The sequence below is a fragment of the Synechococcus sp. BSA11S genome (assembly GCF_014224355.1).
Classification (GTDB): domain Bacteria; phylum Cyanobacteriota; class Cyanobacteriia; order PCC-6307; family Cyanobiaceae; genus Regnicoccus_A.
The window spans coordinates 1-53,684 of sequence record NZ_VNWP01000003.1; the positions used below are offsets into that span (position 1 = coordinate 1).

The 53,684-nt window shown below is 68.2% G+C and carries 61 protein-coding genes, 1 tRNA gene and 1 pseudogene (1 of these 63 running past the window's edge); 45 read left to right on the forward strand and 18 right to left on the reverse strand.

Annotation, left to right across the window (positions count from 1 at the left end):
• Both FPZ61_RS03175 and psbC read left to right on the forward strand, forming a co-directional pair.
• Nucleotides 1-143: pseudogene (locus FPZ61_RS03175) on the forward strand (photosystem II D2 protein (photosystem q(a) protein)); the annotation flags it as partial.
• A 7-nt stretch (nt 144-150) separates the two neighbouring features.
• On the forward strand, nt 151-1,515 hold the full coding sequence (gene psbC / locus FPZ61_RS03180; protein WP_221629759.1) for a photosystem II reaction center protein CP43: 1,365 nt from the start codon (nt 151-153) through the stop codon (nt 1,513-1,515).
• A 107-nt stretch (nt 1,516-1,622) separates the two neighbouring features.
• Here the strand turns inward: psbC and FPZ61_RS03185 are convergent, their stop codons facing one another.
• The gene (locus FPZ61_RS03185) at nt 1,623-2,231 is read right to left on the reverse strand and encodes a nucleoside triphosphate pyrophosphatase (RefSeq protein WP_185464934.1); all 609 of its coding nucleotides are present in this window, start codon (nt 2,229-2,231) and stop codon (nt 1,623-1,625) included.
• 135 nt (nt 2,232-2,366) lie between these two features.
• On the opposite strand from FPZ61_RS03185, the gene FPZ61_RS03190 reads away from it, so the two are divergent.
• From FPZ61_RS03190 to FPZ61_RS03200, 3 genes are read left to right on the forward strand one after another with little or no spacing between them, the layout of a single operon-like run.
• Nucleotides 2,367-2,750, forward strand: a complete 384-nt coding sequence (locus FPZ61_RS03190) for an Npun_F0494 family protein (RefSeq protein ID WP_185464935.1) — start codon at nt 2,367-2,369, stop codon at nt 2,748-2,750.
• 8 nt (nt 2,751-2,758) lie between these two features.
• Entirely contained in the window at nt 2,759-4,243 is a 1,485-nt protein-coding gene (locus FPZ61_RS03195; protein ID WP_185465140.1) for a cobyric acid synthase, read from the forward strand.
• A complete protein-coding gene (locus FPZ61_RS03200) occupies nt 4,240-4,491 on the forward strand; it encodes a 2Fe-2S iron-sulfur cluster-binding protein (protein WP_259738927.1) in 252 nt (83 codons plus the stop codon). Before FPZ61_RS03195 ends, FPZ61_RS03200 begins: the two co-directional genes overlap by 4 nt.
• Here the strand turns inward: FPZ61_RS03200 and mnmA are convergent.
• Complete coding sequence (gene mnmA, locus FPZ61_RS03205) at nt 4,482-5,687, reverse strand: tRNA 2-thiouridine(34) synthase MnmA (RefSeq protein ID WP_370594263.1); 1,206 nt, start codon at nt 5,685-5,687, stop codon at nt 4,482-4,484. The genes FPZ61_RS03200 and mnmA overlap by 10 nt on opposite strands.
• 112 nt (nt 5,688-5,799) lie before the next feature.
• Between mnmA and FPZ61_RS15795 the strand changes: the two genes are divergently transcribed.
• Nucleotides 5,800-7,344: an NAD(P)H-hydrate dehydratase gene (locus tag FPZ61_RS15795; RefSeq protein WP_370593351.1), complete on the forward strand. Its 1,545-nt coding sequence runs from the start codon at nt 5,800-5,802 to the stop codon at nt 7,342-7,344.
• A gap of 98 nt (nt 7,345-7,442) precedes the next feature.
• On the forward strand, nt 7,443-8,369 hold the full coding sequence (locus FPZ61_RS03215) for a sigma-70 family RNA polymerase sigma factor (RefSeq protein WP_185464937.1): 927 nt from the start codon (nt 7,443-7,445) through the stop codon (nt 8,367-8,369).
• Between the two features lie 18 nt (nt 8,370-8,387).
• On the opposite strand, the gene pdhA is transcribed toward FPZ61_RS03215, so the two are convergent.
• Nucleotides 8,388-9,479 (reverse strand): pyruvate dehydrogenase (acetyl-transferring) E1 component subunit alpha, encoded by a 1,092-nt coding sequence (gene pdhA / locus FPZ61_RS03220; protein ID WP_185464938.1) that lies wholly within the window; start codon nt 9,477-9,479, stop codon nt 8,388-8,390.
• A gap of 124 nt (nt 9,480-9,603) precedes the next feature.
• Between pdhA and FPZ61_RS03225 the strand changes: the two genes are divergently transcribed.
• The 5 genes from FPZ61_RS03225 (at nt 9,604) to FPZ61_RS03245 (ending at nt 15,370) form a co-directional block, all read left to right on the forward strand.
• Complete coding sequence (locus tag FPZ61_RS03225) at nt 9,604-11,553, forward strand: ARC6/PARC6 family protein (protein ID WP_185464939.1); 1,950 nt, start codon at nt 9,604-9,606, stop codon at nt 11,551-11,553.
• A 90-nt stretch (nt 11,554-11,643) separates the two neighbouring features.
• Nucleotides 11,644-13,098, forward strand: coding sequence for a signal recognition particle protein (gene ffh / locus FPZ61_RS03230; protein ID WP_185464940.1), 1,455 nt, complete (start codon nt 11,644-11,646; stop codon nt 13,096-13,098).
• Nucleotides 13,099-13,194: 96 nt separating this feature from the next.
• Nucleotides 13,195-13,560: a 30S ribosomal protein S16 gene (gene rpsP / locus FPZ61_RS03235; RefSeq protein ID WP_185464941.1), complete on the forward strand. Its 366-nt coding sequence runs from the start codon at nt 13,195-13,197 to the stop codon at nt 13,558-13,560.
• 11 nt (nt 13,561-13,571) lie between these two features.
• Complete coding sequence (locus FPZ61_RS03240; protein WP_185474743.1) at nt 13,572-14,570, forward strand: PhoH family protein; 999 nt, start codon at nt 13,572-13,574, stop codon at nt 14,568-14,570.
• A gap of 65 nt (nt 14,571-14,635) precedes the next feature.
• Entirely contained in the window at nt 14,636-15,370 is a 735-nt protein-coding gene (locus FPZ61_RS03245) for a Bax inhibitor-1 family protein (RefSeq protein WP_185464943.1), read from the forward strand.
• 21 nt (nt 15,371-15,391) lie between these two features.
• On the opposite strand, the gene FPZ61_RS03250 is transcribed toward FPZ61_RS03245, so the two are convergent.
• A complete protein-coding gene (locus tag FPZ61_RS03250) occupies nt 15,392-15,919 on the reverse strand; it encodes a hypothetical protein (protein WP_185464944.1) in 528 nt (175 codons plus the stop codon).
• 31 nt (nt 15,920-15,950) lie between these two features.
• Here FPZ61_RS03250 and era point away from each other — a divergent pair, with 31 nt between their 5' ends.
• The 5 genes from era (at nt 15,951) to larB (ending at nt 19,897) form a co-directional block, all read left to right on the forward strand.
• The gene (gene era, locus FPZ61_RS03255) at nt 15,951-16,970 is read left to right on the forward strand and encodes a GTPase Era (RefSeq protein WP_255441329.1); all 1,020 of its coding nucleotides are present in this window, start codon (nt 15,951-15,953) and stop codon (nt 16,968-16,970) included.
• Nucleotides 16,971-17,048: 78 nt separating this feature from the next.
• Complete coding sequence (locus FPZ61_RS03260) at nt 17,049-17,537, forward strand: phycobiliprotein lyase (protein ID WP_370593352.1); 489 nt, start codon at nt 17,049-17,051, stop codon at nt 17,535-17,537.
• Nucleotides 17,534-18,748 (forward strand): tRNA (guanosine(37)-N1)-methyltransferase TrmD, encoded by a 1,215-nt coding sequence (trmD, locus tag FPZ61_RS03265; RefSeq protein WP_185474753.1) that lies wholly within the window; start codon nt 17,534-17,536, stop codon nt 18,746-18,748. Before FPZ61_RS03260 ends, trmD begins: the two co-directional genes overlap by 4 nt.
• 46 nt (nt 18,749-18,794) lie before the next feature.
• Nucleotides 18,795-19,187 carry a TIGR03792 family protein gene (locus tag FPZ61_RS03270; RefSeq protein WP_255441330.1) on the forward strand — a complete coding sequence of 131 codons (393 nt, stop codon included), beginning with the start codon at nt 18,795-18,797 and terminating at the stop codon, nt 19,185-19,187.
• Nucleotides 19,184-19,897 (forward strand): nickel pincer cofactor biosynthesis protein LarB, encoded by a 714-nt coding sequence (larB, locus tag FPZ61_RS03275; RefSeq protein WP_185464945.1) that lies wholly within the window; start codon nt 19,184-19,186, stop codon nt 19,895-19,897. Before FPZ61_RS03270 ends, larB begins: the two co-directional genes overlap by 4 nt.
• Here the strand turns inward: larB and FPZ61_RS03280 are convergent.
• From FPZ61_RS03280 to FPZ61_RS03295, 4 genes are all read right to left on the reverse strand, one after another.
• Nucleotides 19,866-20,792 (reverse strand): DUF1517 domain-containing protein, encoded by a 927-nt coding sequence (locus FPZ61_RS03280; protein WP_185474754.1) that lies wholly within the window; start codon nt 20,790-20,792, stop codon nt 19,866-19,868. The two genes, larB and FPZ61_RS03280, sit on opposite strands and share 32 nt — an antisense overlap.
• 80 nt (nt 20,793-20,872) lie before the next feature.
• A complete protein-coding gene (gene thiS / locus FPZ61_RS03285; RefSeq protein ID WP_185464946.1) occupies nt 20,873-21,106 on the reverse strand; it encodes a sulfur carrier protein ThiS in 234 nt (77 codons plus the stop codon).
• On the reverse strand, nt 21,103-22,155 hold the full coding sequence (locus tag FPZ61_RS03290) for a thiamine phosphate synthase (RefSeq protein ID WP_185464947.1): 1,053 nt from the start codon (nt 22,153-22,155) through the stop codon (nt 21,103-21,105). Before FPZ61_RS03290 ends, thiS begins: the two co-directional genes overlap by 4 nt.
• An 89-nt stretch (nt 22,156-22,244) precedes the next feature.
• Nucleotides 22,245-23,270 carry a bifunctional riboflavin kinase/FAD synthetase gene (locus FPZ61_RS03295; protein ID WP_185464948.1) on the reverse strand — a complete coding sequence of 342 codons (1,026 nt, stop codon included), beginning with the start codon at nt 23,268-23,270 and terminating at the stop codon, nt 22,245-22,247.
• Between the two features lie 122 nt (nt 23,271-23,392).
• On the opposite strand from FPZ61_RS03295, the gene FPZ61_RS03300 reads away from it, so the two are divergent.
• A complete protein-coding gene (locus FPZ61_RS03300) occupies nt 23,393-23,974 on the forward strand; it encodes a DUF3611 family protein (protein ID WP_185464949.1) in 582 nt (193 codons plus the stop codon).
• Here FPZ61_RS03300 and surE read toward each other — a convergent pair.
• Nucleotides 23,959-24,753: a 5'/3'-nucleotidase SurE gene (surE, locus tag FPZ61_RS03305; RefSeq protein ID WP_185464950.1), complete on the reverse strand. Its 795-nt coding sequence runs from the start codon at nt 24,751-24,753 to the stop codon at nt 23,959-23,961. The two genes, FPZ61_RS03300 and surE, sit on opposite strands and share 16 nt — an antisense overlap.
• Nucleotides 24,754-24,833: 80 nt before the next feature.
• Between surE and pheS the strand changes: the two genes are divergently transcribed.
• From pheS to FPZ61_RS03325, 4 genes are all read left to right on the forward strand, one after another.
• Complete coding sequence (gene pheS / locus FPZ61_RS03310; RefSeq protein ID WP_185464951.1) at nt 24,834-25,841, forward strand: phenylalanine--tRNA ligase subunit alpha; 1,008 nt, start codon at nt 24,834-24,836, stop codon at nt 25,839-25,841.
• A 61-nt stretch (nt 25,842-25,902) separates the two neighbouring features.
• Nucleotides 25,903-26,853, forward strand: a complete 951-nt coding sequence (locus tag FPZ61_RS03315) for an NAD(+) kinase (RefSeq protein ID WP_185464952.1) — start codon at nt 25,903-25,905, stop codon at nt 26,851-26,853.
• Nucleotides 26,850-27,518 carry a winged-helix domain-containing protein gene (locus FPZ61_RS03320; RefSeq protein ID WP_370593353.1) on the forward strand — a complete coding sequence of 223 codons (669 nt, stop codon included), beginning with the start codon at nt 26,850-26,852 and terminating at the stop codon, nt 27,516-27,518. Before FPZ61_RS03315 ends, FPZ61_RS03320 begins: the two co-directional genes overlap by 4 nt.
• The gene (locus FPZ61_RS03325; protein WP_185464953.1) at nt 27,515-28,033 is read left to right on the forward strand and encodes a DUF192 domain-containing protein; all 519 of its coding nucleotides are present in this window, start codon (nt 27,515-27,517) and stop codon (nt 28,031-28,033) included. The genes FPZ61_RS03320 and FPZ61_RS03325 overlap by 4 nt, the downstream gene beginning before the upstream one ends.
• On the opposite strand, the gene cbiE is transcribed toward FPZ61_RS03325, so the two are convergent.
• Nucleotides 28,011-29,291, reverse strand: coding sequence for a precorrin-6y C5,15-methyltransferase (decarboxylating) subunit CbiE (gene cbiE, locus FPZ61_RS03330; RefSeq protein ID WP_370593354.1), 1,281 nt, complete (start codon nt 29,289-29,291; stop codon nt 28,011-28,013). The two genes, FPZ61_RS03325 and cbiE, sit on opposite strands and share 23 nt — an antisense overlap.
• A gap of 62 nt (nt 29,292-29,353) precedes the next feature.
• On the opposite strand from cbiE, the gene FPZ61_RS03335 reads away from it, so the two are divergent.
• The 8 genes from FPZ61_RS03335 (at nt 29,354) to FPZ61_RS03370 (ending at nt 36,633) form a co-directional block, all read left to right on the forward strand.
• The gene (locus FPZ61_RS03335; protein ID WP_185464955.1) at nt 29,354-29,599 is read left to right on the forward strand and encodes a hypothetical protein; all 246 of its coding nucleotides are present in this window, start codon (nt 29,354-29,356) and stop codon (nt 29,597-29,599) included.
• A 27-nt stretch (nt 29,600-29,626) separates the two neighbouring features.
• A complete protein-coding gene (locus tag FPZ61_RS03340; protein WP_185465148.1) occupies nt 29,627-32,122 on the forward strand; it encodes a GH116 family glycosyl hydrolase in 2,496 nt (831 codons plus the stop codon).
• Nucleotides 32,119-32,628, forward strand: a complete 510-nt coding sequence (locus FPZ61_RS03345) for a DUF3122 domain-containing protein (protein WP_185464956.1) — start codon at nt 32,119-32,121, stop codon at nt 32,626-32,628. Before FPZ61_RS03340 ends, FPZ61_RS03345 begins: the two co-directional genes overlap by 4 nt.
• A 26-nt stretch (nt 32,629-32,654) precedes the next feature.
• Entirely contained in the window at nt 32,655-33,716 is a 1,062-nt protein-coding gene (ribD, locus tag FPZ61_RS03350; RefSeq protein WP_185465149.1) for a bifunctional diaminohydroxyphosphoribosylaminopyrimidine deaminase/5-amino-6-(5-phosphoribosylamino)uracil reductase RibD, read from the forward strand.
• Between the two features lie 101 nt (nt 33,717-33,817).
• Nucleotides 33,818-35,338 (forward strand): peptide ligase PGM1-related protein, encoded by a 1,521-nt coding sequence (locus FPZ61_RS03355; protein WP_185464957.1) that lies wholly within the window; start codon nt 33,818-33,820, stop codon nt 35,336-35,338.
• A gap of 166 nt (nt 35,339-35,504) precedes the next feature.
• Complete coding sequence (locus tag FPZ61_RS03360) at nt 35,505-35,786, forward strand: hypothetical protein (protein WP_185464958.1); 282 nt, start codon at nt 35,505-35,507, stop codon at nt 35,784-35,786.
• A 75-nt stretch (nt 35,787-35,861) separates the two neighbouring features.
• The gene (locus tag FPZ61_RS03365; protein WP_185464959.1) at nt 35,862-36,140 is read left to right on the forward strand and encodes a DUF427 domain-containing protein; all 279 of its coding nucleotides are present in this window, start codon (nt 35,862-35,864) and stop codon (nt 36,138-36,140) included.
• Nucleotides 36,141-36,144: 4 nt separating this feature from the next.
• A complete protein-coding gene (locus FPZ61_RS03370; RefSeq protein WP_185464960.1) occupies nt 36,145-36,633 on the forward strand; it encodes a hemagglutinin in 489 nt (162 codons plus the stop codon).
• 21 nt (nt 36,634-36,654) lie between these two features.
• Here the strand turns inward: FPZ61_RS03370 and FPZ61_RS03375 are convergent, their stop codons facing one another.
• Both FPZ61_RS03375 and FPZ61_RS03380 read right to left on the reverse strand, forming a co-directional pair.
• Nucleotides 36,655-37,278, reverse strand: a complete 624-nt coding sequence (locus FPZ61_RS03375) for a DUF3598 family protein (protein WP_185464961.1) — start codon at nt 37,276-37,278, stop codon at nt 36,655-36,657.
• A gap of 46 nt (nt 37,279-37,324) precedes the next feature.
• Complete coding sequence (locus FPZ61_RS03380; protein ID WP_185464962.1) at nt 37,325-38,377, reverse strand: AI-2E family transporter; 1,053 nt, start codon at nt 38,375-38,377, stop codon at nt 37,325-37,327.
• Nucleotides 38,378-38,592: 215 nt separating this feature from the next.
• Between FPZ61_RS03380 and FPZ61_RS03385 the strand changes: the two genes are divergently transcribed.
• Nucleotides 38,593-39,630: a fatty acid desaturase gene (locus FPZ61_RS03385; protein WP_185464963.1), complete on the forward strand. Its 1,038-nt coding sequence runs from the start codon at nt 38,593-38,595 to the stop codon at nt 39,628-39,630.
• Between the two features lie 90 nt (nt 39,631-39,720).
• On the forward strand, nt 39,721-39,906 hold the full coding sequence (locus FPZ61_RS03390) for a hypothetical protein (RefSeq protein WP_255441331.1): 186 nt from the start codon (nt 39,721-39,723) through the stop codon (nt 39,904-39,906).
• A gap of 10 nt (nt 39,907-39,916) precedes the next feature.
• Here the strand turns inward: FPZ61_RS03390 and FPZ61_RS03395 are convergent, their stop codons facing one another.
• The gene (locus FPZ61_RS03395) at nt 39,917-40,414 is read right to left on the reverse strand and encodes a DUF427 domain-containing protein (protein ID WP_185464965.1); all 498 of its coding nucleotides are present in this window, start codon (nt 40,412-40,414) and stop codon (nt 39,917-39,919) included.
• Nucleotides 40,415-40,444: 30 nt separating this feature from the next.
• Here FPZ61_RS03395 and FPZ61_RS03400 point away from each other — a divergent pair, with 30 nt between their 5' ends.
• Both FPZ61_RS03400 and FPZ61_RS03405 read left to right on the forward strand, forming a co-directional pair.
• The gene (locus FPZ61_RS03400; protein ID WP_255441332.1) at nt 40,445-41,050 is read left to right on the forward strand and encodes a rhomboid family intramembrane serine protease; all 606 of its coding nucleotides are present in this window, start codon (nt 40,445-40,447) and stop codon (nt 41,048-41,050) included.
• A 7-nt stretch (nt 41,051-41,057) separates the two neighbouring features.
• Nucleotides 41,058-41,333, forward strand: coding sequence for a transcriptional regulator (locus tag FPZ61_RS03405; protein ID WP_185464966.1), 276 nt, complete (start codon nt 41,058-41,060; stop codon nt 41,331-41,333).
• Nucleotides 41,334-41,344: 11 nt separating this feature from the next.
• Here FPZ61_RS03405 and FPZ61_RS03410 read toward each other — a convergent pair whose 3' ends face one another.
• The 3 genes from FPZ61_RS03410 to FPZ61_RS03420 form a co-directional block, all read right to left on the reverse strand.
• Entirely contained in the window at nt 41,345-41,590 is a 246-nt protein-coding gene (locus tag FPZ61_RS03410) for a Nif11-like leader peptide family RiPP precursor (protein WP_185464967.1), read from the reverse strand.
• 55 nt (nt 41,591-41,645) lie between these two features.
• A complete protein-coding gene (locus tag FPZ61_RS03415) occupies nt 41,646-42,431 on the reverse strand; it encodes a potassium channel family protein (RefSeq protein WP_255441333.1) in 786 nt (261 codons plus the stop codon).
• Nucleotides 42,432-42,517: 86 nt separating this feature from the next.
• Nucleotides 42,518-43,150 (reverse strand): SOS response-associated peptidase, encoded by a 633-nt coding sequence (locus FPZ61_RS03420; RefSeq protein WP_185474744.1) that lies wholly within the window; start codon nt 43,148-43,150, stop codon nt 42,518-42,520.
• Nucleotides 43,151-43,272: 122 nt separating this feature from the next.
• On the opposite strand from FPZ61_RS03420, the gene ftsH reads away from it, so the two are divergent.
• The 8 genes from ftsH to FPZ61_RS03460 all read left to right on the forward strand — a co-directional run bounded on the left by ftsH (nt 43,273) and on the right by FPZ61_RS03460 (nt 49,299).
• The gene (ftsH, locus tag FPZ61_RS03425) at nt 43,273-45,153 is read left to right on the forward strand and encodes an ATP-dependent zinc metalloprotease FtsH (protein ID WP_185464969.1); all 1,881 of its coding nucleotides are present in this window, start codon (nt 43,273-43,275) and stop codon (nt 45,151-45,153) included.
• Nucleotides 45,154-45,211: 58 nt separating this feature from the next.
• A complete protein-coding gene (gene argF, locus FPZ61_RS03430; RefSeq protein ID WP_185464970.1) occupies nt 45,212-46,183 on the forward strand; it encodes an ornithine carbamoyltransferase in 972 nt (323 codons plus the stop codon).
• 73 nt (nt 46,184-46,256) lie between these two features.
• Nucleotides 46,257-46,895: a transcriptional repressor LexA gene (gene lexA / locus FPZ61_RS03435; RefSeq protein WP_185464971.1), complete on the forward strand. Its 639-nt coding sequence runs from the start codon at nt 46,257-46,259 to the stop codon at nt 46,893-46,895.
• A 125-nt stretch (nt 46,896-47,020) separates the two neighbouring features.
• A tRNA-Ala gene (locus FPZ61_RS03440) sits at nt 47,021-47,093 on the forward strand.
• A 266-nt stretch (nt 47,094-47,359) separates the two neighbouring features.
• The gene (locus FPZ61_RS03445) at nt 47,360-47,689 is read left to right on the forward strand and encodes a hypothetical protein (RefSeq protein WP_185464972.1); all 330 of its coding nucleotides are present in this window, start codon (nt 47,360-47,362) and stop codon (nt 47,687-47,689) included.
• Between the two features lie 184 nt (nt 47,690-47,873).
• The gene (locus FPZ61_RS03450) at nt 47,874-48,110 is read left to right on the forward strand and encodes a hypothetical protein (RefSeq protein WP_185464973.1); all 237 of its coding nucleotides are present in this window, start codon (nt 47,874-47,876) and stop codon (nt 48,108-48,110) included.
• Nucleotides 48,111-48,581: 471 nt separating this feature from the next.
• Entirely contained in the window at nt 48,582-48,932 is a 351-nt protein-coding gene (locus FPZ61_RS03455) for a hypothetical protein (RefSeq protein ID WP_185464974.1), read from the forward strand.
• Between the two features lie 184 nt (nt 48,933-49,116).
• Nucleotides 49,117-49,299 (forward strand): hypothetical protein, encoded by a 183-nt coding sequence (locus FPZ61_RS03460; RefSeq protein ID WP_185464975.1) that lies wholly within the window; start codon nt 49,117-49,119, stop codon nt 49,297-49,299.
• Nucleotides 49,300-49,833: 534 nt separating this feature from the next.
• On the opposite strand, the gene FPZ61_RS03465 is transcribed toward FPZ61_RS03460, so the two are convergent.
• Complete coding sequence (locus FPZ61_RS03465) at nt 49,834-51,174, reverse strand: DUF2254 domain-containing protein (RefSeq protein ID WP_185464976.1); 1,341 nt, start codon at nt 51,172-51,174, stop codon at nt 49,834-49,836.
• 148 nt (nt 51,175-51,322) lie between these two features.
• On the opposite strand from FPZ61_RS03465, the gene FPZ61_RS03470 reads away from it, so the two are divergent.
• Nucleotides 51,323-51,481, forward strand: a complete 159-nt coding sequence (locus FPZ61_RS03470; protein ID WP_185464977.1) for a hypothetical protein — start codon at nt 51,323-51,325, stop codon at nt 51,479-51,481.
• 1,091 nt (nt 51,482-52,572) lie between these two features.
• On the opposite strand, the gene FPZ61_RS03475 is transcribed toward FPZ61_RS03470, so the two are convergent.
• Complete coding sequence (locus tag FPZ61_RS03475; protein ID WP_185464978.1) at nt 52,573-52,767, reverse strand: hypothetical protein; 195 nt, start codon at nt 52,765-52,767, stop codon at nt 52,573-52,575.
• On the opposite strand from FPZ61_RS03475, the gene FPZ61_RS03480 reads away from it, so the two are divergent.
• Both FPZ61_RS03480 and FPZ61_RS03485 read left to right on the forward strand, forming a co-directional pair.
• Entirely contained in the window at nt 52,766-52,996 is a 231-nt protein-coding gene (locus FPZ61_RS03480; RefSeq protein ID WP_185464979.1) for a hypothetical protein, read from the forward strand. The genes FPZ61_RS03475 and FPZ61_RS03480 overlap by 2 nt on opposite strands.
• A 294-nt stretch (nt 52,997-53,290) precedes the next feature.
• Nucleotides 53,291-53,684: the beginning of a glutamate synthase-related protein gene (locus FPZ61_RS03485; protein WP_185464980.1), read on the forward strand. The gene runs 1,157 nt beyond the window's last position; the window shows 394 of its 1,551 coding nt (coding positions 1-394); its start codon is at nt 53,291-53,293; the stop codon falls past the right edge of the window.

Below are 53,684 nucleotides of genomic sequence, written 5' to 3' on the forward strand. Positions count from 1 at the left end.
CTGAGGACCCCGAATTCGAGACCTTCTACACGAAGAACATTCTTCTGAACGAAGGTCTGCGTGCCTGGATGGCACCGGCCGACCAGCCGCATGAAAACTTCGTCTTCCCTGAAGAGGTTCTGCCCCGTGGAAACGCCCTTTAATTCCTCCATGGTGGCCGTCGGGGGCAAAGACCTCGACTCCACCGGTTATGCCTGGTGGGCCGGCAACGCCCGCCTGATCAATCTCTCCGGTCGCCTGCTCGGCGCCCACGTGGCCCACGCGGGTCTGATGGTCTTCTGGGCCGGAGCGATGATGCTGTTCGAAGTGAGTCACTTCAGCTTCGACAAGCCGATGTACGAGCAGGGACTGATCCTGTTCCCCCACGTGGCCACTCTCGGCTACGGCGTGGGCCCCGGCGGTGAGGTCACCAGCCTCTACCCGTTCTTCGTGGTCGGTGTGCTGCACCTGATCAGCTCCGCCGTGCTCGGCCTCGGCGGCCTATACCACGCCCTGCGTGGCCCGGAGATCCTGGAGAACTACTCCTCGTTCTTCTCCCAGGACTGGCGCGACAAGAACCAGATGACCAACATCATCGGCTATCACCTCATCCTGCTGGGTGTGGGCTGCCTGCTGCTGGTGTTCAAGGCCATGTTCTTCGGCGGTGTCTACGACACCTGGGCGCCCGGTGGTGGCGACGTGCGCCTGATCACCAACCCCACCCTTGATCCGGGTGTGATCTTCGGTTATCTGTTCCGCGCCCCCTTCGGTGGTGAGGGCTGGATCATCGGGGTCAACTCGATGGAAGACATCATCGGCGGCCACATCTGGCTCGGCCTGATCTGCATCTTCGGCGGCATCTGGCACGTGATCACCAAGCCCTTCGGCTGGGTGCGCCGTGCCTTCATCTGGAACGGTGAGGCCTACCTGAGCTACAGCCTCGGTGCTCTGAGCTTCATGAGCTTCATCGCCTCGGCCTACATCTGGTTCAACAACACCGCCTACCCCTCGGAGTTCTACGGCCCCACCAACGCCGAAGCCTCCCAGGCCCAGAGCTTCACCTTCCTGGTGCGTGACCAGCGCCTCGGCGCCAACATCGGCTCTGCCATGGGCCCCACCGGCCTGGGCAAATACCTGATGCGCTCCCCCACCGGTGAGATCATCTTCGGCGGTGAGACCATGCGCTTCTGGGACTTCCGCGGTCCCTGGCTGGAGCCCCTGCGCGGCCCCAACGGCCTCAGCCTCGACAAGCTCCAGAACGACATTCAGCCCTGGCAGGTGCGTCGGGCTGCTGAATACATGACCCACGCTCCCAACGCCTCCCTCAATTCCGTGGGCGGCATCATCACCGAACCCAACTCGGTGAACTTCGTGAACGTGCGGCAGTGGCTCTCGGCCACCCAGTTCGTGCTCGCCTTCTTCTTCCTGGTGGGTCACCTCTGGCACGCGGGCCGCGCCCGCGCCGCCGCCGCCGGTTTCGAGAAGGGCATCGACCGTCAGGCCGAGCCCACCCTGGCCATGCCGGATCTCGACTGATCCTCTCCAGGCGCTTCGGCCCTGCAGCCATCGTCAACCCCTCGCCATGGCGGGGGGTTTTTTCATGGCCCGGCTGCCCAGAACGCCCAGATCTTCCGCTGATCGGCTCAGGTGAGCGGATATTCAGGGGAGTCGCTCTGGGCCAGCCAGCGGCGCAGCAGAGGCAGGCTCAGGCCGATCACGTTGCTGAAGCAGCCCTCGATGCGCTCCACCAGGGGAGCGCCCCGGCCTTCGAGGGCAAAGCCGCCGGCACAGCTCAGGGGCTCACCGGTGGCCACATAAGCGGCGATCGCCGCCTCACTGAGCTGCGCGAACTTCACGCGGGTGGTGACCGTGGCCAGCAGAGGCGTGGCTTCCGGCGCGGGCAGCAGGCAATGGCCCGTGTGCAGCTCCCCCCAGGAGCCGGCCATGCGCCGCCAGCGGCTGGTGGCTTCCTCGGCATCGCGGGGCTTGCCATACACGGCCCCGGCGAGCATGAACAGGGAGTCGCAGCCCAGCACCCCGCCCAGCCGCCCAGCGGCCGGCAGCACCAGCTCTCGCCCGACCGCCTCGGCCTTGGCCTGTGCCAGGGCCTGCACCAGCTGCAGGGGATCCGGGTCACGCCAGGCCTCCTCATCGACGCCGCTCACCTGCACCCGGTGGGGAATGCCCGCCTGCTCCAGCAGGCGCCGTCGCGCCGGCGAGGCGGAGGCCAGCACCAGTGGAGCCTGCACCATCGACAGCGGCCTCCTGGCCCTTCCACGATGCTCAGAATTCTCCCCTGACGGGGTGATCGGCCGAGTGAATGGCGGCGCGAATCACGCCCTGCGAAGCAGCCACGAGCACGGGGGCTGATCCGGGAGAATCGGGCCATGGATGGCTCCCTCTCCGGCACCCTCAACGATCCCCGCTCCCTGAACCGGGCCGCCAGTGCCCTGCGCTGCCTTCCTTTCCGGCGGGCGTTCTACGGGCTGCTCAGCGGCGAGGCGATCAGCAGCGAGGGGCTCAGCCGGCGAGCCGAACAGGCCGAGCTCACCGTCGCCCCCCTGAGCAGCGAGCGGGCTGAAGACCACTTCATCTGGTTGATCCGGGTGGGGGTGCTGCGCCGGGAGGTGGATGGCCAGGGGCTGACCGAGCGGGTGCGACTCACGCCGATGGGGCGGGACCTGCTGGAGCGCTGGAGTGAGGAGATCCCCCGGGCCGGCCTGCTGGAGCGCATCCGCCATGGGCTGCGCCGTCGCTGGCCGCGCCTGTGACGGCGCTGATGGTGCTGGGAACCAGCAGCGGCGCGGGCAAATCGCTGATGGCCGCTGCCCTCTGCCGGGTGCTGCTGCGCCGGGGCGAAACGCCACTGCCCTTCAAGGGCCAGAACATGAGCCTCAATGCCTGGGTGGATCCGGGGGGTGGCGAGATGGCCTACAGCCAGGCCCTGCAGGCCTGGGCGGCGGGTCTGGAGCCCATGGTGGCGATGAATCCCGTGCTGCTCAAGCCCCAGGGGGACAGCACCAGCGAAGTGATCCATCTGGGGCGCTCGGTGGGGGTGTGCCGGGCGGAGCACTACTACCGCGACTGGTTCCGCCCGGGCTGGGCGGCGATCCGCCAGGGCCTGAGCGATCTGCAGACCAGCCATCCAGGCGGTCGGCTGGTGCTGGAGGGTGCCGGCAGCCCCGTGGAGGTGAATCTGCAGGCCCGGGATCTCACCAACCTGCGCCTGGCCCAATTCCTGCGGGCCCGCTGCCTGCTGGTGGCCGACATCGAGCGGGGGGGAGTCTTCGCGCAGATCGTGGGCACCCTGGCACTGCTGCGGCCGGTGGAGCGCCCCCTGATCAGGGGCATCCTGATCAACCGTTTCCGCGGCCGGCGGGAGCTCTTCGACGAGGGCCGCAGCTGGCTGGAGCGCCACACCGGTCTGCCGGTGCTGGGGGTGATGCCCTGGCTCGATGAGCTCTTCCCTCCCGAGGATTCGCTCGACCTGCTGGAGCGCAAGGCGCGCAAACCCGACGCGGAGCTGGAGATCGCCGTGCTCCGCCTGCCCTCGATCAGCAACTTCTCCGATCTCGATCCACTCGAAGCGGAGCCCAGCGTGCGGCTGCGCTGGGTGCGCCCCGGAGAGGCGCTCGGCAACCCCGATGCCGTGGTGATCCCCGGCAGCAAGCAGACCCTGCGGGATCTGGAGGCCCTGCGCGCCAGCGGCCTCGGCGACGACCTGGGGCGGTATGTCTCCGGGGGCGGCCATCTCTTCGGCCTCTGCGGCGGCCTGCAGATGCTGGGCCGCAGCCTGCTGGATCCCCACGGCCTCGAAGGGGGTGGCGGCGGCGGTGAGCACGCCGGGCTCGGGCTGCTGCCCCTGATCACCCAGTACGGCAACAACAAGGCGACGCAGCAGGTCTGCGCCCCGGCCCTCTGGCCGCCGGGCAGCAGCCTGGCGCTGGAGGGATTCGAATTGCACCGGGGCCAGAGTGAGTGCCAGGAGCCGGACCGCTGCCAACCCATCGCCGAGCGCACGGGCCTCGGCTGGTGGAGGGCCGACCAGAACGGCGCCGTGGTGGCCGGCACCTATCTGCATGGGGTGTTCGACTCTGGCCCCTGGCGGCGGCGCTGGCTGAACCAGCTGCGCCTGCGCCGCGGGCTGAGCCTGCTGAGTGAGCGGCAGCCGCACCACGGCCAGCAGCGGGAGGCCCTGCTGGATCGTCTCGCCGAGGCCTTCGAAACCCACGTGAACCTGGCCCCCCTGCTGGATCAAGCGTGAAGCCCGCCGCCACACCGATCACCGTGCACTGGCCCGATGGGCGCAGCACCCAGGTGCTCCCCGGCACCGACTGGCTGCAGGCGGCCGCCGAAGCCGGCCAGACGATCCCCACCGGCTGCCTGGGGGGCAGTTGCGGGGCCTGTGAGATCGAGGTGAACGGCCGGGTGGTGCGGGCCTGCATCGCCACGGTGCCCGCGGCCCGCAGTGGCGAGCTGCAGGTGGAGCTGGCCAGTGATCCCTACTGGTGAGCCCGATCCGGCGGTGGGCCCTGTATCAGCCCGCCGCCGAGCACCAGCTCGCCGGCATAGAACACGGCCGCCTGGCCCGGGGTGATCGAGAACTGCTCCTCACTGAATTGCAGACGCCCACGAGCCGGCCGTCCGGAGGCCCGGTCGGCGTCGGTGGGCGCCATGGGGGTGAGCCGGGCGGCCACCGGTGCGCTGCGGTAGCGCACCTGCACCTCCAGCTCCAGGGGGCCATCGGGCGGGGGGATGGAGACCCAGTTGATCGCGCCCACCACGCAGGCGCCGCAGGCCGCCTCGGCTCGGGGAGCCACCACCACCCGGTTCATCGCCCCATCGAGGCGCACCACATGCAGGGGCTCGCTCCAGGCCACCCCCAGCCCCTTGCGCTGGCCGATCGTGAAGTGCTCGATGCCATCGTGCTCGCCCACCACCGTGCCGTCGGCCAGCACGATCTGGCCCTGGCGGGGCGGCAGGTAGGCATCGAGGAAAGCCTTCATCGAGCCGTGGTGATCGGCCAGGCAGAGATCCTGACTCTCGGGCTTGCGGGCGGTGCGCAGGCCGAGGGCTTCGGCCTCGAGCCGGGTGTCGGGCTTGGTGAGTTCCCCGAGCGGGAACACCAGCCGGGCCAGCACCGCCTGGGGCAGGTCGTAGAGGAAATAGCTCTGGTCCTTGTGGGCATCGAGGCCGCGCAGCAGCTGGTGGCGGCCGCTGCCGGCACCGGTGTCGGCGAGGCGGACCCGGGCGTAGTGACCGGTGGCGATGCGGCTGATCCCGAGTTCGGCCTCCGCCCACTCCAGCATCGGGGTGAATTTCACCTCCCGGTTGCAACGGGAGCAGGGCAGCGGGGTGACCCCGTCCCCATAGCCCTGAACGAGAAAGTCGACGATCTGCTGCTGGAAGCGCTCGCGGCTGTCGACCACGTGGTGGGGCACCCCCAGCTGCTCACATAGGCCGGCGGCATCCACCAGCCCCTCGGCGCAGCAGGCCCCCTTGCCACTCATCAGCCAGAGGGTGAGACCCTCCCCCTGCCAGCCGGCCGCCACCAGCAGCGCGGCGGTCAGGGAGCTGTCGACCCCACCGGAGAGGCCCACAGCCACCCGATGCTCCCCGGGCCAGGCGCGCAGACGCTCGAGCGCCGCCGCGCCGGCGGCGGTGACGGCGGCGGAGCCTTGGCCGGAGGCGGGGGCGGTGGTGGTCAAAACCGGAAGCCTCCGGAGCGGGGGAGGAACGAAACAGCAGGGCGGTGTTCCCATCATGGGACCGGGGCCCCGGCAACGGGGTCCCGCCTCCATCGCCCGTCCCAGGACCCCCGTGAGCAGCAGCGACCCGATCCACTGGCCCCTCAGGGACGCCGCCCACCTGCTGGTGCGCTCCGAGCAGATGGCGCAGCTGGAGCAACAGCTCTTCGACAGCGGGCTGCCGGTGGAAGCCCTGATGGAGAAGGCGGCTCTGACGATCAGCGCCCGGCTGCTGAGCGAGCCGGGAGCCCTGCGCGAGGGGGTGCTGGTGCTGGTGGGCCCCGGTCACAACGGCGGGGATGCCCTGGTGGTGGCCCGGGAGCTCCACCTGGCCGGGGTGACGGTGCGGCTCTGGAGCCCCTTCGAGCGTCAGAAACCGCTCACCGCATCCCATTGGCGCCATGCCCTCTGGCTCGGCATCGAGCGACTGAGCTCCACCCCTGATCCCGGCGAGGCTGCCCTCTGGATCGATGGGCTCTTCGGCATCGGCCAGCGGCGGGCACCGGGTGAAGCGATCGAGACCCTGCTGGCCGAGCGGGCGCGGCTGAGGCCGGGCCGGCTGGTGGCCATCGACACCCCCACCGGTCTCTGTGCCGACAGCGGCAGGCTGCTGGGGAGCTGGGCCGCCCGGGCGCGCAGCACCTACTGCCTCGGCCTGATCAAGCAGGGACTGGTCCAGGACCGGGCTCTGGCCTGGGTGGGACAGCTGGAGCGCCTGGATCTGGGGCTGCCGGCGGCGCTGCTGGCGAAGCTGCCCGCGGATCAGCCCCTGGGCCTGGGCGGCCCGGACCAGGCCAGCGCCCCACCCCTGGAGCCGGCGCCCGAGGTCGCCAAGTACGGCCGGGGCCGCCTGCTGGTGGTGAGCGGCAGCGCCGCCTACCCCGGCGCGGCCCTGCTCAGCCTGCTGGGGGCGAGCGCCAGCGGCTGCGGCAGCCTGCGCGCGGCCGTGCCCGAGCGGGTGGCCCAGCAGCTCTGGAGCCTGCTGCCCCATGTGGTTCTGGGGCCAGCACCGGGGGAGCCCGGCGCCCTGGAGCGGCTCGATGCGGTGCTGATCGGCCCGGGCCTTGGGCCGGCCGCCTCCTGGGAGGGGCCCGACAGCCCGCCGCTCTGGGGGGCCCTGCAGGCCTTCAGCGGGCTGTTGGTGATCGATGCCGATGGTCTCAACCAGCTGGCCGCCGGGGTGGCTGGCGACGCGATGGCCTGGCTGCAGGCGCGGCGTGGGCCCACCTGGTTGACACCCCATGGGGGGGAATTCGCCCGCCTGTTCCCTGATCTGGCCGGCGACGCGCCGCTGGAGGCCGCCGCTGCCGCTGCCGAGCGCAGTGGCGCGTCGCTGGTGCTCAAAGGGGCCCGCAGCGTGATTGCGGCGCCGGATGGAAGGCGCTGGCAGCTGCTGGAGGCGGCGCCGGAGGCCGCCCGGGCCGGTGCCGGCGATGTGCTGGCGGGATTCGCGGCGGGCCGAGGCGCCGTGGCGATCGCCGCCGGATCATCGCCGGGAGAAACCTCCAGCCTGGCTGCCGCCGCCCTGGCCCATGCCCAGGCGGGGCTGGCGGCCGGGCGACGGCTCGGTGCGGGTCAGGTGACTCCCCAGGCCCTGGCTGCGTCCCTGAGCCACTGATTGTGTCGTTTTACTTGCAGAACCTTGAAAGGTTGCTGAAGTCACATCGTTTTTGATGATCTTCATCAGACATTGAGGCGAACCTCCGGATTGGGCGCATGACAGCCTCCACCCTCAAGCCCCGCGAACAGCGGCGGCGGGGGAGCGATCCGATCAGCTGGTATCTGGGCACGATCGGACGGGTGCCCCTGCTCACGCCTGCCGAGGAGATCGAACTGGGCAACCAGGTGCAGGCCATGATGCAGCTGCTGGAAGCCGGGGTGCCGGATCCACCTCTCGTGCGCCAGCGACAGTTGCTGCGCCTGGGTCGTCGCGCCAAGGAGCGCATGATGAAGGCCAATCTTCGCCTCGTGGTCAGCGTGGCCAAGAAGTACCAGGGCAAAGGCCTTGAACTTCTGGATCTGATTCAGGAAGGATCACTCGGACTGGAGCGGGCGGTCGAAAAGTTCGATCCCACCCGCGGCTACAAGTTCTCCACCTATGCCTTCTGGTGGATCCGCCAGAGCATGACCCGGGCGATCGCCTGCCAGTCGCGCACGATCCGCCTGCCGGTGCATCTGAGCGAGCGCCTCAGCGCCGTACGCCGGGTGAGCCTGGAGCTGGCCCACAAGCTCGGGGCCATGCCCAGCCGCAGCGAGATCGCCGAGGCCATGGCGATTCCGATCGAGGAGCTCGATGGGCTGTTGCGCCAGTCGCTGACCACCTCCAGCCTGGATGCGCCGGTGAATGGCGAGGAAGGGCGCAGCTTCCTCGGTGATCTGATCGCCGATTCCAGCCACGAGGAGCCCCTTGATCAGGTGGAACGGGGCATGCACCACGAGCAGCTGGAGCGCTGGCTGAGCCACCTCAGCGACCAGGAACGCCAGGTGCTTGCCCTGCGCTTCGGGCTGGATGGCCGGGAGCGCAACACCCTGGCTGAAATCGGTCGGCAACTGAAGGTGTCCCGCGAGCGGGTGCGCCAGGTGGAGCTCAAGGCGCTGCGCAAGCTGCGCGGCCTCACCAGCCGCCTGCCCAGCCAGCTCTGACTCCCACCCCGGGCGGGGTCAGTCCTCAGCCCAGATGTAGCGGGTGAGTTCGCCAGGATCGGGCTCGGGGGCGCCGACGGCGAACTCCACGGCATCGGCCACTTCGGCGTCGATCTCCTTCTCGATCGCCTTCAGCTCCTCAGCGGTGGCCAGTCCGTGGGTGGTGAGATGGGCCGCCAGTGCCTTGAGCGGATCCCGCTTGGCCCAGAACTCCTTCTCCACTTCGCTGCGCAGCTCGTCGGGATCGGCCAGGGAATGGCCACGGAAGCGGTAGGTGAGGCATTCCAGCAGGGTGGGACCCTCACCGGCCCGGGCCCGCTCCACGGCGCGCTGGGCGGCGGCGCGCACCGCCAGCACATCCATGCCGTCGACCTCCTCACCCGCCATGCCGAAGGAGGCGGCCTTGCGCCAGATCTCCGGATCGCTGGTGGCCCGGTCGTGGGCCATGCCGATCGCCCATTTGTTGTTCTCGACGACGAACAGGATCGGCAACTTCCAGAGCGCCGCCATGTTCAGGCATTCGAAGAACTGTCCGTTGTTGCAGGTGCCGTCTCCGAAAAAGGCGGCGGTCACGGCGTCACTGTCGGCCTCGCCGAGGGCCTCACGCTTGTAGCGGCTGGTGAAGGCGGCACCGAGGGCCACCGGAATGCCCTCACCGATGAAGGCATAGCCCCCGAGCAGATGGTGCTCACGGGAGAAGAGGTGCATCGATCCGCCACGCCCTTTGCTGCAGCCCGTGGCCTTGCCGAACAGCTCACTCATCACCTCCCGGGCCGGCACCCCGGCGCTGAGGGCATGCACGTGGTCGCGGTAGGTGCTGCAGAACCAGTCGTGCTGGGCCCGCATGGCCTTGATCACCCCTGTGGAGACGGCTTCCTGCCCGTTGTAGAGGTGAACGAAGCCGAACATCTTGCCCCGGTAGTACATCTCGGCGCACTTGTCTTCGAAGCGGCGACCCAGGGTCATGTCGCGGTAGAGGGTGAGGCCCTCATCGCGGCTCACGGTGGCCGGCCCGGCCGGGTAAAGCGCCGCCAGGCGTTCGGCATGGCTGCCGGCGGCAGCAGCCCCGTCGGCTGCCGGTTGGAGAGTGGCGGCGATCTCCTGAGTCATGGCAAGGGAGTCGGGGCTTTTGATCACGACTGTAGGGGGAGGGCCAGGCTGGAAAGGTCAAAACCGATGCCACTGCCTACACTCGCCCCAACACCCAGGATCAAGGGTCCGCGAGCTGCCGGGGTTGGAACTGCCGATCGACCACTTTCGTCTGCTCGGTGTGAGCCCGGCCAGCGATGCCCAGACCGTGCTGCGCACCCTGCAGCATCGGCTCGAGCGGGCACCGGACCAGGGCTTCACCCTGGAGACGATCCGGGCTCGCGCCGACCTGCTGGAGACCAGCGCCGACGTGCTCTCCGATTCGCAGCGCCGCCAGGCCTACGAGGCCCAGCTGATGGCGATCGAACAGGGGGGTGAGGGCGAAGGGGTGGCGGCTGGCCTCGATGTCGCCCCGTCGAAGGAGATCGGCGGGCTTCTGCTGCTGCTGGAAGCCGGGCTGCCATCGGAGGCCTTCAAGGCCGCCTTCAACTGCCTGCAACCGCCCCAGGCTCCGGCCCTGGGCAGCGGCCGAGAGGCTGATCTCTGCCTGCTGGCCGCTCTGGCCTGCCGCGCCGCCGCCTCCGAGCTGCGCGACCAGCGCCATTACGAGGCCGCGGCCCATGCGCTGCAGCAGGGCATCCAGCTGCTGCAGCGCATGGGTCAGGTCCCTGATGAGCGGGTGAAGCTGGCGGGCGACCTGCACGGGCTGCTCCCCTTCCGCGTGCTCGGCCTGGTCAGCCGACCGCTCACCGCCACTGCTGAACGAGCCGAAGGACTCGAGCTGCTCGAGAGTCTGGTGAAGCGCCGCGGAGGACTGGAGGGCCAGCAGGACCCCAGCCTGCCCCAGGAGGACTTTCAGGCCTTCATGAAGCAGATCCGGCTCTTTCTCACCGTCCAGGAGCAGGTGGATCTGTTCGGCCGCTGGGCCGAAAACGGATCGGAGGCCGCGGGGTTCCTGGCGAGCTGCGCCCTCACCGCCTCAGGCTTCGCCCAGCGCAAGCCCGAGCGCATCGCCGCCGCCCAGACCCGCCTGCAGGCCCTGGGCCAGCCTGGTGTCGAGCCCCTGCTGGCCTGCCTGCATCTCCTGCTCGGCCAGATCGAGCAGGCCCTGGACCGTTTCGGTTCCGCAGCGGCTCCGGAGCTGAAGGCCTGGGCCGCGGAGCAGTCCGACGACCCCCTGGCCCAGCTCTGCTCCTACTGCCGCGACTGGCTGAGCCGCGACGTGCTCCCCGGTTACCGCGACATCGAGGTGGATGCCGATCTCGATGCCTACTTCGCCGATCGGGATGTGCAGGCCTTCGTCGAGCAGCAGGATCGCCGCCAGGCCCGCGGCCAGGCCGGCGACTTGAAAGCCATCGATCCCCTCGCCGCGGGGGACGCCGCCTGGGCGCGACCCGAGCTCGACCTCGAAAGCAGCCTCCCGCCACCCCCCTGGATCGACCCCGGGGCCACCGAAACGGCTGAGCCTCTCCGTCCTCCTGATCAGGGGCAGGCCAGAGGAGAGCAGGCCAGTCAGCCCCGGCCCCGGTCCACCAGGCCGAAGGCCGTGCTCTGGATCGCGCTGGCGGCCGGGATCGCCCTGATCGCCGGCCTCTGGCTGCTGAGGCGTCCCCGGCCTGAGGCCGCCCCGCAGCCGCCACCGCCCGTCAGCAGCCAGGCCCCCAGCCCAAGCCCACCGGCACCCCCGCAGACTGCCGCCCCGGTCCCCCTCACCAGCGCCAACCCCAGCCAGGACGATGTGCGCCGTCTGCTGGAGAGCTGGCTGGCGGCCAAGGCGGCGCTGCTGGATGGGCGTTCCACGGCCGCCGACCTCGATCAGCTGGCCCGCCCGGCCCTGGTGCGTGAGCTGCGCTCCCAGGCCCGCAGGCTGGAAGCCAGAGGCCAGCGCCAGAAGATGGAGGCCACGATCCGGCAGTTCTCGCTCACCGACCGGAGCCCGCGGCGGATCGAGGCCGATGTGCAGCTCGACTACAGCGAGGAGATCCGCTCAGGCGACAAGGTGATCGAGCCCAGGACCAGCGCCGACCTGCGCAACATCTACGTCTTCGGCCGCGACGGCGGCACCTGGAAACTGGCCGATTTCCGCCGACGCTGAGGGGCCCCTGGCCTGATCGGCAGCGTCCCTGCCGTTGTGTCAGGGTCTTTGGGAACGATTGATCCTGCGGGTCACCCCTTCTGCGTCACCATGTTCGACGAGCTGTCCCAGCGTTTTGAGGATGCGGTCAAGAGCCTGAAGGGCCAGGACCGGATCACGGAAAGCAACGTGGAGGGGGCCCTCAAGCAGGTGCGTCGTGCCCTGCTCGAGGCCGATGTGAGCCTGGAGGTGGTCAGGGGGTTCATCGACGAGGTGCGCGCCAGGGCGGTGGGCGCCGAGGTGGTGCGTGGCGTCAGCCCCGATCAGCAGTTCATCCAGCTGGTGCATCAGGCCCTGGTGGAGGTGATGGGCGGTGAGAACGCCCCGCTGGCGGTGGCGGATCAGGCCCCCACCGTGATCCTGATGGCGGGCCTGCAGGGCGCCGGCAAGACCACCGCCACCGCCAAGCTCGGTCTGCACCTGAAGGAGCAGGGAAAACGGGCACTGATGGTGGCCGCCGATGTCTACCGGCCCGCCGCCATCGACCAGCTGCAGACGCTGGGGGCGCAGATCGGCGTGGAGGTGTTCAGCCTGGGGGCAGACGCCAGGCCCGAAGACATCGCCGCCGCCGGCATCGCCAGGGCGAAGGAGGAGGGCTTCGACACCGTGCTGGTGGACACCGCCGGCCGGCTTCAGATCGACGCCGGGATGATGGAGGAGATGGTGCGGATCCGCCAGGCCGCGGCACCCGATGAGGTGCTGCTGGTGGTGGATTCGATGATCGGCCAGGAGGCGGCCGAACTCACCCGCGCCTTCCATGAGCAGGTGGGCCTCACCGGTGCGGTGCTCACCAAGCTCGACGGCGACTCCCGCGGTGGCGCCGCCCTCTCGATCCGCAAGGTGAGCGGTGCCCCGATCAAGTTCATCGGCACCGGCGAGAAGGTGGAGGCCCTGCAGCCCTTCCACCCCGAGCGGATGGCCAGCCGCATCCTGGGCATGGGCGATGTGCTCACCCTGGTGGAGAAAGCCAGCAAGGAGGTGGAGCTGGCCGACGTGGCGCGCATGCAGCAGAAGCTGCAGGAAGCCTCGTTCGACTTCTCCGATTTCCTGCAGCAGATGCGCCTGATCAAGCGCATGGGCTCCCTGGGCGGCCTGATGAAGCTGATCCCCGGCATGAACAAGATCGACGACGGCATGCTCAGGCAGGGGGAGGACCAGCTCAAGAAGATCGAGGCGATGATCGGCTCGATGACGGCAACCGAGCGGGAACAGCCCCAGCTGCTGGCGGCCCAGCCCTCGCGCCGGCGGCGGATCGCCTCCGGCAGCGGCCACAGCCCGGCCGATGTGGACAAGGTGCTGGCCGACTTCCAGAAGATGCGTGGCTTCATGCAGCAGATGACCCGCGGCGGCATGCCAGGGATGCCAGGGATGCCCGGAATGCCGGGCATCCCTGGCATGGGCGGTGGGCTTCCGGGGATGCCGGCGCCGGCGCCGGCGGGGCGGGGCGGCGGCTCCCGCAAGGCCAGCCGTCCCCCCAAGAAGCGCAAGGGATTCGGCCAGCTCTGAGGGGCGGCAGGGTAAAGTGCTTGTTTGGCGTGTGATTCCACCGCCAGGCGGAGTTTCCGCCCAACCCAAACACCAAGTCAGCAAGGCAAGGCCACGATGATCAAGCTCCGCCTGAAGCGGTTCGGCAAGAAGCGGGAAGCGAGCTTCCGCCTGGTGGCCACCAACAGCACCTCCCGCCGGGACGGTCTGCCGCTCGAGGAGCTGGGCTTCTACAACCCCCGCACCAAGGAAACCCGCCTCGACGCCGAGGCGATCCGCGTGCGCCTGGGCCAGGGGGCCCAACCCACCGACACCGTCCGCTCCCTGCTCGAGAAGGGCGGGCTGATCGAGAAGACCATCCGTCCGGGTGAGACCGTCGGCAAGGCCAAGCAGGCCGCCGGCCGCGAAGCCGCCGTCAAGGAAGCCGCCAAAGCCGCAGCCGCCGCAGCTCCTGAGAGCGAAGCCAGCAGCGCCGATGCCTGAGCGGACGCCCCATGGCCGGGGCTGAAACGCTTCCTCGCTTCTCGATCGATCTTCCCCACCAGGAGGGAGCCCTTGCCCTGGCCGGCGAGGCAGAAGCCAACCTGCATCGCCTCGAGGCCCTCACCGGCGCCTCCCTGGTGCTGCGGGGGTTGCAGCTGGTGATGCAGGGCAGGCCCCCCCAGCTGGAGCGGGCCTCGGCCCTGGTGGAGTTGCTCCGGCCCCTCTGGGGAGAGGGTCAGGCGATCAGCACCGTCGATCTGCAGACAGCCCTCACCGCCCTCGACACCGGTCGCAGCAGCGAACATCGCGAGCTCTCCCAGCAGGTGCTGGCCCGCAGCCAGAGCGGCAGACTGCTGCGCCCCCGCACGGTGCGCCAGAAGAGCTACGTGGAGGCCATGGAGCGCCACGACCTCACCCTGGCCCTGGGTCCGGCCGGAACCGGCAAGACCTTCCTGGCCACGATTCAGGCCGTGCGCATGCTCCAGGAGCGGCGGGTGGAGCGCCTGATCCTCACCCGCCCCGCGGTGGAAGCCGGCGAGCGGCTGGGGTTTCTGCCGGGGGATCTGCAGCAGAAGGTCGACCCCTACCTGCGGCCCCTCTACGACGCCCTGCATGGCCTGCTGGGGGCGGAGCGCACCGGCGCCCTGCTCGAGAAAGGGGTGATCGAGGTGGCGCCACTCGCCTACATGCGCGGCCGAACGCTGGCCGATGCCTTCGTGATCCTCGACGAGGCCCAGAACACCACCACCGCCCAGATGCGCATGGTGCTCACCCGGCTTGGGGAGAACTCACGCATGGTGGTCACCGGGGATCCCACCCAGTCGGATCTGCCCAGGGATCAGCTCAGTGGCCTGGTGGAGGCCGCCGGGGTGCTGGCGGGCGGGGGGGGCGTCGCGATCTGCCACCCCCCCGCCGCCGACGTGGTGCGCCCCCCCCGGGTGCGGCGGCTCGGGCAGGCCTCCGCCCGCCGCGACGGCGGCGGGGCGCCGCGGACGTCCCAGCGGGGATAGGGAGATCCGCACACGTCCGCCCTGCCGGCACTGGCAGGATGGTGGGAACCGAAATCACTGGTCCCATGCCAGCCAGCAGCAATTTCCAGGAAGCGATCCGCGAGGCCCAGCAGGGCGCTCTGGTCGGTCCCAATGTCGTCAACAAGGCGCTGCCCTACGTGGGCGGTGGCATGGTGCTCACCGCGGCCGGCGTGATTGGCGGTCTCTCCCTGATGGCCAGCAGCCCCGGGCTGTTCATGCCCCTGTTCTGGGTGGCCCTGATCGGCAACTTCATCCTCTTCTTCGTGGCCCAGAACGCGGCCACCAAGGGCAACACCGGCACCGCCCTCCCGATCCTCACGGTCTACAGCCTGATCACCGGCTTCACCCTGAGCGGGATCGTGGCCTACGCCCTCAACGTGGCCGGAGTGGGTGCCATCGGCACCGCCACCCTGGCCACCGGCATCACCTTCCTGATCGCCTCGGTGGTGGGTCGTCGCATGAGCGACTCCATCGGTCAGGCCCTGTCCGGTGTGGTGGGCCTGGGCATCCTCGGCCTGATCATCGCCATGGTGGTGCAGCTCGTGGGAGGCCTGTTCATCCCGGGTTTCGGGGGGAGCGGTTTCGAGCTGCTGATCGCCGGTTTCGGCACCGTGCTGTTCGTGGGAGCCGCTTTCCTCGACTTCTACACGATGCCGCGCACCTACAGCGACGACCAGTACCTGGCCGGCGCTCTGGGCATGTATCTCACCTACATCAACCTGTTCATCTTCATCCTGCGCCTGATCATTGCCCTCAACGGCGGCGGTCGTCGCGACTGAACGGCTGAGCGACAGATCGCCTCAGGCGTCGGCCACCGCCAGCACAGCTGCGCGAATGGCCCGGCGCTGGGCTGGGTCGTACCCCCAGCGATCAAGGAAGGTCACGTCGTCGCCGGATCCGCCCGCACCGGCCAGCAGCACCTCCAGCCGTTTCTTGACGGCCATCGGCTCGAGCAACCGCAGCAGCTCCGTGCAGCGGCGAGACACCCGCTCCGAACGGGCCTGCTGGGCCTGATCATCCGCGCGCTGGTGGTGCAGCGCCATCGCCGTGCTCATGGCCAGGTTGCGGGCGGTGAGATCCACCACCCCATCCCCGGCCTGGCGCAGGCTGAGCACCAGGGGCTCCGGCAGGCGGTCCATCAGGGGCGCGTCGTGGGTGAGGGCCACCACGAAAAAGCCTCGGGCTCCATCGAGGCTGGCCACCAGCTCCCCCACCCGATCCGCCAGCACCTCATCGCTGAGTTCACCGTTCTCCCAGTGGCCCAGCCAGGCCGCCGCGATCTCCATCGCCTGGGGAAAGGTGGGGGTGGCAGGAGTGGACGCCGACATCACGAACCGCTGGGCTGGCACTGTTGAGGTTATGGACAAGCCGGGCCCCCGTGAGACCGACCTGGAGAAGCAGCCCGGCGAGGGCCTTCCCCTGCAGCTGCCCCAGCAGGCCCCCGACGGCTTCCGCTCCGGCTTCGTGGCCCTGATCGGGCGCCCCAACGTCGGCAAATCAACCCTGCTCAACCGCCTGGTGGGCGAAAAGGTGGCGATCACCTCCCCGCTGGCCCAGACCACTCGCAACCGTCTGCGCGGGATCCTCACCACCGCCGGCGCCCAGCTGGTGCTGCTTGACACCCCCGGCATCCACAAGCCACACCACCTGCTGGGGGAACGTCTGGTCAAAAGCGCCCGCGGGGCGATCGGCGAAGTGGACGTGGTGCTGCTGCTGGTGGACGGCAGCGAACCGGCCGGCCGGGGCGACGGGTTCATCGTGGAGCTGCTGCGTCACAGCCGGGCGCCGGTGCTGGTGGCGCTCAACAAGAGTGATCTCGTGGACCCCGCCAGGGCCGGCGAGCTGGAGGCCAGCTACCGGGAGCTGCTGGCCCTCTCCGACCGGCGGGCCGACCCGGCCGATCCCGGGCAGACCCGCAGCGGCTGGCCCCTCCTGCCCTGCAGCGCCAGCACCGGGGCGGGCTGCCCGGAGCTTGTGGAGGCCCTGGCCGCGCGGCTGCCCCTCGGCCCCCACCTCTACCCGCCGGATGCGGTCAGCGATCAACCCGAGCGGTTGCTGCTGGCGGAGCTTATCCGCGAGCAGGTGCTGACCCTCACCCGCGAGGAGGTGCCCCACTCCGTGGCGGTGCAGGTGGAGCGGATCGTGGAAGACGGCAAGCGCATCGCCGTGCTGGCCACGGTGCTGGTGGAGCGCTCCAGCCAGAAGGGAATCCTGATCGGCAAACGGGGCCAGATGCTCAAGGAGATCGGCAGCGGCGCCAGGGCCCAGATGCAGAAGGTGTTCAACGGGCCGGTGTACCTGGAGCTGTTCGTGAAGGTGGTGCCCAACTGGCGGCGCAACCCGGCGCGGCTGGCGGAACTCGGCTACCGCGGCGACTGAAAAGTGCGGCAACTGAAGAGTGCGGCGACTGAAGATCGCAGCGACTGAGAGGATGAACCGCCAGCCCGCTCCCCCGCCGTGACCGGCACCAGCCCTGCCTTCCCCCCCGAGGACCTGCCAGCCTTTCTCGACCTCTGCGCCGGCCAGTGGATGGTGCTTCGCAGCCAGATGGAGGCCAGTGCGGCCGCCACGGGCGACGACGACGCCTGGCATGACAGTCACCGCGGCGAGCTGGCGGTGGCCCTGCTGCCCGCTGCGCCGGGCCGTTCCCTGGGGGGGCTGGAGGTGACCGCCCCCGATGGTCTCTCCCGCCTGCTGGGCTTCGAGGCCGGCGGCAGCCTGCTGGGCTCCGAGGGCAGCATCGGCCACTGGCAGCTGTGGCCCGACGGCAGCCTGGAGCTGGTGATCACCAGCGGCGATCAGGAGCAGCGGGAGCGCATCTGGTTCACCAAACCGAACCTGCGCCTGCGCAGCATCATCGTCCACGGCGCCGATGGTCAGCCCGAGCAGGCCAGCTTCTGCTCGGAGATCAGGCGCGTCAGCCGCCCGGCCCCGGCGGAGTCCTGAGCGCGATGCGGCTGGATGTGGTGAGCCTGGCCCCCGAGTCGTTCGCGCCGCTGGCCAGCCTCGGCGTGATCGGGCGGGCCTTCAGCGCCGGCATCGCCGAACTGCACACCCACAACCCCCGCGATCACGCCAGCGATCGGTACCGCAAGGTCGACGATCAGCCCTACGGCGGTGGGGCGGGCATGGTGCTCAAGCCGGAGCCGGTGTTTGCGGCCTTCGAGGCGATTCCCGTGCTGGAACGGCGCCGGGTGCTGCTGCTCAGCCCCCAGGGCCAGCCCCTGCGCCAGGGCGACCTGCAGCGCTGGGCCCGCGAGCACGACCAGCTGGTGCTGCTCTGCGGCCACTACGAGGGCTTCGACGAGCGCATCCGCATCCTGGCCGATGAGGAGGTGTCGCTCGGAGATTTCGTGCTCACCGGCGGCGAGCTGGCGGCGATGGTGCTGATCAACGGGGTGGTGCGGCTGCTGCCGGGCACGGTGGGCAGCGCGGCGTCACTGGTGGAGGAGAGCCACAGCGGCCTGCTGCTGGAGCATCCCCACTACACCCGCCCGGCCGAATTCCGGGGCCTGGCGGTGCCGGAGGTGTTGCGCAGCGGCGACCACGGCGCCATCGCCCGCTGGCGGGCCGGGCGGCAGCAGGAGCGCACCCGCCTGCGGCGCCCTGACCTCTACCAGCGCTGGCTGCAGACAGCCAACCGCCAGGATGGATCCATGCAGATGCGGATCGGCAACGGCTACGACATCCACCGGCTGGTGCCGGGGCGCCCCCTGATCCTGGGGGGGCTGACCCTGGAGCATCCCGCCGGTCTCGGCCTCGATGGTCACAGCGATGCCGACGTGCTGGTCCATGCCCTGATGGATGCCCTGCTGGGGGCCCTCAGCCTGGGCGACATCGGCCAGCACTTCCCCCCCGACGATGAGCGCTGGCGGGGTGCCGACAGCCTGGTGCTCCTGGAGCAGGTGGTGGCCCTGGTGCAGGCGCGGGGCTGGCGGGTGGTGAATGTCGACACGGTGGTGATTGCCGAGCGCCCGAAGCTGCGGCCCCACATCGCCGCCATGCGCGCGGCGATCGCCCGGCGCATGGGCCTCGATCCGGATCAGGTGGGCATCAAGGCCACCACCAACGAGACCCTCGGTCCCACCGGGCGGGAGGAGGGGATCGCCTGCCACGCCGTGGCCCTGCTGGAGCCGTGCGGTGGCGGGAATGGGTAGGGTCTGCGCCCTGACACTGCTGCTGTTGGCCATGCTCCTGGGTGTGATGCCCACCGCCGTCGCCGCAGCCGGCCAGACCCAGATGGAGCCAGCTCAGCCAACCCAGGGGGCCAGCAGCGAACAGGTGGTGGTGGAGGTGTTGCGCCTGAAGGTGCCGGCCGTCGATCGCGAGCCCTGGCTGGAGGCGGAGCGGCAGAGCTGGGAGCCGTGGTTGCGCCGGCAGAGTGGTTTTCTCGAGCGGCGGATCTACTGGGATGCCGCCGGCGAAGAGGGGCTTCTGCTGATCCACTGGGCCAGCCGCCGCCAGTGGCAGGGCATCGCCGACGCCGAGGTGCAACGGGTCCAGCAGCGCTTCGACGAGCTGGCGCGGCAGGGGACCGGCCGCAGCGACCCCCATCCCTTTCCCCTGCTGTTCAGCGGTGAACTGATCCCCCAATGACCACGCCCGAGCCCCTGGCGCGGCTGGATCTGGGGCGGCGCCAGCGGCTGGGGATGGTGGAGGCGGTCTGGGGCGAGAGCAAGGACGTCGATCAGATCGTGACGATCCTCGAGCGCCTGCACGAGGCCGGCGAGCTGGCCCTGGTGACCCGGGTGGCTGAGGGGAAGGCGTCGGCCATTCAGGAGTGGCTGCAGCGCCAGAGGCCCCAGCTTGCCGGCGAGCTGCGGCACCACAGCCAGGCCCGCTGCCTCACCAGCGGCCCCATCCCGGCCGCGGATCCGGCCCTGGGCCTGGTGCAGGTGCTCTGCGGCGGCACCAGCGATCTGCCCGTGGCCCACGAGGCCCAGCTGGCCCTGCGCTGCCATGGGGTGACCACCGAGCTGGTGGTGGATGTGGGCGTGGCCGGTCTGCACAGGCTGCTGGATCAGCTGCCGCGGCTGCGCGGCGCCCGGGTGCTGATCGCCTGCGCCGGCATGGAAGGCGCCCTGCCCACGGTGCTGGCCGGACTGCTGCCCCAGCCGGTGATCGGCGTTCCGGTGTCGGTGGGCTACGGCGTGAGCGCCGGTGGGGTGGCGGCCCTGAACGGGATGCTCGCCAGCTGCGCCCCTGGACTCAGCGTGGTGAACATCGACAACGGCTATGGAGCCGCCATGGCGGCCCTGCGCATCCTGCTGGCCCTCAGAGGTGCTGCAGCTGCGGATAGGCCGTGAGCAGCTCCTCGGTGCTGAGCACTTCCCCCTTGCCCTCGGGCTGCCAGATCACCTCCAGGGCGATCAGGTCGCTGACCGAGACCGCCCCGATCACGCCGAGGGCATCCCGCAGACCGTCGGCGGTGGTGAAGGGCTTGAGCGGGATGCGGCCCCGGCTGGCCACCAGCAGGGTGACCGCGATGAAGTCGCTGGCCGCATCGGTGGGGCCACTGGCGGCCGCTTCATCCTGGAAGCGCTGACCACGCACGTTGGAGGTGACCTCACTGCGCAGCTTGCTGCGCTCGGTCATCGAGAGGCGGTTGAAAGTGGATTCAGCCGTGGCGAAGGGGACCTGGCCCAGTTCGCTGTTGGCGTAGACCCAGAGTTCGGGCTGGCGCAGCAGGGAGAGGCTGGTCTCCTGGAGCAGCCGCTGCAGGCCGGCGCTGCCGGTGGTGTCTGCCGTGGCGGCCAGGCGGCGCAGATCGTCCTGGAGCTCCCGGGCGGAGGCCAGCAGGCCCACCTGCAGCTGGGCGATGGTGACCGGACCGTCGGCGCGGGGAGCCGCGACCAGACGGCCACCCTCCCCGCCGGTCATGGAACCGCCAGCGCCGCGCAGGGCGTTGACGAGAAAACCGGCGATCGCCATCAGGATCAGGAAACCGAACAGCCCCCCACCGCCGAATCCGAAGATGGGGATCAGGAAGGGGAAGCCGATGCCGCCGCCGTATCCACCGCGGTACCCGCCACCGCCGTAGCCGCCCCGGTAGCCGCCGCCACCGCCGCTGTAGCTGCGGGGAATGGAGGGCGCTGAGCGGAAGCTGCCGCCGCCGATGCGCCCGCCGCGGGCCGCCCAGCTGGGCGACGGCGACGAGAGCAGCAGCAACCCACAGACCAGCAGGGGCATCAGAGCCACCATGGTCAGCCGGCGCAGCCTCAGGAAGGCGATCGGGAAGGGACGAGGGGACACAGGTGTCACCCGAAGCAAGTGCGCCGAATCTAGGAACCACCCCCCACGATGGTGACCACCTCGAGTACGGCGTCCTCGCCAACGGCCTGCTCAGCCCAGGCGGTGCGGGGCAGAATCACACCGTTGAACTCCACCACCACCAGCCGCGGTTCATAGCCGAAGTGCCGCAGCACCTCCAGCAGATGCAGGCCTGAGGGGCAGGGGCGCGCTTCCCCGTTGAGCTGGATCGTGACGCCACCGCCGGCCCTGCCGGTGTCGCTCATGCCTCCTCCTGCAGGGCCTCGAGCAGCTCGTGGCTGGCCCTGTGCGGATCTTCGGCCTCGATGATCGCCCGCACCACCGCCACCCGCCGACCGCCGGCCGCGAGCACCGGCGGCAGGGTGGTGGCCTCAAGTCCGCCGATGGCGAAGAAGGGAATCGGGCTTTCAGCGGCCGCCTGGCTCACGTAGGCCAGTCCCACGGGGTCTCGCCCCGGCTTGGTGGGGGTGGCGTTGATGGGGCCGACACCCACGTAGTCGCAGCCATCGGCCACCGCCTGGCGCAACTGCTCGATCCGCTGGGTGCTGCGGCCGATCAGGCGATCGGGGCCCAGCAGGCGCCGCGCCTCGGCGGGGGGCAGATCCCCCTGGCCCAGGTGCACCCCATCGGCCTGCACCGCCAGAGCCAGATCCACCCGGTCGTTGACGATGAACAACGCGCCATAGCGGGAGCAGAGCTGACGCAGGGCGCGGGCTTCCTGCCAGCGCTGCAGGTCGTCGGCCTGCTTGGCGCGGTACTGAACCAGGCGCACCCCCGCCTCCAGGGCCGCGGTCACGGTTGCAAGCAGGCGGGGCGACGGGCTGGTGATCAGGTACAGATGGCAGCGCAGCAGCTGGTCACGGCGTCCAGCGGCGGCGCCGCAGGCCCGCATCAGATCCACCTCCAGGTCGTAGAGGGCGTAGCGGATCGCAGCGGCCTCGGCCGCCAGCTGAGGATCATGGCCGCGACTGAACTCCTCCAGCACCCGCAGGGCCTCCTGGGCCCTGCCGGCGTTGGCAGCCACCACCTGCACCGGTTGCTGCCGCTCGCTCTGGGCGGGATGGGCCAGGCCGGCGCCCCCGTCGCTGGCGGTGTGGCGGGCGGCCTTGTAGGCGGCGCGGTGGCAGCGACCCAGGCGGTGGCGCAGGTCCTTGAGGCGGGCCACCAGATCCTGGCGATCGAGGCCGAAGCGGCACCAGTCTTCCAGCACCCGCAGACCTTCGCGGGCGCGATCGAGGTTGGCGTCGAGCAGGCGCAGTACGGCCGGCTCAGGCGTCGTCGGGGCGGCATTCACGGGATCGGAACCTGCGTAAGGTGGGGCCGACTCCAGGGCAGACGGCAATGGATTTCGGTGGCGGTGACAGCCCGATGCTGGTGCTGATCTCAGGAATTCTGCTGCTCGGAGGGATTGCCGCCTTCATCGGCTGGGGCCTGAGCAACGCCTACGCCCCCTGAAGCTTCAGGTCCGAGCAGGCTGCGGGCCAGCGATGCGTCCACACCGATCTGGCGGCTGAGCTCCTCGAGGCCGGCAAACCGTTGCTGGCGGCGCAGCAGCTGCACCGGCTCCACCTCCAGATCCCGTCCCACCAGGTCCAGCTCCCGATCGAGCAGGTGCACCTCCACCGCCGAAGGGGCCAGGGGATCCACCGTGGGCTGGGGGCCCAGGTTCATCACCGCCGCCATGGCTTCACCGCAGGGCAGCAGCGCCTGCCCCCCGCCGGCCGGGGTGAGGCGGCGCACCCGGGCGGCATAGACCCCCTCCAGGGGCAGAAACTTGCGGCCATCCACCTGCAGATTCGCCGTGGGCCAGCTGAGCTGCCGGCCCAGCCCCCGCCCGCGCACCACCCTGCCGCTGAAGCGGTAGGGGCGCTCCAGCAGACGGTTGGCCTCATCGATGGCCCCCGCGGCCAGGGCCCGGCGGATCCTGCTGCTGCTGATCCGCTCGGCCCCGTCCCAGAGCATCGGGGAGACCAGCACCCGCAGGCCATGGCGTCGGCCCATCTCCCGCAGGCTGGCGGTGTCACCGACCCGGTCGTGGCCAAAGCGGAAGTTCTCACCCACGGCCACCTCCCTGGCCTGGAGCTCCCCCACCAGCACCTGCTCCACGAAAGCCTCAGGGCTGAGCAGGGAGAGGTCGCGGGTGAAGGGCACCAGCACCAGCTGGCGGATGCCGTAGGGCTCGAGCAGCGCCAGCTTCTCGCTGGGGAGATCGAGGCGCAGGCGGGGCTCGCCGTAGAGCAGCTCACGGGGGTGGGGCCAGAAACTCACCACCGTGGGAATCAGTCCCGGGGTCGGGGCACTGGCGACGGCGGCGATCACCCGGCGGTGCCCCTGGTGCAGGCCATCGAAGCTGCCCAGGGCGACGGCCGTGGGCCGCATGGCGTCCTGGGGGGATCGCAGGGGAATCAAGGAATCGGAGGCAGCCCGGCTTGGATTCCATCCTTCCATGCAGGTTCCGGCCCTGCAGGTTCCTGCCCTGCGGGACGGGCCATGGCAAGTTTGGGACGCTCCACCCCCGGTTCCGCGCTGCGATGGCTGACCGCCTTGATCTCCAGCTGGTCTCCGCGGCCCTGCGCCGGGTGGGCTGGATCCGCTTCTGGACCCAGATGTCGCTGGGGGTGGTGGTGGTGGGCGTGCTGCTGTTCAACAACATCGGCGGGCGCCTGGCTGCCAACACCGCCCGCTCCATGGGCCTGGGTCCCGGGCTGTCGCTGACCACCCTGTCGTTCTTCCTTCTGCTCTGGTGCATCTGGCAGAGCTGGCTGGTGGTGCGCTGCGGCCGGGCCCTGGCCAGCCCTGTCCGGCCCAGCCGTGGGGAAACCAGTCGTCTGATCAAGCGGGGTGTTCTGGCCGATCTGGCCGGGCTGACCCTGGCGGCCGTGGGCTATCAGGCCCTGGCCGGCAGCCTGTTCGTTCAGGCCTCGATGCAGGTGCCCGGTTTCTTCGGCGCCCAGCTGGCCGTGCCGCCCGGCACCCGGGGTGGCCTGGTGGGTCTGCCGATCACCTCGATCGAGATGCTCTCGGTGCTGAGCAACACCCAGGTGCTGTTCGCCCATCTGATCGGCCTGTTGTTCAGCCTCTGGCTGCTGCAGCGGGTTCACCGCCCCAACTGAACCGGCAGCGCCTCGAGGCCACCTCGCCAGAACAGTTCCGGCTGCAGAGGCGTCAGGGCTGCGCCGCCGGCTTGGATCTGGGCCACGTCCGTGGGCCAGTCGCGGGGGCCGGCCGTGGCGGAAGCGAGGTCATCGACCACTTCACCGGCCAGCCAGTAGTAGGTGCGCCCACGCGGGTCGGTGCGCTGATCGAACTGGTCGCGGTAGCGGCGCACCGCCGGGCGGCACCAGCGCAACGATCCGATCCGCTCCAGGGGCAGGGCCGGCACGTTGAGGTTGAGCAACAGACCCTCCGGCCAGACCCCGGCCAGGGCCGCTTCCGCCACGTCGAGGGCGAGCACGGCAGCCGGGCCGAACTGGCGCCAGTCGAAGCAGGCGCTGCTCACCGCCAGGGAAGGCAGCCCCTCGAGGGTGCCCTCCATCGCCGCCGAGACCGTGCCGGAATAGAAGACGTCACTGCCCAGGTTGGGGCCATGGTTGATGCCCGAGAGCACCAGGTCGGGCGGCGTGCTCAGCAGCCGACCCAGGGCGAGCTTGACGCAGTCGGAGGGGGTACCGCTGCAGGCCCAGGCGATCACGCCCTCCGCGAAGAGGCGATCGGCCCGCTCCGCCCGCAGGGGGGTCTGCATGGTGAGGCCATGGCCGGTGGCGGAGCGTTCCTGATCCGGGCAGACCACCGTGACCGCATGGCCTCGGCCCACCGCCTCGGCCGCCAGGGTCTGAATGCCCTCGGCGAACACCCCGTCGTCGTTGCTGATCAGGATCCGCAGGTTGGACATCGGGACCGGCAGGGGCAGGGAGGCAGGCGGCAACTTAGGCAGGCTCCCTCCGTACAGTCGATCGCCACCGCCACCGTTCCGTGAGCGCCACGATCAGCCTGCAGCAGCTCACCGACCAGCTCGACGCCCTTGAAGCCGAAGCGGCGGCCTCGATCGCCGCGGCCGGTGACACCGCTGAGCTGGAGGGGCTGCGGGTGGGGCTGCTGGGCAAGAAGGGCCGCCTCTCGGCGGTGCTGGGTGCCATGGGCAGGCTCGACGCGAGCGAACGACCCCTGGTGGGTCAGCGGGCCAACGGGCTCAAGGAGCAGGTGCAGGCGCTGCTGAGCCGGCGGCTGGAGGGGCTGCGCTCCGCCGCCATGGCCGAGAAGCTGGCGGGGGAACGCCTCGATGTGACTGCCCCGAGCCGCTATGTGCCGGTGGGGCATCGCCACCCCCTGATCCGCACGATCGAGGAGATCGTCGACATCTTCGCGGGACTCGGCTACCGGGTGGAGGAGGGTCCGGAGGCGGAAACCGACCATTACAACTTCACAGCGCTGAACATCCCGCCGCACCATCCGGCCCGGGACATGCAGGACACCTTCTATCTGCCCGGCGACCGGCTGCTGCGCACCCACACCTCACCCGTGCAGATCCGCCACCTGGAGAGCAATCCGCCGCCGGTGCGGATCGTGGCGCCAGGGCGGGTGTACCGGCGCGATGCGGTGGATGCCACCCACTCGCCGGTGTTCCATCAGGTGGAGGTGCTGGCGATCGATGAAGGGCTGGATTTCAGCCACCTGCGCGGCACCGTGACCACCTTCCTGCAGCAGTTCTTCGGCGATCTGCCGGTGCGTTTCCGGGCCAGCTACTTCCCCTTCACCGAGCCTTCGGCCGAGGTGGACGTGCAGTGGCGCGGGCGCTGGCTGGAGGTGATGGGCTGCGGCATGGTGGATCCGGCGGTGCTGGAGGGGCTGGGACTCGATCCCGAGCGCTGGAGTGGTTTCGCCGCCGGGCTCGGAGTGGAGCGCTTCTGCATGGTGCGCCACGGCATCGACGACATCCGCCGGCTGTTCACCAGCGACCTGCGCTTCCTGGAACAGTTCTGATGGCAATCAGGCCGCGGCCGGAAGGCGCCCCATAAACTCGACGGGTTCCTGCTTCCGACCGGTGCCCTGCGTCGGACTGATCGTCAACGACGGCAAAGATCTGGCCGTCAAGACGGCCGATGTGATTCAGAGCCGCCTGGAGGCGGCCGGCAGCGGCGTGCTGAGGGTCAGCAGCTCCGGCGGGATGGTGGGGTTCGCCAATCCCGACCAGCACCTGCGCAGCCGTGGCTACAGCGCCTGCGTGCCGGACAGCTTTCACCCTGAGATGAGCCTGGCCGTGGTGCTGGGCGGCGACGGCACCGTGCTCTCCGCCGCCCGTCAGACCGCCCCGATCGGCGTGCCGATCCTGACGATCAACACCGGCCACCTGGGCTTCCTGGCCGAGGCCTACCTGAGCGAGCTCGATGGGGCCATGGATCAGCTGCTCAACGACCGCTGGAGCGTCGAGGAGCGCACCATGCTGGTGGTGAGCGTGATGCGAGGAGAGCAGAGGCGCTGGGAGGTGCTCTGCCTCAACGAGATGGCCCTGCACCGGGAACCGCTCACCAGCATGTGCCACTTCGAGATCGCCATCGGTCGCCATGTACCCGTCGACATCTCGGCCGATGGGGTGATCCTCTCGACCCCCACAGGATCCACCGCCTATGCCCTCAGCGCCGGCGGACCGGTGATCACTCCCGACTGCCCGGTGCTGCAGCTCACCCCGATCGCGCCCCACTCCCTCGCCTCCCGCGCCCTGGTGTTCAGCGACCAGGAACCGGTGACGGTGTTTCCGGCCACCCCCGAGCGGCTGATGATGGTGGTCGATGGCAGCGCCGGCTGTTACGTGTGGCCGGAAGACCGGGTGCTGATCCGCCGCAGCCCCCACCCGGCCCGCTTCGTGCGGCTGCAGGACCACGAGTTCTTCCAGGTGCTGCGCAACAAGCTGGGCTGGGGTCTGCCCCATGTGGCCAAACCCGACAACGGTGACTTGGGCAGCCGTGATGACCCCGGAGTGGGAGCAGGCCCGTGAGCGGCCCCCTGATCCTGCTGGTGGGGGAGGAAGCGGAAGCCATGGCACCACGCCTGGAGGCCTCCGGGTACCGCACGGCCCCGGTGGGGGCCCTGCCCGATCCACCCGCCGCGGTGCTGGTGTCGGGTCCGGACGGGGCAGCCACCATTCCGACCCTGCGCATGATTCTGGAGGAGGTGCCGATCCTGCTCGATCTGGTCAGCGACAGCGTCGAGGCGCGCTCCCGCTGCTTCAGCTCCGGCGCCGATGACTTCTGGCTCTCCAGCACCGGCGGCAGCGATCTGCTGATGCGCCTGCGCCTGCTCCTGCAGATCCGCGGCGACAGGCACGGCGAGGTGCCGCCGCTGCAGCTGGCTGACCTGCTCCTGGATCCGACCAGTCGGGAAGTGCGTCGTGGGCGTCGCCTGCTGGCGCTCACTGCACGCGAGTACCACCTGCTGCTCAGCCTGATGCGTCAGCCCGGCATGGTGCTCAGCCGGGAGCAGATCCTCGCCGAGGTGTGGCAGGACCAGGGGGGGGCCGCCAGCAATGTGGTGGAGGTGTACATCCGCTACCTGCGCCAGAAACTGGAGGAGCATGGGGAGAAGCGCCTGATCCACACGGTGCGCGGCCAGGGCTACTGCCTGTGCGAGCGTGCACCCCGCCCGGAGCGTCCCGCCCCATGACCTTCGCCCGGCTGCTTCCACCCCTGGGCGCGCTGCTGGGGGCCGTGGCCGTAGCTGTGGCTGTGGCCCCCCCCCGGCCGCTCGCACGTGCCGTGCCAACCGAGGCTCCCCCCCAGGTGCTGCCCCTGGAGGCGGAGTGGTGCCTGGAGGGAACCGGCGGCTGCATCCAGCTGGAGGTGCCCAGAACCGAGCGTCAGTTCAGCCTCGGCCTGATGCAGCGCCCGCCGCTGGGTCCCCTGCGAGGCATGTGGTTCCGCTTCGATCCCCCCCAGCCGGCGCGCTTCTGGATGCATCGCACCATCAGCCCGCTCGACATGATCTTCCTGCGCGAGGGCCGGGTGATCGCCATCGAAGCCGCAGCCCAGCCCTGCCCGCGCCTGCCCTGCCGCAGCTACGGCCCCCGGGAACCCTCCGATGGGGTGGTGGAGCTGGATGCCGGCGAAGCAGCCCGGCTGGGCATCGCCGTGGGCTCACCGGCGCCGATCCTCTGGCTCAGGCCACGCGACACCCCTTGAGCACCAGCACCGGATTGAGCGGCGCCAGGCGGGTGCCCTCGGCCAGGGGGGCCCCGCGCCAGGACTGATGCTGACTCACCGCCACGGCCAGGCCGGAGCGCTCCAGCAGAGGCCGCAGCTCCGCCAGGGCCTCCAGGGTGGCCAGCGGAATCACGACAACCCCACCGGGCCGCAACCGCTCCAGCACCGCCGTCAGCACCGCAACCCGCCCACGACCGCCACCGCCGATCACCACCCTGTCGGGGTCGGGAAAGACGCTGAGCGCCTCCGGGGCCCGGCCCTCGTGGATCGCCGCCGGCCGCACCCCCAGGCGCCCGGCATTGGCGGCAATCAGGCCCGCCGAGCCGCCCCGCTGCTCCAGGAACCAGCCCTGGAGGTCTGGCCTCAACCTCAGGGCCTCCAGGCCGATGGAGCCCACGCCGGCACCGATGTCCCAGAGCACACCGGCGGCGGGCAGCTCCAGGTCAGCGAGCAACTGGATGCGCACCTCCCGCTTGGTCATCAGGCCGGGGCGATCCGCGTGCTGCAGGAACAGGCCATCCTCCAGACCGAACCGCGGCAGGGCAGCGGGATCCGACGGGGGGGGCGGTGACTCGGCAATCAGAAGGACGAGATGGAGCGGATCCAGATCGGCCGGCAGCTCAGCGCCAGGCGCCAGCCTGAGCACCCGCTCCTGGGGATGCCCCAGCCGCTCGCACAGCCAGAGGGCATAGGCCTGCTCGAGGCCCGAGGCCCGCAGGATCCGCCGCACCTCCTCGGCGCCGCCGCGACCCGGGTCGGTGAGCACGGCCAGGGCGGAGGGACGCTTCTGCAGGGTGGCGGCCAGGGGGTCGGGGTCGCGGCCATGCAGGCTGATCCAACTGGCGTCCTGCCAGGGACGGCCGAGGCGGGCGAAGGCCAGCTGCAGGCTTGAGGGGGAGGGATGAAAGCGCAGGCACCCCGGGGGGAAGCGATCGAGCAGCAGCCGGCCGATGCCGAACCAGAGCGGATCACCGCTGGCGAGCAGCACCACCGCCTGCTCCTTGGCCAGGGCGCTCTCCAGCAGGGGAAAGAGCTGGTCAGGGCGATCACTGGCGATCAGCTGCGGCGCCTCCGTCTCAGCCGCCAGGGCCTGGCGCAGACCCGGCAGCAGCCGGGCGGGTGCGGCCACCAGATCCGCCTGACGCACCAGGGCCGAGGCCGCCGGCGGCAGCGAGGCCAGCCCGGCGGCGTCGGTGCCGATCACCTCGAGAGGGTGCTGCTGGAGAGGGTCGTGCACGGGGCGATTCCGCTGCGGCAGCTGGCCGGGCCTCGCCATGATGCCCGCGAGTCGAGGCCCCCATGGCAGCACCCGAGCCCCCCTCCCGCCGCCAGCGCGTGCATGAGCTGGCCCTGGCCCTGCTGGCGGGCCAGCCTGAGATCGAACTTCTCAGCCCCGAAGCCACTGGCGGCGGCGGTGAGGAGGCCGGCCTCTGGCTGGAGAGGAACCGGCGGGTGGTGCAGCGCTACCAGGCCGTGGTGCGCTCGGCGATCACCCTCGATGCCCTGATCGAGCAGGAAGTGGGCGCTGGCACCGGCCAGCTCTGACAAGCTGGCCCCAACTCGATGAGCACCATGGCTGCGTTCGGCCTGTCCGCCCTCTCCTCGCTGCTGCGCAGGCCCGGAGCAGGTCGGCCCGCCCAGGCCCCGCCCGCCAGCTGGCAGCGGCCGATCGGCCAGGGTTGGGATGACCCCTACACGGTGCGCTACGCCAGCAACCTCGACGACGGCCCCAACCACGGGGCCCCGCTCGGGGGATTCGGTGCCGGCTGCATCGGCCGCGGACCCGACGGCAGCTTCAACCTCTGGAACCTCGATGGGGGCGAGCACTGGTTCGGGGTCCTGCCCGACTGCCAGTTCGCCCTGTTCGAGCACGACGGAGAGGCAAGCCGGGCCAGGGCCCTGGCCCGGGCCCCGGAGCGCGACGATTCCAGGCCTGACGCCGGCGAGCCCCCCCTGGGCCACTGGCAGTGGCTGGGCGGGGAGAGCAGCGGCAGCTACGCCGCCCGCTATCCCCTCCACTGGTTCGACTACGGGGCCGACTTCCGCGCCGAGGTCAGCTGCGAGGCCTTCAGCCCCATCCTCCCCGGCGACTACCAGCGCACCAGCTACCCGGTGGCCGTGTTCCGCTGGCGGCTGGCCAATCCCACCAGAGCGCCCCTGGATCTCTCGCTGCTGCTGAGCTGGCGCAACACCACCGGCTGGTTCACCAACACCGATGCCGCCGCGGCCGTCCATTTCCGCGACGACGGCAGCCCCGAGCACAACTACCTGCCGGCGATCGGCCGGGGAGCAGGCCAGCGCAACCGCTGGATCGAGGCACCCGGCCTCAAGGGCGTGCTGCTGGAGGGTGCCCCCGGCCAGCCCATCCGAGAAGGGGAGGGCCAGTGGTGCCTGGCGGTGCCCGATCAGCTCGAGGGGGTGGAGGTGATGCGCTGCAGCCGCTGGGATCCCAGTGGCAACGGCGCCGAGATCTGGGAGCCGTTCTGCCGCGACGGCTCGATTCCGGACAGCAACAACGACCGGCGCAGCACGGGCAGCGAACAGGCCAGCGCCGCGATCGCCCTGCGGCTGAGGCTCGAGCCTGGCGCCGAGATCGAGCTGCCGGTGGTGATCAGCTGGGACCTGCCGGTGACGGCCTTCGCCACAGGCAGCTCCGCCCTGCGCCGCTACACGGATTTCTTCGGGGCCACGGGCACCAACGCCGCGGCCATCGCCGCGGAGGCCCTGAGCGAGTGGCGCCAGTGGCGGGAGGCGATCGAAACCTGGCAGCGGCCGGTGCTGGAGCGCAGCGATCTGCCCGAGGCCATTCGCATGGCCCTGTTCAATGAGCTCTACGACCTCTGCAGCGGCGGCAGCCTCTGGACGGCCGCCGGCCCCACCGATCCGGTGGGGCGCTTCGGGGTGCTGGAGTGCTTCGACTACGCCTGGTACGAAAGCCTCGACGTGCGGCTGTACGGCGCGTTCGCCCTGCTGCAGCTCTGGCCGGAACTCGAGAAGGCGGTGCTGCGCAGCTTCGCCCATGCCATTCCCGCCGCCGATGCCACCCCCCGGCCGATCGGCTGGTATTTCACCCAGGGGCGGGGCCGGGTGGAAGCCGCCCGCAAGGTCGGCGGCGCCACCCCCCACGACCTGGGCGCCCCGAATGAGCGGCCGTTCGAGGCCACCAACTACACCGCCTATCAGGACTGCAACCTCTGGAAGGACCTGGCCTCCGACTTCGTGCTGCAGGTCTGGCGGTTGTTCCGTCGGTCTCCCTCGGGAGAAGACCTGCGCTTCCTGGCCGACTGCTGGCCGGCGGTGGTGGAGGCCCTGCGCTACCTCAAGCAGTTCGACGTCAACGATGACGGGCTGCCCGACAACGGCGGCGCCCCCGACCAGACCTTCGACGACTGGCCGCTGCAGGGGGTGAGCGCCTACTGCGGCGCCCTCTGGATCGCGGCCCTGGAGGCGGCCCTGGCCATGGCCCAGCGGCTGCAGCTTGACCTCGGCCTCGACACCGGCGCCGAGCAGCGGGAGTTCGGCAGCTGGCTGGAGCCCTCCCGGGCGAATTTCGATCGGCTGCTCTGGAACGGTGAGTACTACCGGATCGATGCCGGCAGCGGCACGCCGGTTGTGATGGCCGACCAGCTCTGCGGCGACTTCTACGCCCGCCTGCTGGGACTGCCGCCGGTGGTGAGCGACGAGCGGGCCCTTTCGTCGCTGGCGGCCATCCGTGAGGCCTGCTTCGAGCGCTTCGAGGGGGGGCGGCTGGGGGTGGCCAACGGCCTGCGCCGCGACGGCACCCCGCTCGACCCCAACGGCACCCATCCGCTGGAGGTGTGGACCGGCATCAATTTCGGCCTGGCGGCCTACTACCGGCTGATGGGCCAGACGGAAACCGCCCTGGCGATCACCGGCGCGGTGGTGGGCCAGGTGTATGCGGGGGGGCTTCAGTTCCGCACCCCCGAGGCGATCACGGCGGTGGGCACCTTCAGGGCCTGCCATTACCTGCGGGCGATGGCGATCTGGGCCCTCTGGGCCACCCACACCGATTGGCGGCCGATCCCCGGCGCCGAGCGTGAACCATGAGCTCGCTGATCCGGCGCGCGGGCCGGCTGCTGCTGGCCCTCACCCTGGTGCTGGGGAGCCTGCTGACCTGGCCCAACGGGCCAGCCCTGGCTCAGCTGCACGAGCACCCCGACGAAACCGGCAGCCCGGTGCTGCGCAGCCTGGTGAGCCTGCGCGATCTGGATGACCAGGCCTGGCAGCTGGTGGCCTTCCGCGACGGACCGCCCGGGGCTCCGCTGCTGCTGCGGGTGGTGGGCTACCCCGGCAAGGTGCGGCTCGATCACCCCACCGCCCTGGAGGTGAGCTCCGGTCCCTTCGAGTGGCAGCTGGAGGATCTGACCCTGGAGAGCCCAGCCCTGGGCAACGACGGCCGCGCTGCCGCCGCCGAATTCGATCTGAACCCCTTGCTGGCGGAACTGAACCAGAACCGTCCGTTGCGGCTGCGGCTGCCGGGGGTGTTCACCGAGCTGCCGGTGCCGCCGTTCGTGGTGGCCGAGTGGCGCAGCCTGGAGACAACCCCGGCGTGAGCGGGGAGCGCGCCTGGGGAGGCTGGATGGAGCGGGCCCTGGCCCTGGCCGCCCTGGGCCAGGGGCGCACCAGCCCCAACCCGCTGGTGGGCGCCCTGGTGCTCGATGCCTCCGGAGTGCTGGTGGGGGAGGGCTTCCACGCCGCCGCCGGACAGCCCCACGCGGAAGTGGGGGCCCTGGCCCAGGCGGCAGACCGGGCCCGGGGGGGCACGTTGGTGGTGACCCTGGAGCCCTGCTGCCACCACGGCCGCACGCCCCCCTGCAGCGAAGCCGTGATCGCCGCCGGGATCCGGCGGGTGATCGTGGCGATGGAGGACCCTGATCAACGGGTGGCGGGGCAGGGCCTCGAGGCCTTGCGCCGGGCTGGGCTGGAGGTGCTGGTGGGGGTGCGCCAGAGCGAGGCCCTGAGCCTGAACGCCGCCTTCTGCCACCGGCAGCGCACGGGACGACCGCTGGGGATCCTGAAGTGGGCGATGAGCGTGGACGGACGCACGGCCCTGCCCAATGGAGCCAGTCAGTGGATCAGCGGTTCAGGCTCCCGGGAGTGGGTGCACCGGCAGCGGGCCGGCTGCGATGCGGTGATCGTGGGGGGCGGCACCCTGCGCGCCGATGATCCCCTGCTCACCAGCCGTGGCCAGCGGGCGATCGAGCCGCTGCGGGTGGTGATCAGCCGGGAGCTGAAGCTGCCGGAGCGGGCCCGCTTGTGGAATCAGGCCACGGCCTGCACCCTGGTGGCCCATGGGCCGGAAGCGCCGGAGCACGGGCGCCGCCTGCTGGACCGGCTGGGTGTGGAGCGCCTGGAGCTGGCGCGCTGTGAACCGCTGGAGCTGATGGAGGCCCTGGCCCTCAGAGGCTGCAACCAGGTGCTGTGGGAATGCGGACCGACCCTGGCCGCCGCCTCCCTGCGCCAGGGCTGCGTGCAGCGGGTGGCCGCCGTGATCGCCCCGAAGCTGCTGGGGGGTGATGCCGCGCGCACGCCGCTGGGAGATCTGGAGCTGAGTTCGATGGCGATGGTCGCCCCCTGGGGGGAGCGGGGGCTCAGCCGCTCGGGCGCCGATCTGATCTGGGAGCTGGACGACCGTCCCTAGATTCCGGCCATGCTCAACCCTCTCCAGCTGCGCCTGCTCTGCCACGGGTCCCGTGGCGATCTCCGGGCCTCCAGGGAGCGGCAGCAGGAGCTGATCCAGCCATGAGCCTGAGTTTCGCGGAACTCCAGCGCCAGTTGCGGCCGGAGTGGGGCGAGTTCCACCCCGGCAGCGACCAGACCCATGGACGCGAGGGCAACAGCGAGGGCTGGGATCTGCTGGTGGTGCCCTCGCTCAGCCTCGATCATCACCAGATCGCCCTGGTGACCGGTGCCCACCACTACGAGGAACGGCAGCTCTTCTCGCTGATCCGCCTGCGTGATCCAGGGGTGCGGGCGGTGTACCTCACCAGCAAGCTGCTGCCGGAGCTGGTGGTGGATGCGGTGCTGGAGCTGCTACCGGGAGTGCCGGCCTCCCACGCCCGCCGGCGCCTGCATCTGTTCGACACCGACGACGCCTCCGCCCGCTCACTCACGGAAAAACTGCTCGAGCGGCCGGCGCTGCTGGGGCGCATCCGCGAGCGGCTGCGGCCCGGGCGCAGCTTCATGACCTGCTTCAACGTGACCGAGCAGGAGAAGCGGCTGTCGGAGCGGTTGCAGGTGCCGCTGCTGGGCACCGATCCCGCCCTGATGCACTGGGGCGGCAAAGCCGGCAGCCGTGAACTGTTCCGCCGCTGCGATGTGCCCCATCCGCCCGGCAGCCCCCTGGTGCATGACCTCGAGGCCCTGGCCGATGCCACAGCCGAGCTGTGGGAAGCCCACCCCGAGCTGAGCCGGGTGGTGGTGAAGCTGGATCAGGGCTTCAGCGGCGAAGGCAACGCCCCCCTGGAGCTGGAACCCCTGCAGCTGGAGCAGCTCAGCGGCCGCGAGCGCCGAGCGAGTCTGCGGGAAGCGCTCGAGACCCTGGCGATGCCTCCGCCCCAGTGGCGCCAGTTGCTGCAGGAGCAGGGGGCGCTGGTGGAGGCCTGGCTGCAGGGGGGCGAGGAGCTGGCATCACCGAGCGTGCAGGGGATGATCCACCCGGGCGGGGCGGTGGAAGTGCTCTCCACCCACGAGCAGGTGCTGGGCGGGGTCAGTGGCCAGACCTACCTGGGCTGCCGCTTTCCCGCTGAGCAGACCTACCGCGCCGAGCTGATGCGCCATGGGCTGGCGGTGGGTCAGGCGCTGGCGGCAGAGGGTGCTCTGGAGCGCTATGCGGTGGATTTCGTGGCGCGCCGCTTCGGGGACCGCTGGGATCTGCAGGCGATCGAGGTGAACCTGCGCAAGGGCGGCACCACCCATCCCTACATGGCCCTGCGTTACGCCACCAACGGGCGCATCGATGCGGCCAGCGGTCTGTTCCGCTCCCCCACCGGCCAGCCCCTCTATTACGCCGCCACCGACAACCTCTGCGACCCGAGGTTGCGGGGCCTGCTGCCGGTGGATCTGATCGACCTCGTGGCCGCCGCCGGCCTGCACTTCGATCCGGCCGAACTGCACGGCAGCGTGTTCCACCTGCTGGGCTGCCTCTCGGAATTCGGCAAGCTGGGCATGACCTGCATCGGCCGCAGTCCCGAGGAAGCCGGGCGCATCTATGCGGCCACGGCGGAACGTCTGATTGCGGGGGCCGAGGGGCTGCGGGGGTGAGGGAGCCGGGGGCCACTCCAGCAGCCGTTCAGCCTGTGAAAGGGGATAACACTCACGCTGATCCAAGGAGGATCTCAAAGCCAGCTGAAATCCCCCGGATTCGAAACGCCTGTGTCATTCTCCTTTCAGCTCACCAAGTACCAGAAGCAATCCAGGACCTTCAACCATGCCTACAGCACTGATCTTTCACGACGTTGAAGATGGCACCCAATGGGCCAAGGCCTGGAAGAGCGGACCGGGCAGTCGGCATGAGATGTTCGAAAAGATCGGGATCAAGTGCCGAACCTTCCGCAACCCCAACAACCCGAAGGCCACAGGAATCATGGCCGAGATCCCCGATATGGCCAAGTTCCATGAATTGCTCCAATCCGCAGAGGGCCAGCGAGCGATGAAGGACGACGGGCTGAAGGTTGAAACGATGCGGATGCTGATCGAATTCACCCCATGACCCATCGCTGAACAAACGGGCCCCAACGACTCACCCCATGCAGGTCAGAATGGGACTCCACCTCTGCCCACTGCCATGGAAGCCCGTTGGAACGACGCCGTGATCGCCACCAGTGACGACATTGTCAAGCTGGAAGGCAACGCCTACTTCCCCCCCGAAGCGCTGGTGGGGGAGCACCTCCGGCCTTCCTCACACCGGAGCGTGTGTGGCTGGAAGGGCGAAGCCCACTACTACGACGTGGTGGTGGGGGATCAGGTCAACGCCAATGCCGCCTGGTTCTACCCCGAGCCCAAGCAGGCCGCCAGTGAGATCAAGGGTCGTGTGGCCTTCTGGAAGGGTGTGCGGGTGAGCTGAGGCGATGACACTCACCTTCACTCCGATTCACATCTTCCGGGAAACACCGGCGGTCACCTTCTACGACACCAGCGTGGCCGGCAGCACCGCCAGTGATGTGGTGCTGCACCATGGCCCCGCTTTCTCACCTCCCGACGACGGGGAATTCCAGCAGTTCTACGTGCACCACCACCAGGTCGATCACAACCTGGTGGTGCTGGGCAGCCGCACCTTCACCGTGCTCAACCCGCGCTGGGATCAGCCCCACCATGTGGTGCACCTGGAGCGGGCGATGGGGGCCCTGGAGCTGCCGATCGGCACCTACCACCGCTCGGTGTCAGGGGTGGAGGGCAGCCTGGTGCTCAACCAGCCGGAGCGCCACCAGCCATTCGACGTGGCCAGCGAATTCGAGCCGGTGAGCCTGCGCGAGCGCGACGACCTGCGCCAGCTGCTGACCGTCCCCCCCTGGGTGTGGTGCTGGCGTGATGGGCGCATCTGCCACGAGCAACCCTGAGCTCCGGAATCTGGCGCCGACTCACACCGGCTCCGGCTCCTGTCGGGGCAGGCCGTTGGCGCCGTAGGCACGCTCCAGCACCAGCTCCCGGCCCGGCTCGGGCCGCCAGCAGAGCCTCACCACCAGGGGATCGCCGAAGCGCCGCTCCAGGGCCGTGCTGAGGGTGAGGTCATCGGTGAGCTGCCAGCAGCCGCTGCCCGAGCCATCGGCAGCCGGCAGGATGGCAGCCCGCAGGGGCGCCGCAGGGGCCGGATCCACCACCCCCGGGCGGGCCTCCACCACCACCACCACGCTCTCGAGCCGCTCGGCGCCGTGGCGCACGACCACCCGCCGCCGTCGCTCGCCGTCCACCAGACACAGCTCCATCACCGAAGGCCAGGGGCCGGTCCTGTCGGGGCCGAGGCTCCAGTGCCCCGCGGGGCTGATCGCCATCTGGGCCGGCGGTTCGGCGAAGCGCATCGTGGCCACCTTGCCGGTGTGCAGGTAGGTGAGGGCCGCTTCGATCTGGCCATCGGCCTCGTGCACGTGCAGGTGGGTGCCGAAGCGTTCGCTCTCGTGGCCCTGGCCATCAAGGCGGATGAAGCTGCCCTCCCAGTGGCCGGAATTGCGCCCCAGCAGGGTGGTTCGGCGGACATCGCTGGACACGGGCTGGAGGCAGGCTCTGGGATGCCGATGCTGGCAGCTGGATGGGCTAGGGCGTGGCTGGCGGCTCGGCTGGCAGCTCGGCTGGCGGCTCGGCTGGCAGCTGGGTGAGCCCCACCTCCTTGCCCCAGCCCAGGATCATGCCGGTGATCGGAATCGCCAGGAACACCCCCAGCAGACCCGCCAGCCGCTCGCCGATGAACAGGGCGAAGAACAGCACCACCGGCCGGATCTCGAGGGCACGGCCCATCACCCGGGGATGCACCAGGTTGTCCTGGATCTGCTGCAGCACCACCGAGGCGATCACCACCTGCAGGGCCAGCCACTGACCCTGGGTCAGGAACACCACGGAGCTGGCCAGGATCACCCCGAGGGTGGCGCCGATGCCGGGGATGGCATCAAGCACCCCCACCACGATCGCCAGCACCAGGGAGAACTTCACCCCCAGCAGGGCGAACACCAGCAAGCTGGCCACGCTCAGGAAGATCATCAGGGTGATCTGGCCGCGCAGAAACCCCAGGACGTTCTTCTGGACGCTGCGATCGAAGCGTTCACGCACATCTTCCGGCAGCAGGCGCAGGACCTGGGACCAGGTGGTGCCGTTGTCGATCAGCATGTACGCCACGATCACCAGCAGAAACACCCCGCCGAAGACGTTGGTGAAGGCACCACCGATCACCCCCAGGCCGGTGCCGAGGCTGGAGCGCAGCAGCTCCAGCACCTGCGGGATCTCGATCGTCTTCAGGTAGTTGTGAAAGGGGAGATCGGGGCGTTGCAACCCCAGCACAAGGTCATTGAGCAGGCTGCTGCCCTGGTTGATCAACTGGAACCCGAGCACCGCCACAAACACGCTGGCCACAGCCAGACCGCCCAGGAGGGTGAGCAGGATCGCCAGGCCCCTGCTGCACCCCAGACGCACCAGCCGCCGCACCGGATAGTCGAGCAGCACCGCCAGCACCGCCGCCGCCATGAACAGGGTGAGCACCGCCCGGAAATAGTCGATCAGCTGCACCACCGCCCAGCCGCAGGCCAGCAGCAGCAGGAAGCGCAGCAGCGCGGAGTGGTTGAGCCGCTGCCAGGCCGGGCCGGTGGGGTCGTTCATGGAGCTGGGGGGGCGACGGGGGGGGATCCGGCTGCAAAAGAGCGGATTCGCTTAAGACTGAAGCAGCGTGGAGTCAAAGCCACTGCCTAGGGTCTGGGTCCAAGGAAACAGAGTCTCTGAACGCCACTGCCCTGCTCGAAGGCCCTGCGCCTGAGCCGAACTCCAGCGCAGCCGTCCCCGGCATCCGCTACGCGGACTTCGTGATCAAGCCCTACATGCGCAGCGATGACCGCCTGGCGACCTGGCAGATCCTGAGCACGGTGGGGTCCTACCTGCTGGTCTGGGTGATCACGGTGGTCGCAGCCCGTCACTCGCTCTGGCTCACCCCTCCCCTGCTGGTGCTGCTGGTGCTGCTCTCCGGCCGTTGCTTCTCCCTGATGCACGACTGCGGGCACTCATCTCTATTTAGCTCGAAACGCGTGAACCGCGCCGTGGGCTTTCTGCTGGGGGTGATCAATGCCATCCCCCAGTACCCCTGGTCGCAGGGGCATGCCTTTCATCACAAACACAACGGCAACTGGGATCTCTACCGCGGTCCCTCCGCCCTGATCAGCCTGGAGCACTACGAGCAGCTCAGCCCGCGGGCCCAGGGGGTGTACCGGCTGCTGCGCCACCCGCTGATGCTCTTCCCGGGCGGCTTCTTCTACCTGGTGATCAAACCCAGGCTGGCCCTGCTGCTGGGATCTGCCCAGTTCCTGGGCCATGCCGCCTCAAGCCTTCGCGCCGACCGGCGCACCCCAGTGCCCCAGCTGGTGATGTCGTTTCAATCACGCCATTGGTACAGCGGGGCTGAATTCATCGATCTCCTGCTCAACAACATCTGCGTGATCGCCAGCTGGGTGCTGCTCTGCCACTGGATCGGCGCCGGGCTGTTCTGGAGCCTCTACGCGCTGGTGATGGCCGCCTCGGCGGCCCTGTTCATCTGCATCTTCTTCGTGCAGCACAACTTCGAAGGCTCCTACGCCCACCGCAGCGAGGGCTGGGACCCCCTCGAAGGGGCGATCGCCGGCACCAGCCTGCTGGTGCTGCCGGGGATCCTGAACTGGTTCACCGCCGACATCGGCTGCCACAACATCCACCACCTCTGCGAGCGGATCCCCAACTACCACCTGCGGGCCTGCCAGGAGCGCAATGCCGCCCTGCTGAGCGTGGCCAGGCGCCTGACCATCGCCGACATCCCCCATTGCTTCCAGTACGTGCTCTGGAACCGCGAAGGGGAAAGCCTGCAGGCCATCCCCACCGCCATGGCCTGAGGGGCCCTTAAAAAAGCTGTGGCATCCCTGGGCCGAAGCCGACACCAGCGATAAGTTCAGCCGATCCCCCGCACAGGACCCGTCATGGGCATGGGTGAACTGTTCCTCGAGAGCCTCTCCACCGGTGTGATCACCGAAGAGGAGATCAACTGGGTGGCGGCTCAGCAGAGTGCCTTCAACCGCCAGGAGGAAGCGGCAGCCCTCAAACTGGGCCGCCTGCTCGACGCCGGCCGGATCCAGATCGGCTGCCGCGTGCCCCCCGCCTCGGCAGCCTGATCGGCCAGCCTTAGATCAGCTCAGGATGGGCCGGATCCCCCTTGAACGGGCCCTGCACACAGGATGTGATCCAGCCCCCGTAGAAGCCTCCCGGCTGGGGAATCACCGCTTCCCCATCCAGCCAGCAGCCATCCATCAGCGCCGGGTAGACCGCAAACCAGCCGGCGAGGGCCGCAAAGGCAGGAGTTGGCTGCGGGTATGACCACACCGCCCGCTCAATGCGGCGCTCACCCACCACCACGTCGTAGTAGTGGGCCAGGCCCTTCCACTCGCAGAAGCTGCGCCCGGCGGCCGGCTGCAGCAGCTCCAGGCGCACATCCTCCGGTGGCAGGTAATGGGTGGGGGGATGGAAGGTCTCGAGCACCCGCAGCGAGCGGCGGGATTCCGCCAGCCGTTCACCCAGGGCCCGCACCTCAACCAGGGCCTCACTGGCCACCAGCGCCGGTGGACGTGGATAGTCACAGGCCCGCTCACGCTCCAGGCCTTTCCACGGCTCTGTGCTCCCCATTCGCTGGCCCCGGCCACGACAATGGTCAGCATGGCCAACCCCTCCCCCGTTCGGCAGCGTCGAGGTCTGGATCGCCTCCTGGCCCGCCTCGGCGGCACCGCCGTGATTCCCCTGCTGATCCTCTCGGTGGCCTGGGGCCAGGAACTGATCGATCAGATCGTCTTTGGGGGGCGCTGGAACCTTCCCATGCTCCCGGGGGGGTCGTTCCTGGGGGTCCTCACCGCACCGTTCAGCCATGGGGATCTGGGCCACCTGCTGGGGAACAGCCTCTGGTTCCTGCCGCTGTCCTGGCTGGTGCTGCTCAAGAGCTGGCACGATTACCTGGCCGTCTGGGTGGGGGTGTACCTGATGGCGATCCCGGTGTGGCTGTTCTCCAGCAATGGAAGCCATGGGCTCTCAGGAGTGGTCTTCGCCCTGGTGGGCTACCTGGTGGTGATCGGGTTCCTGGAGAGGCGGCCCCTGCCCCTGCTGCTCTCACTGTTCAGCCTGGTGAGCTATGGCGGTTTCCTGCCGGGCCTGCTGCCCTTCTTCACCCCGGCCGGGGTGAGCTGGGTGGGCCACCTGAGCGGCTTCGCCGGTGGGGTGCTCGCGGCCCTGGCCGTTTACCGGGAACCGGCGCAGGCGGCCCGGAGATGAGGCGCTGATGTCCTGCCCCCGCTGCGGAAGCTGGGAAGTTCGGCGCGACCGCAGCCTGGCCGGTCGCATGGTCTGTGGCCGCTGCAGCCTGCCGCTTGGGCCGGGCGCCAGCCAGGGAACCGGTGGATCGCGCCGCCTCAACCTGCTGCAGGGTGGCCGGGGCCAGCGACGGCACTGGCTGCTGCCCATGGCCTTGCTGCTGGGCCTCGGCGCCCTTCTGGCCTGGCTGAGCGAGCAGCCGCAGCCGAGTCGAGCTCCCTACGGCCAGGAGCGACTGCGCTGAGGGCAGGGCCGTCAGCCGGGAATGAACGTGCGCAGGCGGCGGGCTTCGAGGCCGGCACGCTGCTGCAGCTCCACGTCGCTCAGCTGGGCCTCCTCCCGCTGCTGGGCGGCGAGCACATCACGCTCCTCGAGGGGGAACCCCTCCTGGCGCGCCAGCTGCAGGAAGGCCTCCAGGTCGAGCGGCTGCTGCAGGCGCTCCTGCAGGGGAGCTGAGCAGCGGGCGTGGAGCAGGAAGGCATCCAGGTGCTCAAGGCTCACGGGAAGGGATCCAGATGACCTCCGTACTAGCCCAACCTGGGGCCCATCGGCGAATTCAGGCCCCTGGGGGGCCGTCGGAGTCGTCGCCGACGGCGTTGCCTGCGGCATAGCGCCCGATCAGCAATCCCATCACCACGGCGATGTAGATCGGGCCGATCACGCTGAAAGCCACGGCACTCATCCGGGAGAGTGGAGTGGTCGGAACAAAGTCCCCGAAGCCCACCGTGCTCAGGCAGACGAAGGCGAAGTAGTTGAGACGGGAAAAATCCATCAGCTGCACCAGGGGGCTGGCCTGGCTGATCGGGCCGGTTTTCGACAAGGCCGATGCGTCATCGTGCAGGCTGATGAAACTGCCGTTCTGGATCGTCTCAAGACCCGTGAACAGCAGACCGGCTGTGAGGCCCAGCAGCAGGTAGCCCGAGATAGCCCCCATCAGCACCCGTCCGTTCACCTGCTGTTCCTCGGCCAGAAATCCCACCAGACGCAGCACGCTCCAGCCTGCGAACAGGGTGGTGAGCACGAGCAAGGGCCAGCCGCTTTCCCGGTGCGACATCGGGGTCAAGAGCCAGAACCACTGGGCCAGCAGAGCCGCAAGGCCGAGCAGTCGAAAAGGAGCATCCAGGGGATTGACCTTGCCGCCGTGGCGGATCGAGCCCTCCAGTTCGACCGTCAGCAGCAGAGTGGCCAGGCTGTAGCCCAGCCCGGACAGACTGTGCAGGTTTCTGGGCAGAGCCAGGCAGACCATCACGAACACGGTCACCAGCAGCAGGTGCCGGTAGAAGCGATGACGGCGCCGCAGGCGTGACTCGCTGGAATGGCTGGCGCGGAAAGGAAAGCGCAAGGGAATCAGCGGAGCTGGCGAAGAGAGGTGATCAAGCCGGGATGCGATCCTGCATTGTGACGAAAGCGAGGCGCTGAGCCAGCCCTTCAGCCGAAGAAGGAGAGCTGCTCCCTGGAGCGTGGCGGCGGGACCGCCTCCCAGCCACTGGGATCCCAGCCACTGAGCAGGGGTTGGAGAGCCCGCAGACCGGCCCCATCGGTCGGCGCCAGCCAGGCCTGCTCAAGGCCATCGGGAAGCAGCACCGGCATGCGCTGGTGCAGGGGCTGAACCAGGGCGTTGGGGCTGGTGGTGAGCACGCAGCAGCTCTCCAGTTCGCTGCCATCGGGTCCGATCCAACGGTCCCAGAGTCCCGCCAGCCAGAAGGGTCGCCGGTCGAGCCGGCGGATCAGCCAGCCCTTCTCCAGAAAGCCATCGGCGGGGGGCAGACAGCGGCGGTGGCGCCAGGCCCCGCGGAAGGAGGCCTTCTCGGCCACGGTTTCGCTGCGGGCGTTGAAGGGCCGGGGCGCGTTGAGCGGATCCCTGGCCCACTCCGGCAGCAGACCCCAGAGCATCAGGGCACTGGCGATCAGGCCATGCTCCTGACGCAGGGCCAGCACCGGCTCACCGGGCTGTATCAGGGTCCTGGGCGCGTAATGACGCTCCAGCTCCGCAGGCAGCCGCCCCCCCAGCCTTGGCAGCAGCTGATCAAGGGCGGTGGTGAGGCAGAACCGACCACACATGGCGCCCAGGGAACGCTGACGTGCAGCCTAGGTCTGCCGTGACGTTCGGTTCTCACTCCCGCCAGAGGGGGCGATGCCCCAGCCCCTGCGCCTAGTTTGGCTCCATTGCTGCGCCCGCCCCCATGGCCATCCGCCAGGACGACAACCGCCCGAACCGGCGCTTCGGAATCATCAACCTGGTGCTGATCGGCTTCGGAGTGCTGTTGCTGTTCAGCAACTTCCTGCCGAACCAGGCCGCCCAGGTGCCCCGGGTGCCGTATTCCCTGTTCATCGATCAGGTCAATGATGGCCATGTGAAGCGGGCGTACATCACCCAGGACCAGATCCGCTACGAGATCACCGACGCCGAAGAGGGTGCCCCTTCGGTGCTCGCCACCACACCGATCTTCGACATGGATCTTCCCCAGCGCCTGGAGCAGAAGGGGGTGGAATTCGCCGCCGCTCCGCCGAAACGTCCCAATTTCTTCACCACTTTGCTGAGCTGGGTGGTTCCCCCGTTGATCTTCATCCTGGTGCTGCAGTTCTTCGCACGCCGTCAGATGGGCGGTGGCGCCCAGGGTGCCCTGAGCTTCACAAAATCCAAGGCCAAGGTCTACGTGCCGGATGAGGAGTCCCGCGTCACCTTCGCCGATGTGGCTGGCGTGGATGAAGCGAAAACGGAGCTCAACGAAATCGTCGACTTCCTCAAGAATCCCGAGCGTTACGCCGCCATCGGTGCCCGTATTCCCAAGGGCGTGCTGCTGGTGGGCCCTCCCGGCACCGGCAAGACGCTGCTCTCGAAGGCTGTGGCCGGAGAGGCCAGCGTGCCCTTCTTCATCATCTCCGGTTCGGAGTTTGTGGAGCTGTTCGTGGGGGCCGGCGCCGCCCGGGTGCGCGACCTGTTCGAGGAGGCCAAGAAGAAAGCTCCCTGCATCATCTTCATTGATGAACTCGATGCCATCGGCAAGAGCCGCTCGGGTTCGATGGGCGTGGTGGGCGGCAACGACGAGCGGGAGCAGACCCTCAATCAGCTGCTCACCGAGATGGATGGGTTCAGCGCCCAGGACAAGCCGGTGATCGTGCTGGCGGCCACCAACCAGCCCGAAACCCTCGATGCCGCCCTGTTGCGCCCGGGCCGCTTCGACCGCCAGGTGCTGGTGGACCGTCCCGACCTTTCGGGGCGCAAGAAGATCCTCGACATCTACGCCAACAAGGTGAAGCTGGCCGAGGGGGTCGACCTCGACAAGATCGCCCAGGCCACCAGCGGCTTCGCCGGCGCCGACCTGGCCAACCTGGTCAACGAGGCTGCCCTGCTGGCAGCCCGCGCCTACCGCACCACCGTGGAGCAGGGCGATCTCAACGAAGCGATCGAGCGGGTGGTGGCAGGTCTCGAGAAGAAGAGCCGCGTCCTGCAGCCTGATGAGAAGAAGGTCGTGGCCTACCACGAGGTGGGCCACGCAATCGTGGGCCACCTGATGCCCGGCGGCAGCAAGGTGGCCAAGATCTCGATCGTGCCCCGTGGCATGGCCGCCCTCGGTTACACCCTGCAACTCCCCACTGAGGAGCGCTTCCTCAACTCCAAGGAAGATCTCGAAGGCCAGATCGCCACCCTGCTGGGGGGCCGCTCCGCCGAGGAGATCGTCTTCGGTGAGGTCACCACCGGCGCCGCGAACGACCTCCAGCGAGCCACCGACATCGCCGAACAGATGGTGGGCACGTACGGCATGAGCGACACCCTCGGCCCCCTCGCCTACGACAAGCAGGGCGGCAGCCGCTTCCTCGGTGGTCCGAGCAATCCCCGCCGGGAGGTCAGCGATGCCACGGCCCAGGCGATCGATCACGAGGTGCGCGGTCTGGTGGACCGGGCCCATGAGCGGGCGTTGTCGATCCTGCACGGCAACCGCGATCTGCTGGAGAACATCGCCGGAAAGATCCTCGACAAGGAGGTGATCGAGGGCGATGAGCTCAAGGAGCTGCTCGCCTCCAGCACCCTTCCCAGCGAAGCGGTGCTCACCCCCGCCTGATCCACCCCTTGACGCGGGGGCACCCGCTCCCCGATAAGAGTTCTTTGGACATGGGGTCATGGGGCCGCCGTTCAGCCAGCGCTTTCCCGCTCTCGCCCCTTTGCGAGGCGGGGATCTGCTGTCTTCTGCGGACCTGGGAGCTGAAGAGACCCTGGCACTGCTGGTGCTTGCCGCTGAGTTCAAGCGTGGTTCTCTCCGTCTTGATCTCAGCGGCAAGGCGCTCGGCCTGATCTTCACCAAGGCTTCCACCCGAACCCGGGTCAGCTTCTCCGTGGCCATGGGCCGCCTGGGGGGCCAGGTGCTGGACCTCAACCCCTCCGTCACCCAGGTGGGGCGAGGCGAGCCGGTGGCCGACACCGCCCGGGTGCTCAGCCGCTACGTGGACGCTCTGGCGATCCGCACGTTCGAGCAACGCGAACTGGCCGACTACGCCCACTGGGCCTCGGTCCCGGTGATCAACGCCCTCACCGATCTCGAGCACCCCTGCCAGGCCCTGGCCGATCTGCTCACCATCCGCGAGAACTTCGGTGACCTGAAGGGGCTCACCCTCACCTACGTGGGTGACGGCAACAACATGGCCCACTCCCTGATGCTCAGCGGCGCCCTGCTGGGGATGCATGTGCGGGTGGCCTGCCCCGAGGGCTTCTGCCCCGATCCGGCCGTGCTCGACCAGGCCCGGAAGCTGGCGGGCCGCGCCGCCACGATCTCTGTGCTGCACGAGCCGGTGCCGGCGGTGCGGGATGCCCAGGTGCTCTACACCGATGTCTGGGCCTCGATGGGCCAGGAGCAGGAGCAGCAACAGCGTCTTCAGGCCTTTGCGGGCTTCTGCGTGGATGAGGCCCTGCTGGCGGAAGCCGACCCGCGCGCCATCGTGCTGCATTGCCTGCCGGCCCACCGCGGCGAGGAAATCAGCGCCGGCGTGATCGAGGGAAGCGCCAGCCGGGTGTTCGATCAGGCCGAGAACCGCCTGCATGTGCAGCAGGCGCTGCTGGCGGCCCTGCTGGCTGATCCCAACACGCCCTGCTCCTGATCGGGGTCCCCCGGGGGGTGGACAACGGCCACGCCTGGGGGAACACTGGTGACATGGTTCATCCGTACTGCCGGTGATCGTCTCCTCCAGGCCAGCCGCTCCCAGCGGGCAGGACCTCACCAGCGCCCAGCAGGAGCTCTACGACTGGCTGGTGGATTACATCCAGCAGCACCGCCACAGCCCCTCGATCCGTCAGATGATGGAGGCGATGGGGCTTCGCTCCCCGGCACCGATTCAGAGCCGGCTGCGGCACCTGCAGCAGAAGGGCTGGATCACCTGGCAGGAAGGCCAGGCCCGCACCCTTCAACTGCTGGGCCCTGCCCAGGCAGGGGGGATTCCCCTGCTCGGCTCGGTGGCGGCCGGCGGCCTGATCGAAAGCTTCGACGATGTGCAGGAGCGCCTTGATCTGGCTTCGCTGCTGGACACCCGCGGCCTGTTCGCCCTCACCGTCAACGGCGACAGCATGGTGGAGGCCCACATCGACGATGGCGACATCGTGCTGATGGAGCCCGTGAACGACCCATCCCGGCTCCGGCCGGGCACGATCGTGGCGGCCCATGTGGCCGGCAGTGGCACCACCTTGAAGCACTTCAGCCGCCAGGGAGGGAAGGTGCGACTGGAAGCGGCCAACCCGGCCTATGCACCGATCGAACTGGAGGCCGACCAGGTCACCGTCCAGGGGCGGATGGTGGCCGTCTGGCGCCAGGTCTGAGCGCAACTCCTGGGCCCACCCTCGGCCGTGGGGGTGAACCGCTGCGTTGTAAGCTCTTCTGGTGCCAACGCGAGGGTCCAAGGGCCCAGCCGATCGACCAGCGTTCGGTTCGCCAGGCCACCCATGGGGCCATAGCTCAGCTGGTAGAGCACCTGCATGGCATGCAGGGGGTCAGCGGTTCGAGTCCGCTTGGCTCCATCCTGAAATTCCAGGCTTGTCCTGGATTTTTTAGTTTTTGGCGCAATGTTTCCTGCAACATCGTGGCCCCCAGCGGCTGGGGCATAGCCGTTCGTCGAGGCCAGTGCCTGCTCGCCAGCACGGAACGCACGTTGCCAAAGAGCAGCTGCCGCCGAGAGGATTCCCGTGATCGATCAATTCCCTGGGCACCGCATCGGCTGCCATCGCGTCGCCCTGCTCATGCAACGGGCTGAGATCAAAGCCAGGAGCCGCAAGGTGTTCAGCCCTTGCTCCAGGGTCAGCAGGGGAGCCAGCCGGGGCTACCGACTACCACGGAGCTGAGGCAACGCGAGATCGTCTACGGCATGTCTACCAACGGTTGCTACTGGGACAACACAGTGGTGGAGAGCATCTTCATCAACCTGCTATTGAAACTCGACCTTGATGACAATCAAGAAGCCCTGATTACACTCCTGCAGTTGCAGCGTGATCTGGCCATCTGGGTCGGGTGTTACGACAACCGCGAGCGCCGCCATTCAACGATCGGTTACCGCAGCCCGATCGGCGACGAGCAGAGGCTCATCGCCGCACCTGCACTCACCCCTGTGATTCCCTGATCGGTGCTCAGCAAATCGAGGGAACTCCAATCTCATCGATCCGCGCGGCATCTCCCATTTCGCTCCCCTTGTCGGGCATGCATTTGAATAAAGGTGCGGTGAACAACAAGAAGCATGATAGAATTAAAGGATAAAAGTAGTGCATATGGGCCGCTGGAAAGTCAGGCCGGATACTGATCACGCAATGATCGAACGCGACCAAGAGAAGGTAGCCAGATTCACCGAGCCGCTGCCCGGATGCCTTGAAGCCGCTGTGGCCCCTCTCTACGGACCCGAGATGAGTGCGGCCGATCAGGAGGCATTCGGCGCCTCAGCGGATAGATGGCTCATATTCGTCTCATTGGCAAGAATGATTCAGGCATCCTCCGAATTGAGCGGCTTGATCAGCATTTCCTTTGGCTTCAGTCGATCCAACGCCTGACAGGCCTGCTGCCAAATCTCCTGAGAGGGGTGGCCATGGGCATTCGGTCCTGCTGGCCACCAATCAGCTTGTTGCCGTAAGCCGAAGCTCACCTTGCCACAGAAGCGACCTCAAAGCGCAAAGCACCAGATTCGAGCGGCTGTCCCGCCCAGATGCCTTTCTGGACAAGGGGCCTGAGCAGAATTCGCCATCTCGGGAAACCGCTGATCTCCACCAGGGGTGTTGACAACTACTTATTCTGTGTTAAAATTTGAATAACGGATGAACCGTTCGCTTCCGAACCATATCGACAATCTGCGCTTGTCAACGGCTGTGGCATTGCCAATGCAAGCGCTCGATATTCTGGATTCCAGGAGCGTACAACCAATGTGCTGTGAGGCCTTCCAGTGATGACCTGGCATTGCTTTCCAGGAATCCCCGAGAAGCCATGCACAGAGAAGCATCCGTTGTTCAACTTCAGGAGAAACATCCATGACCACCACCAACACCCCGATGCCGACCACCAGCAACGAAGTGGATCAGCAACAAGCCAATGAACAGCTCCGCCAAGCGATCATCAACAAGAAGCAGGCCCAGATCGAGGCCTGGACCGCCCAGATCGAGCAGATGCAGCAGAGCCTGCAGACCGCTGCCGAAAGCGTTCGCGGTGAAACAGAGAAGCGGTTAGCCGAGCTGCGCCAAGCCCGTGATCAGGCCCGTGCCCAGCTGGAGAGCCTCCAGCAGGCCACCCAGGACAGTTGGGATTCCCTCCTTCAACAGAGCGACACTTTCTTCCAGGAGCTTGCCGCGCGTTTCCACGAGTTCGTGAGCAAGCAGAGCTGATCTGCGGCGCTGGGTTGCCCTGCCCCCTGCACGCCCCAAGCGGATCGACACACCCCATTGTTCGATCTCTCCCAGGAGCTGCGTGACGGCCCCACCATTGACAGCCCGGTTGCCGTCACCGAGGCCTTCCTGCCTGAGATCAGGGGGGCCTTCTGGTTGCTGGTCTCCAGCAAGGCCGTGATCGATGGCCAAGACACGCAGGCCCTCCGCAGGATCCTGGAACGTGCGCTGCCCAGTGGCGTCTCGGTGGCTCGATGTGGACTGGCAGCCGCAAGTCTGGCGCCAGCCGCCCCAGTCCCCTCCCACCGCCGCACAACTGCTCACGGCCGCCGTGGCCTTCGTCGACCCAGACCAGATTCACACCTGAGGATCGTCCATACACATACATTAAAAACTTATGATTTTCGTTGTCTCCCATGTCCTTCCCGCACCACTCTGTTCCGCCCGTTGCTCTGAGCTGGCAGAGGAATGGTGAATTGGCGCCTCAGGATCTTTTCAATCTTGTCTGTCGGCTGCGCGCGGTGGAGCCGGGTACCCATAGCAATGAGCTTTGGCGTCTGGGCCAGAAGTATCCACGCGTTTCACCTTTTGGGCGGAAACCTCGTCGGCACTGAGTAAGGCGACGCAGAGCATGATCCCAATTCCTTCACCATCGGCACCATCCAGAGGCTCCCGGGCACAGGTCAACCCTCAGAGTTGCTCAAAACGCCCAAGCTGAGGCGGCCTGGCTCGTCTGGACTGGGCAGATCACTAACCCCTGAAGCGGTACCCAGCCACTGAGATGGCTCTAAACCAATGTAGATTTAGAGCCTCACCACTAGCCTTCTCGAGCACCCTAGCCAACCGGCATGGTATGGAGGTGCTAACTTAAAAGAGATAGATAAGGGAATCAGGTGTGAGTTCAGCTGCCAGTAGAAAGATCATCAGCGGGTCTCGCCGGCACGAGAATCCAGCCTGCAGCCTGCCGTAACCGCTCCACGTCCTGAGCCAACCTCAGGGCTCGCTCAGCATGATGAAGGGCGAGCCTGGCCTGGGCCCTTGCTACTTCACGGATGCCAGGCTCAGGCAGCAGGCTGATCAGGGACAACCCCTTTTGCAACCGCAGTCCAACCTCTAAGCAGGGGGCCCCATCGCGACCGATGGCTTGGAAGGCATCGTCGAAGAGATCCTCCATCGAGAGTTCGTGCATCCAGAGTCGTTCAAAACGCACAGATTCGTCAGGTCCTTCCCTGCGCAGGCGGCAGACCTCAGCCCACTCAGTGAGCAGACGAACGAACGAACCGATGATGTGGATGGCAGTGCCAGGGTCATTCACGGCCGGGGAGAGGGCCCTGCTGGCAATTTCAGAAAGCGCCACCAAGCCAAACCTCGGGTCGTCATCGAAGGTGCGTCGATCGCCTATTCGAAACGACCTTGCCAGGCGTTCAGTGGTGCCACTCTCCAGCAGAATTTTGCTGTTCGTCTGGCCCAGAACCCCTTGGGGGGTGACGAACGCGCCGGGCAGGGTCTCGATCACTATCTCCAGATCGAGAGACTCAGCTGTCTGCTGAAGTTCAGCCAGATCGATCCTCTGGAGATAACCTACCTCCAGAGGCCTGATTGGCACGCTGAAGGCTGCATGAGTGGCGAAGGGGACGACAGCCGGCTTGGCACGAAGCGTGGGATGCCAGCCACGCTCCAGCAGGGCTCGGCTGGCCGCCTTCTCCACCTGGCTGATTGTGTTGGTAACCCGCCCAAGCCTGGCGATGCGATCGACCCACGTGACGAAGCTGAGGACCACCACAGCAAAGACCGTCACTGTGAGAACAAACAGTGCCAACCGACCGCTACGGCCGTAGACTCCGTTGATCAGAGCAGTCAGTGCCACGATCCCAAAGATGAACGCTCCGATGAATGTGGATAGAGCGAACTGGGAAATGTCGTCAGCCACTACAAGGGAAAAGGCACGAGGCGTAGCGACGGTGGCGGCCGAGGCATAGGCCGAGAGCATGGAACCGGCAGCAAAGACCGCGATTACCAACATGCTCGACGTGATGATCCGCAGCAGGGTCTCAAGCGTGTCAGCCGAGACATCGGGAAGAGGAGCAGAAGGAAAAAGTTGATCAGCGAGCTGAGCCAGTCCGACCCCGACAAGGGAAACAAGACACAACATCAGCGGCCGCGCCCAGAGCTTCTCCCGCAGGCGGTTGAGGGTGAACGTAAGGCGCCCCCGCAGGCCAGAGGTGAAGAGAAGAGGGGGCATCAGATCTCCAGTGCTCCACGAGGCACCTGTAGGCGGATCAATAGCCTAAGAGTTGGCGGAAAAAGCAACTGAGAAGCCGTATTTATTCGGCATGGGCTGATGGACTCGCCACTTGGCCTGGACTGACCACTGATCCGCCAGCACCTCGATGGGCCTGCTCAGGAATCTGGAGCCCAGACGTCCTGTGCGGCACTACCAGTGGGTGAGCCCCGGCGACATAATCCATGTCGACGCGAAACAGCTGGTCCGTTTCGAGCAGGTCGGCCATCAGCTCACCGGTGAACGCCGTCAAGCCTGCTCACGGTGAGCCGTAAGCATCGAGCACTGCCAGACACTCCCGAGGGACGACTCCTCTTGCCGAGGCCGGCGAGCTTGGGGCGGTGAGCCCGCACAGACTCACCGCTCAGGGTCATGGCTGGCTCTGCTCCTGCTGCTGTGTTGGTGTGGCCTCGCCAGCCCTGTCATCGATCCCAGCCACGAACGCCCGGATCTGATCGAAAAGCAGATCAAATGCCTCTTCTGACTCCTCGACCAGATCGCTCCATCGTTCCGTGCTTACCTCCTGCAGCTCGCTGAATTTCGCCTGTACGACATCGCGAGCCCCCTGCAGAGTCTCAAGTTATTGATCGATCTGCTGGAAGGCTTTTTCCTTGGCCGATGCATTCGACTGACTGATCCTGGCCTTGAGTTTGTCCACATCAGCCATCCATCAAGGCGGGCATGCGTTTTGTCGATGTAGACCTGGCGTTCCTGCTCATTGAGAAACGTCTGAACATTGGTGGACGCCGTCTTGCTTTGGGTCTGTCATGGTGTTTCCTTTGTGGATTGGATTGATCGAAGCCAGTACCTATCCATTCCCCTGCCTGCCCTTCGAGCAGGCAGGATCGCCATTCACAGATGTCAATCGCTACAGCACGGGCGGACTGCAAAGGCCGCCTTGGCTTTGATGGTCAAGGAAGGAGAATGAAGCTGTGACGGCTGGCCCCGCAGCGCAATCACAGAGATGGCCTGCGACTACAGCGATGTTGGCCGGCATGCGGTCACGGTTCAATCACTGATCATTTCTGCTTAGGGATATCGCTGCCGAATCCAGTGATATCAGAACTGGAGGCAACGCATTCCGATTTGATCGAGAGACCTCAATACTACACCTTAGCCGTTTCATCGTATCAATGTGAGCAGCGCTCCGTTCAGATCAGCAGATTCAATGACTCTTGTGCCCCTCGGCTGATCCTGTCGATTCATGCATTCCAGCTGAGCCGCAGGCCACGGGACGGCATGGCGGCAGCTGCATGGGTCTGAGCCAGGTCCTGGCTGACACCTACGTGCTGTACTGCAAGACCCATGGCTTTCACTGGACTATGACGGGCCCCATGTTCACGTCTCTCCCTGCTCTGCTCATGGAGCAGTACATTGCGTCGCTTCAAAATGCTGGCCGAAGCGGCAAGTCTGATCCACTGCACGAGCCAGGAAGCCATCCACTTTTTTGGTGCTACTGATCCCACAGTGATCCATGGGCAACTGGCGAATCGTCCGTCGGTTTTTGTTGCTGATTCCTCCGGAGTGATCCAATGGTGCTTCGGTGGCCGTCATGGGCAACTTTCTCTCAACGCCGAAGACCATGGGGGAATGTCTCGCAATGTCTCGCAACGACTTTCTCGCCGCTGTCCTTGATGGCCTTTGCGGTCAGCCCGATCTGATCGGCACTCAGGCCTCCGGTGGGGCGGGTATCGCCAACCCATCGCAGTTGGATGACCTGCTGGGATTCGCCTCGGCCTATGCCTTGAGCGGTCATCCTCTCTCCGCCAACCGTCGTCTCTGAAACCGAGGGGCAGCAACTTGATCAATTCCCCAATGCTGCCGTCGATGAACAAGGAAGCGGAGTCGAACTGACTGCCCTGGCAAGATGGACCCATCGATCTGGTGAAGAGACTGTATGGACCGAAGACCCAGACTCACTCAATCCTGCCAACCGGAGCAGGCGTCTTGCGTCCGCCGGGCCTGACGCCAGGTGCAATAGGTCAGTGGGTGGATGTGGTGAGCTCAAGCTGATCGCATCAAGGGCGCTCAGAATGGGCCAAGGCACCCAGGCCCAGGATTCTCCGCAGAACGAGTGATGACAGCACCGACGGTTGCCGCCAGTACGCCCATCGCCGTCAACCTGGAGGAGGGAAAGGAGTACTACTACTGCGCCTGCGGCCGCTCCTCGGATCAGCCGTTCTGCGACGGATCCCACAAGGGCAGCAGCTTCTCACCCCTGGCCTTCGTGGCCAAAGAAAGCGGCAAGGCTCTGCTCTGTCGCTGCAAGCAGACCGCCACACCTCCCTACTGCGACGGCACCCATGCCCGTGTTCCCGCCGACCAGGTGGGCTCCGACTTTGCCGTGGACGAAGACAGTGCTGAAGTCGGAATGACCGAGGGGACGGAAGAGGAGCCCAACCTTGGGCTGATCCACGAGCTAGCCGAGCACGGCCTCAAGTGGATGGGGGCCCAGGGGCCAGTGGTGTCCA

Excerpts from the sequence above, each read along its gene's own strand:
- FPZ61_RS03380 (WP_185464962.1), bottom strand. The coding sequence starts at position 38,377 with ATGAACGACCCCACCGGCCCGGCCTGGCAGCGGCTCAACCACTCCGCG.
- argF (WP_185464970.1), top strand. The coding sequence starts at position 45,212 with ATGGGGCCGCCGTTCAGCCAGCGCTTTCCCGCTCTCGCCCCTTTGCGA.
- FPZ61_RS03475 (WP_185464978.1), bottom strand. The coding sequence starts at position 52,767 with ATGACGGCCACCGAAGCACCATTGGATCACTCCGGAGGAATCAGCAAC.
- pdhA (WP_185464938.1), bottom strand. The coding sequence starts at position 9,479 with ATGACTCAGGAGATCGCCGCCACTCTCCAACCGGCAGCCGACGGGGCT.
- thiS (WP_185464946.1), bottom strand. The coding sequence starts at position 21,106 with ATGAGCGACACCGGCAGGGCCGGCGGTGGCGTCACGATCCAGCTCAAC.
- FPZ61_RS03250 (WP_185464944.1), bottom strand. The coding sequence starts at position 15,919 with ATGTCGGCGTCCACTCCTGCCACCCCCACCTTTCCCCAGGCGATGGAG.
- FPZ61_RS03365 (WP_185464959.1), top strand. The coding sequence starts at position 35,862 with ATGGAAGCCCGTTGGAACGACGCCGTGATCGCCACCAGTGACGACATT.
- FPZ61_RS03240 (WP_185474743.1), top strand. The coding sequence starts at position 13,572 with ATGGCCGGGGCTGAAACGCTTCCTCGCTTCTCGATCGATCTTCCCCAC.
- FPZ61_RS03450 (WP_185464973.1), top strand. The coding sequence starts at position 47,874 with ATGATCGAACGCGACCAAGAGAAGGTAGCCAGATTCACCGAGCCGCTG.
- era (WP_255441329.1), top strand. The coding sequence starts at position 15,951 with ATGGACAAGCCGGGCCCCCGTGAGACCGACCTGGAGAAGCAGCCCGGC.
- larB (WP_185464945.1), top strand. The coding sequence starts at position 19,184 with ATGACCACGCCCGAGCCCCTGGCGCGGCTGGATCTGGGGCGGCGCCAG.
- FPZ61_RS03355 (WP_185464957.1), top strand. The coding sequence starts at position 33,818 with ATGAGCCTGAGTTTCGCGGAACTCCAGCGCCAGTTGCGGCCGGAGTGG.
- FPZ61_RS03190 (WP_185464935.1), top strand. The coding sequence starts at position 2,367 with ATGGATGGCTCCCTCTCCGGCACCCTCAACGATCCCCGCTCCCTGAAC.
- FPZ61_RS03385 (WP_185464963.1), top strand. The coding sequence starts at position 38,593 with ATGCGCAGCGATGACCGCCTGGCGACCTGGCAGATCCTGAGCACGGTG.
- FPZ61_RS03300 (WP_185464949.1), top strand. The coding sequence starts at position 23,393 with ATGGCTGACCGCCTTGATCTCCAGCTGGTCTCCGCGGCCCTGCGCCGG.
- FPZ61_RS03270 (WP_255441330.1), top strand. The coding sequence starts at position 18,795 with ATGCCCACCGCCGTCGCCGCAGCCGGCCAGACCCAGATGGAGCCAGCT.
- FPZ61_RS03280 (WP_185474754.1), bottom strand. The coding sequence starts at position 20,792 with ATGGTGGCTCTGATGCCCCTGCTGGTCTGTGGGTTGCTGCTGCTCTCG.
- FPZ61_RS03390 (WP_255441331.1), top strand. The coding sequence starts at position 39,721 with ATGGGTGAACTGTTCCTCGAGAGCCTCTCCACCGGTGTGATCACCGAA.
- FPZ61_RS03470 (WP_185464977.1), top strand. The coding sequence starts at position 51,323 with ATGGGCCTGCTCAGGAATCTGGAGCCCAGACGTCCTGTGCGGCACTAC.
- FPZ61_RS03465 (WP_185464976.1), bottom strand. The coding sequence starts at position 51,174 with ATGCCCCCTCTTCTCTTCACCTCTGGCCTGCGGGGGCGCCTTACGTTC.
- FPZ61_RS03335 (WP_185464955.1), top strand. The coding sequence starts at position 29,354 with ATGGCAGCACCCGAGCCCCCCTCCCGCCGCCAGCGCGTGCATGAGCTG.
- FPZ61_RS03395 (WP_185464965.1), bottom strand. The coding sequence starts at position 40,414 with ATGGGGAGCACAGAGCCGTGGAAAGGCCTGGAGCGTGAGCGGGCCTGT.
- FPZ61_RS03400 (WP_255441332.1), top strand. The coding sequence starts at position 40,445 with ATGGCCAACCCCTCCCCCGTTCGGCAGCGTCGAGGTCTGGATCGCCTC.
- FPZ61_RS03215 (WP_185464937.1), top strand. The coding sequence starts at position 7,443 with ATGACAGCCTCCACCCTCAAGCCCCGCGAACAGCGGCGGCGGGGGAGC.
- ribD (WP_185465149.1), top strand. The coding sequence starts at position 32,655 with ATGGAGCGGGCCCTGGCCCTGGCCGCCCTGGGCCAGGGGCGCACCAGC.
- FPZ61_RS03360 (WP_185464958.1), top strand. The coding sequence starts at position 35,505 with ATGCCTACAGCACTGATCTTTCACGACGTTGAAGATGGCACCCAATGG.
- FPZ61_RS03420 (WP_185474744.1), bottom strand. The coding sequence starts at position 43,150 with ATGTGTGGTCGGTTCTGCCTCACCACCGCCCTTGATCAGCTGCTGCCA.
- FPZ61_RS03405 (WP_185464966.1), top strand. The coding sequence starts at position 41,058 with ATGTCCTGCCCCCGCTGCGGAAGCTGGGAAGTTCGGCGCGACCGCAGC.
- FPZ61_RS03455 (WP_185464974.1), top strand. The coding sequence starts at position 48,582 with ATGACCACCACCAACACCCCGATGCCGACCACCAGCAACGAAGTGGAT.
- FPZ61_RS03480 (WP_185464979.1), top strand. The coding sequence starts at position 52,766 with ATGGGCAACTTTCTCTCAACGCCGAAGACCATGGGGGAATGTCTCGCA.
- FPZ61_RS03195 (WP_185465140.1), top strand. The coding sequence starts at position 2,759 with ATGGTGCTGGGAACCAGCAGCGGCGCGGGCAAATCGCTGATGGCCGCT.
- FPZ61_RS03340 (WP_185465148.1), top strand. The coding sequence starts at position 29,627 with ATGGCTGCGTTCGGCCTGTCCGCCCTCTCCTCGCTGCTGCGCAGGCCC.
- FPZ61_RS03345 (WP_185464956.1), top strand. The coding sequence starts at position 32,119 with ATGAGCTCGCTGATCCGGCGCGCGGGCCGGCTGCTGCTGGCCCTCACC.
- FPZ61_RS03325 (WP_185464953.1), top strand. The coding sequence starts at position 27,515 with ATGACCTTCGCCCGGCTGCTTCCACCCCTGGGCGCGCTGCTGGGGGCC.
- FPZ61_RS03245 (WP_185464943.1), top strand. The coding sequence starts at position 14,636 with ATGCCAGCCAGCAGCAATTTCCAGGAAGCGATCCGCGAGGCCCAGCAG.
- psbC (WP_221629759.1), top strand. The coding sequence starts at position 151 with ATGGTGGCCGTCGGGGGCAAAGACCTCGACTCCACCGGTTATGCCTGG.
- FPZ61_RS03460 (WP_185464975.1), top strand. The coding sequence starts at position 49,117 with ATGGCCAAGACACGCAGGCCCTCCGCAGGATCCTGGAACGTGCGCTGC.
- FPZ61_RS03185 (WP_185464934.1), bottom strand. The coding sequence starts at position 2,231 with ATGGTGCAGGCTCCACTGGTGCTGGCCTCCGCCTCGCCGGCGCGACGG.
- FPZ61_RS03370 (WP_185464960.1), top strand. The coding sequence starts at position 36,145 with ATGACACTCACCTTCACTCCGATTCACATCTTCCGGGAAACACCGGCG.
- surE (WP_185464950.1), bottom strand. The coding sequence starts at position 24,753 with ATGTCCAACCTGCGGATCCTGATCAGCAACGACGACGGGGTGTTCGCC.
- ffh (WP_185464940.1), top strand. The coding sequence starts at position 11,644 with ATGTTCGACGAGCTGTCCCAGCGTTTTGAGGATGCGGTCAAGAGCCTG.
- rpsP (WP_185464941.1), top strand. The coding sequence starts at position 13,195 with ATGATCAAGCTCCGCCTGAAGCGGTTCGGCAAGAAGCGGGAAGCGAGC.
- ftsH (WP_185464969.1), top strand. The coding sequence starts at position 43,273 with ATGGCCATCCGCCAGGACGACAACCGCCCGAACCGGCGCTTCGGAATC.